This is a genomic window from Synechococcus sp. 63AY4M2 (assembly GCF_002760475.1).
Lineage (GTDB): Bacteria > Cyanobacteriota > Cyanobacteriia > Thermostichales > Thermostichaceae > Thermostichus.
The window spans coordinates 2,880,681-2,936,635 of the sequence record NZ_AXUX01000001.1 but is presented as its reverse complement, the minus strand read 5'-3'; the positions used below and the strand labels follow the sequence as shown (position 1 = coordinate 2,936,635).

53 protein-coding genes (1 of these 53 only partly in view) are annotated in these 55,955 nt (G+C 61.2%); 27 read left to right on the top strand and 26 right to left on the bottom strand.

All coding sequences use genetic code 11. The annotated features are described in order from the left end of the window. Window positions 1-133, top strand: the final stretch of a protein-coding gene (gene rsmG / locus SYN63AY4M2_RS13025; protein ID WP_011430507.1) for a 16S rRNA (guanine(527)-N(7))-methyltransferase RsmG. The gene continues 650 nt to the left of window position 1, outside the view; only the last 133 of its 783 coding nucleotides appear in the window; its start codon lies off the left edge, out of view; it ends in the stop codon at window positions 131-133. 194 nt (window positions 134-327) lie between these two features. Further along, window positions 328-618 (top strand): RNA-binding protein, encoded by a 291-nt coding sequence (locus SYN63AY4M2_RS13020; RefSeq protein WP_011430509.1) that lies wholly within the window; start codon window positions 328-330, stop codon window positions 616-618. A 39-nt stretch (window positions 619-657) separates the two neighbouring features. On the opposite strand, the gene SYN63AY4M2_RS13015 is transcribed toward SYN63AY4M2_RS13020, so the two are convergent. Beyond that, window positions 658-1,491, bottom strand: a complete 834-nt coding sequence (locus SYN63AY4M2_RS13015) for a metal ABC transporter permease (protein ID WP_011430510.1) — start codon at window positions 1,489-1,491, stop codon at window positions 658-660. A gap of 15 nt (window positions 1,492-1,506) precedes the next feature. After that, window positions 1,507-2,262, bottom strand: coding sequence for a metal ABC transporter ATP-binding protein (locus tag SYN63AY4M2_RS13010; protein ID WP_011430511.1), 756 nt, complete (start codon window positions 2,260-2,262; stop codon window positions 1,507-1,509). Window positions 2,263-2,330: 68 nt separating this feature from the next. Here SYN63AY4M2_RS13010 and SYN63AY4M2_RS13005 point away from each other — a divergent pair, with 68 nt between their 5' ends. The 4 genes from SYN63AY4M2_RS13005 (at window position 2,331) to SYN63AY4M2_RS12990 (ending at window position 7,132) form a co-directional block, all read left to right on the top strand. Beyond that, a complete protein-coding gene (locus SYN63AY4M2_RS13005; RefSeq protein WP_168175126.1) occupies window positions 2,331-3,260 on the top strand; it encodes a zinc ABC transporter substrate-binding protein in 930 nt (309 codons plus the stop codon). A 72-nt stretch (window positions 3,261-3,332) separates the two neighbouring features. Then, window positions 3,333-5,138, top strand: a complete 1,806-nt coding sequence (gene aspS / locus SYN63AY4M2_RS13000) for an aspartate--tRNA ligase (protein ID WP_011430513.1) — start codon at window positions 3,333-3,335, stop codon at window positions 5,136-5,138. Window positions 5,139-5,197: 59 nt separating this feature from the next. Beyond that, window positions 5,198-5,974, top strand: a complete 777-nt coding sequence (fabI, locus tag SYN63AY4M2_RS12995; protein WP_011430514.1) for an enoyl-ACP reductase FabI — start codon at window positions 5,198-5,200, stop codon at window positions 5,972-5,974. Between the two features lie 21 nt (window positions 5,975-5,995). Beyond that, window positions 5,996-7,132, top strand: a complete 1,137-nt coding sequence (locus SYN63AY4M2_RS12990) for an AI-2E family transporter (RefSeq protein ID WP_011430515.1) — start codon at window positions 5,996-5,998, stop codon at window positions 7,130-7,132. Window positions 7,133-7,212: 80 nt separating this feature from the next. Here the strand turns inward: SYN63AY4M2_RS12990 and SYN63AY4M2_RS12985 are convergent, their stop codons facing one another. From SYN63AY4M2_RS12985 to psbV, 4 genes are all read right to left on the bottom strand, one after another. Then, on the bottom strand, window positions 7,213-8,109 hold the full coding sequence (locus tag SYN63AY4M2_RS12985; protein ID WP_083759164.1) for a sulfatase-like hydrolase/transferase: 897 nt from the start codon (window positions 8,107-8,109) through the stop codon (window positions 7,213-7,215). Then, window positions 8,097-8,597 carry a hypothetical protein gene (locus SYN63AY4M2_RS12980; RefSeq protein ID WP_011430517.1) on the bottom strand — a complete coding sequence of 167 codons (501 nt, stop codon included), beginning with the start codon at window positions 8,595-8,597 and terminating at the stop codon, window positions 8,097-8,099. The genes SYN63AY4M2_RS12985 and SYN63AY4M2_RS12980 overlap by 13 nt, the downstream gene beginning before the upstream one ends. A 70-nt stretch (window positions 8,598-8,667) precedes the next feature. After that, window positions 8,668-9,192: a photosystem II cytochrome PsbV2 gene (psbV2, locus tag SYN63AY4M2_RS12975; protein ID WP_011430518.1), complete on the bottom strand. Its 525-nt coding sequence runs from the start codon at window positions 9,190-9,192 to the stop codon at window positions 8,668-8,670. Beyond that, window positions 9,192-9,728 (bottom strand): photosystem II cytochrome c-550, encoded by a 537-nt coding sequence (gene psbV / locus SYN63AY4M2_RS12970; RefSeq protein ID WP_011430519.1) that lies wholly within the window; start codon window positions 9,726-9,728, stop codon window positions 9,192-9,194. Before psbV ends, psbV2 begins: the two co-directional genes overlap by 1 nt. Before the next feature lie 391 nt (window positions 9,729-10,119). Between psbV and SYN63AY4M2_RS12965 the strand changes: the two genes are divergently transcribed. Genes SYN63AY4M2_RS12965 through radC form a run of 3 tightly spaced genes read left to right on the top strand, consistent with a single transcriptional unit; the run spans window position 10,120 to window position 13,604 of the window. Then, window positions 10,120-11,181 carry a CIA30 family protein gene (locus SYN63AY4M2_RS12965; RefSeq protein WP_011430520.1) on the top strand — a complete coding sequence of 354 codons (1,062 nt, stop codon included), beginning with the start codon at window positions 10,120-10,122 and terminating at the stop codon, window positions 11,179-11,181. Then, window positions 11,174-12,865 (top strand): phospholipid carrier-dependent glycosyltransferase, encoded by a 1,692-nt coding sequence (locus SYN63AY4M2_RS12960; RefSeq protein WP_011430521.1) that lies wholly within the window; start codon window positions 11,174-11,176, stop codon window positions 12,863-12,865. The genes SYN63AY4M2_RS12965 and SYN63AY4M2_RS12960 overlap by 8 nt, the downstream gene beginning before the upstream one ends. 7 nt (window positions 12,866-12,872) lie before the next feature. Then, window positions 12,873-13,604, top strand: coding sequence for a DNA repair protein RadC (radC, locus tag SYN63AY4M2_RS12955; RefSeq protein ID WP_011430522.1), 732 nt, complete (start codon window positions 12,873-12,875; stop codon window positions 13,602-13,604). A gap of 84 nt (window positions 13,605-13,688) precedes the next feature. Here radC and fmt read toward each other — a convergent pair whose 3' ends face one another. From fmt to SYN63AY4M2_RS12935, 4 genes are all read right to left on the bottom strand, one after another. Then, complete coding sequence (fmt, locus tag SYN63AY4M2_RS12950) at window positions 13,689-14,657, bottom strand: methionyl-tRNA formyltransferase (RefSeq protein WP_011430523.1); 969 nt, start codon at window positions 14,655-14,657, stop codon at window positions 13,689-13,691. A gap of 24 nt (window positions 14,658-14,681) precedes the next feature. Further along, window positions 14,682-15,389 (bottom strand): hypothetical protein, encoded by a 708-nt coding sequence (locus SYN63AY4M2_RS12945; RefSeq protein ID WP_071813519.1) that lies wholly within the window; start codon window positions 15,387-15,389, stop codon window positions 14,682-14,684. Between the two features lie 76 nt (window positions 15,390-15,465). Continuing rightward, entirely contained in the window at window positions 15,466-16,851 is a 1,386-nt protein-coding gene (gene mgtE / locus SYN63AY4M2_RS12940) for a magnesium transporter (RefSeq protein ID WP_041439075.1), read from the bottom strand. Between the two features lie 303 nt (window positions 16,852-17,154). Next, window positions 17,155-18,879 carry a 4Fe-4S dicluster domain-containing protein gene (locus SYN63AY4M2_RS12935; protein ID WP_099883897.1) on the bottom strand — a complete coding sequence of 575 codons (1,725 nt, stop codon included), beginning with the start codon at window positions 18,877-18,879 and terminating at the stop codon, window positions 17,155-17,157. 369 nt (window positions 18,880-19,248) lie between these two features. Here SYN63AY4M2_RS12935 and SYN63AY4M2_RS12930 point away from each other — a divergent pair, with 369 nt between their 5' ends. Together SYN63AY4M2_RS12930 and SYN63AY4M2_RS12925 are read left to right on the top strand one after the other, a co-directional pair. After that, window positions 19,249-20,619: a DUF2079 domain-containing protein gene (locus SYN63AY4M2_RS12930; RefSeq protein ID WP_228375222.1), complete on the top strand. Its 1,371-nt coding sequence runs from the start codon at window positions 19,249-19,251 to the stop codon at window positions 20,617-20,619. Window positions 20,620-20,862: 243 nt separating this feature from the next. After that, window positions 20,863-22,908, top strand: a complete 2,046-nt coding sequence (locus tag SYN63AY4M2_RS12925) for a PhoX family phosphatase (protein ID WP_099887447.1) — start codon at window positions 20,863-20,865, stop codon at window positions 22,906-22,908. A gap of 175 nt (window positions 22,909-23,083) precedes the next feature. Here the strand turns inward: SYN63AY4M2_RS12925 and ilvD are convergent, their stop codons facing one another. After that, complete coding sequence (ilvD, locus tag SYN63AY4M2_RS12920; RefSeq protein WP_099813398.1) at window positions 23,084-24,781, bottom strand: dihydroxy-acid dehydratase; 1,698 nt, start codon at window positions 24,779-24,781, stop codon at window positions 23,084-23,086. A gap of 256 nt (window positions 24,782-25,037) precedes the next feature. Between ilvD and fbp the strand changes: the two genes are divergently transcribed. The 3 genes from fbp (at window position 25,038) to SYN63AY4M2_RS12905 (ending at window position 28,719) form a co-directional block, all read left to right on the top strand. Then, window positions 25,038-26,036, top strand: a complete 999-nt coding sequence (gene fbp, locus SYN63AY4M2_RS12915) for a class 1 fructose-bisphosphatase (protein WP_011430530.1) — start codon at window positions 25,038-25,040, stop codon at window positions 26,034-26,036. A gap of 41 nt (window positions 26,037-26,077) precedes the next feature. Continuing rightward, window positions 26,078-27,628: a glucose-6-phosphate dehydrogenase gene (zwf, locus tag SYN63AY4M2_RS12910; RefSeq protein WP_099813156.1), complete on the top strand. Its 1,551-nt coding sequence runs from the start codon at window positions 26,078-26,080 to the stop codon at window positions 27,626-27,628. Window positions 27,629-27,804: 176 nt separating this feature from the next. Further along, entirely contained in the window at window positions 27,805-28,719 is a 915-nt protein-coding gene (locus SYN63AY4M2_RS12905; RefSeq protein WP_240527867.1) for a tetratricopeptide repeat protein, read from the top strand. 2 nt (window positions 28,720-28,721) lie between these two features. Here the strand turns inward: SYN63AY4M2_RS12905 and dxs are convergent, their stop codons facing one another. Continuing rightward, window positions 28,722-30,671: a 1-deoxy-D-xylulose-5-phosphate synthase gene (gene dxs / locus SYN63AY4M2_RS12900; RefSeq protein WP_011430533.1), complete on the bottom strand. Its 1,950-nt coding sequence runs from the start codon at window positions 30,669-30,671 to the stop codon at window positions 28,722-28,724. Between the two features lie 507 nt (window positions 30,672-31,178). Here dxs and cysK point away from each other — a divergent pair. After that, the gene (gene cysK, locus SYN63AY4M2_RS12890) at window positions 31,179-32,159 is read left to right on the top strand and encodes a cysteine synthase A (RefSeq protein WP_011430534.1); all 981 of its coding nucleotides are present in this window, start codon (window positions 31,179-31,181) and stop codon (window positions 32,157-32,159) included. Window positions 32,160-32,188: 29 nt separating this feature from the next. Here the strand turns inward: cysK and ileS are convergent, their stop codons facing one another. Then, on the bottom strand, window positions 32,189-34,954 hold the full coding sequence (gene ileS / locus SYN63AY4M2_RS12885) for an isoleucine--tRNA ligase (protein WP_240527900.1): 2,766 nt from the start codon (window positions 34,952-34,954) through the stop codon (window positions 32,189-32,191). Window positions 34,955-35,518: 564 nt separating this feature from the next. Further along, a complete protein-coding gene (locus SYN63AY4M2_RS12880) occupies window positions 35,519-36,292 on the bottom strand; it encodes a nuclear transport factor 2 family protein (protein WP_240527866.1) in 774 nt (257 codons plus the stop codon). 202 nt (window positions 36,293-36,494) lie between these two features. Here SYN63AY4M2_RS12880 and SYN63AY4M2_RS12875 point away from each other — a divergent pair, with 202 nt between their 5' ends. From SYN63AY4M2_RS12875 to SYN63AY4M2_RS12860, 4 genes are all read left to right on the top strand, one after another. Then, window positions 36,495-36,908 (top strand): rhodanese-like domain-containing protein, encoded by a 414-nt coding sequence (locus tag SYN63AY4M2_RS12875; protein ID WP_099813392.1) that lies wholly within the window; start codon window positions 36,495-36,497, stop codon window positions 36,906-36,908. A 176-nt stretch (window positions 36,909-37,084) separates the two neighbouring features. Further along, on the top strand, window positions 37,085-38,887 hold the full coding sequence (locus SYN63AY4M2_RS12870) for a M24 family metallopeptidase (RefSeq protein ID WP_011430538.1): 1,803 nt from the start codon (window positions 37,085-37,087) through the stop codon (window positions 38,885-38,887). Window positions 38,888-38,975: 88 nt separating this feature from the next. Then, entirely contained in the window at window positions 38,976-39,401 is a 426-nt protein-coding gene (locus SYN63AY4M2_RS12865) for a TerB family tellurite resistance protein (RefSeq protein ID WP_011430539.1), read from the top strand. Window positions 39,402-39,684: 283 nt separating this feature from the next. After that, the gene (locus SYN63AY4M2_RS12860; protein ID WP_143597352.1) at window positions 39,685-40,719 is read left to right on the top strand and encodes a TMEM43 family protein; all 1,035 of its coding nucleotides are present in this window, start codon (window positions 39,685-39,687) and stop codon (window positions 40,717-40,719) included. A 248-nt stretch (window positions 40,720-40,967) separates the two neighbouring features. Here SYN63AY4M2_RS12860 and SYN63AY4M2_RS13975 read toward each other — a convergent pair whose 3' ends face one another. The 9 genes from SYN63AY4M2_RS13975 to SYN63AY4M2_RS12820 form a co-directional block, all read right to left on the bottom strand. Beyond that, on the bottom strand, window positions 40,968-41,114 hold the full coding sequence (locus SYN63AY4M2_RS13975) for a hypothetical protein (protein ID WP_206336951.1): 147 nt from the start codon (window positions 41,112-41,114) through the stop codon (window positions 40,968-40,970). 27 nt (window positions 41,115-41,141) lie between these two features. Then, window positions 41,142-42,173, bottom strand: a complete 1,032-nt coding sequence (locus SYN63AY4M2_RS12855; RefSeq protein ID WP_206336846.1) for a PLP-dependent aminotransferase family protein — start codon at window positions 42,171-42,173, stop codon at window positions 41,142-41,144. 26 nt (window positions 42,174-42,199) lie between these two features. Next, a complete protein-coding gene (locus SYN63AY4M2_RS12850) occupies window positions 42,200-43,297 on the bottom strand; it encodes a hypothetical protein (protein WP_228375226.1) in 1,098 nt (365 codons plus the stop codon). Further along, window positions 43,294-43,836 (bottom strand): hypothetical protein, encoded by a 543-nt coding sequence (locus tag SYN63AY4M2_RS12845; RefSeq protein ID WP_187147154.1) that lies wholly within the window; start codon window positions 43,834-43,836, stop codon window positions 43,294-43,296. The genes SYN63AY4M2_RS12850 and SYN63AY4M2_RS12845 overlap by 4 nt, the downstream gene beginning before the upstream one ends. Before the next feature lie 101 nt (window positions 43,837-43,937). Next, on the bottom strand, window positions 43,938-44,636 hold the full coding sequence (pyrF, locus tag SYN63AY4M2_RS12840; RefSeq protein WP_011430543.1) for an orotidine-5'-phosphate decarboxylase: 699 nt from the start codon (window positions 44,634-44,636) through the stop codon (window positions 43,938-43,940). A 20-nt stretch (window positions 44,637-44,656) separates the two neighbouring features. Continuing rightward, window positions 44,657-45,088, bottom strand: a complete 432-nt coding sequence (locus SYN63AY4M2_RS12835) for a DUF6464 family protein (protein WP_041438398.1) — start codon at window positions 45,086-45,088, stop codon at window positions 44,657-44,659. 55 nt (window positions 45,089-45,143) lie between these two features. Then, window positions 45,144-45,485, bottom strand: a complete 342-nt coding sequence (locus SYN63AY4M2_RS12830; protein WP_011430545.1) for a hypothetical protein — start codon at window positions 45,483-45,485, stop codon at window positions 45,144-45,146. 64 nt (window positions 45,486-45,549) lie between these two features. Beyond that, window positions 45,550-46,362, bottom strand: coding sequence for a peptidoglycan editing factor PgeF (gene pgeF, locus SYN63AY4M2_RS12825; protein WP_011430546.1), 813 nt, complete (start codon window positions 46,360-46,362; stop codon window positions 45,550-45,552). Further along, on the bottom strand, window positions 46,359-46,772 hold the full coding sequence (locus tag SYN63AY4M2_RS12820) for a DUF3119 family protein (protein ID WP_011430547.1): 414 nt from the start codon (window positions 46,770-46,772) through the stop codon (window positions 46,359-46,361). The genes pgeF and SYN63AY4M2_RS12820 overlap by 4 nt, the downstream gene beginning before the upstream one ends. 150 nt (window positions 46,773-46,922) lie before the next feature. Between SYN63AY4M2_RS12820 and arsB the strand changes: the two genes are divergently transcribed. Further along, window positions 46,923-48,071, top strand: coding sequence for an ACR3 family arsenite efflux transporter (gene arsB, locus SYN63AY4M2_RS12815; RefSeq protein ID WP_041439078.1), 1,149 nt, complete (start codon window positions 46,923-46,925; stop codon window positions 48,069-48,071). A gap of 16 nt (window positions 48,072-48,087) precedes the next feature. After that, window positions 48,088-48,504, top strand: coding sequence for a DUF202 domain-containing protein (locus SYN63AY4M2_RS12810; RefSeq protein WP_011430549.1), 417 nt, complete (start codon window positions 48,088-48,090; stop codon window positions 48,502-48,504). Here SYN63AY4M2_RS12810 and SYN63AY4M2_RS12805 read toward each other — a convergent pair. Then, a complete protein-coding gene (locus SYN63AY4M2_RS12805; protein WP_049749757.1) occupies window positions 48,471-48,878 on the bottom strand; it encodes a metalloregulator ArsR/SmtB family transcription factor in 408 nt (135 codons plus the stop codon). The genes SYN63AY4M2_RS12810 and SYN63AY4M2_RS12805 overlap by 34 nt on opposite strands. 108 nt (window positions 48,879-48,986) lie before the next feature. Here SYN63AY4M2_RS12805 and SYN63AY4M2_RS12800 point away from each other — a divergent pair, with 108 nt between their 5' ends. From SYN63AY4M2_RS12800 to sulP, 4 genes are all read left to right on the top strand, one after another. Continuing rightward, window positions 48,987-49,703, top strand: coding sequence for an MBL fold metallo-hydrolase (locus SYN63AY4M2_RS12800; RefSeq protein WP_099887446.1), 717 nt, complete (start codon window positions 48,987-48,989; stop codon window positions 49,701-49,703). Between the two features lie 97 nt (window positions 49,704-49,800). After that, a complete protein-coding gene (locus SYN63AY4M2_RS12795) occupies window positions 49,801-50,268 on the top strand; it encodes a DUF29 domain-containing protein (protein WP_011430552.1) in 468 nt (155 codons plus the stop codon). Window positions 50,269-50,287: 19 nt separating this feature from the next. Then, window positions 50,288-50,869: a rhodanese-like domain-containing protein gene (locus SYN63AY4M2_RS12790; protein ID WP_099887445.1), complete on the top strand. Its 582-nt coding sequence runs from the start codon at window positions 50,288-50,290 to the stop codon at window positions 50,867-50,869. Continuing rightward, window positions 50,866-52,662, top strand: a complete 1,797-nt coding sequence (sulP, locus tag SYN63AY4M2_RS12785) for a sulfate permease (protein WP_099887444.1) — start codon at window positions 50,866-50,868, stop codon at window positions 52,660-52,662. Before SYN63AY4M2_RS12790 ends, sulP begins: the two co-directional genes overlap by 4 nt. Here the strand turns inward: sulP and SYN63AY4M2_RS12780 are convergent. Then, a complete protein-coding gene (locus tag SYN63AY4M2_RS12780) occupies window positions 52,637-53,893 on the bottom strand; it encodes a coenzyme F420-0:L-glutamate ligase (RefSeq protein ID WP_240527862.1) in 1,257 nt (418 codons plus the stop codon). The two genes, sulP and SYN63AY4M2_RS12780, sit on opposite strands and share 26 nt — an antisense overlap. Window positions 53,894-54,102: 209 nt before the next feature. Between SYN63AY4M2_RS12780 and trxA the strand changes: the two genes are divergently transcribed. After that, the gene (gene trxA / locus SYN63AY4M2_RS12775; protein ID WP_011430556.1) at window positions 54,103-54,435 is read left to right on the top strand and encodes a thioredoxin; all 333 of its coding nucleotides are present in this window, start codon (window positions 54,103-54,105) and stop codon (window positions 54,433-54,435) included. A 13-nt stretch (window positions 54,436-54,448) separates the two neighbouring features. Then, window positions 54,449-55,231: a lipoyl(octanoyl) transferase LipB gene (gene lipB / locus SYN63AY4M2_RS12770; protein ID WP_099813144.1), complete on the top strand. Its 783-nt coding sequence runs from the start codon at window positions 54,449-54,451 to the stop codon at window positions 55,229-55,231. Here the strand turns inward: lipB and SYN63AY4M2_RS12765 are convergent. Further along, window positions 55,228-55,677: a tetratricopeptide repeat protein gene (locus tag SYN63AY4M2_RS12765; protein ID WP_168175114.1), complete on the bottom strand. Its 450-nt coding sequence runs from the start codon at window positions 55,675-55,677 to the stop codon at window positions 55,228-55,230. The two genes, lipB and SYN63AY4M2_RS12765, sit on opposite strands and share 4 nt — an antisense overlap. Window positions 55,678-55,955 lie beyond the last annotated feature (278 nt).

Sequence of the window (55,955 nt, the reverse complement as noted above, 5' to 3'; positions counted from 1 at the left end):
CTTCACTACCCCCCACAGCCACGGGATGCGGCATTGCCTGCTGTTGGAGAAAGTCGCCCCTACACCAGCTTGCTATCCCCGTCCTCCCGGCATTCCCAAACGCCAACCCCTGGGACAGGACAAGCGCCGCTAAAAGTTGGGATCCTTAATTTCCTAGTTCAAAAAAGCTTCTGCACATTCCTGGAGAAAGATCTTGGACAGGTAGTTTGCAAATGCCGTCGGGGAGACTAAGATGTGGATGGCATCAGGTTCGGATTGAGCCAATGGTCTAACCAGGTGAGCTTCCGAACTGAGCGCTAAAGGTTAAGGTTCGGAGTTCGCTACGTTATGACCATTTTTGTGGGCAATCTGTCCTTCAAGGCCAGTGAAGAAGACCTACGGCTTGTGTTTTCCGAGTACGGCACCGTCAAGCAAATCAAGCTGCCGGTGGATCGGGAGACGGGCCGCAAGCGCGGCTTTGCTTTTGTGGAACTGGAAAACGAGGCCGACGAGCAAAAAGCCATCGATGAGTTGGATGGCGCCACCTGGATGGGCCGGGATCTGAGGGTTAACAAGGCCATGCCGCGTCAGGCCGGCGCAGGCGGCGGCAGGCGGGATAGCCGTTCTTCCCGCTTCTAATCCGATAGGCTCTGGGCCGGGGATCCCTCTCCCCGGCCTTTAGCTTTGGCCGAAGATGACTTTGGCCAGAAAGGCCAAGCCAAACCAGGTGGAGGCCACCAGGACAATAGCCGGGCCAGAAGCGACGTTGAGGTAGTAGCTGGCGTACATCCCCAGCAAGCTAGCGCTGACGCCAAACAGGGATCCCAGCAGCATCACCTGCTGCAGGCGAGGCACCAACAGGTAGGCTGTTGCTGCCGGCGTGATGAGCATGGCCAGCACCAGCAGCACCCCCACCGCCTTCATGCTGGCCACCAAAGTTAGGGAGGTGAGCGCCATCAGCCCCCAGCCCAGTCCCTCGGTGGGCAGGCCGGCTGCCTTGGCTCCCAGGGGATCGAAACTGTAAAAAGTCAGCTCTTTAAAAAAGAGGGCCACCAATCCCAGCACCAGAGCGGTGATGCCCACCACCGTCAACACGTCGGCAGCACTTACCCCCAGCAGGTTGCCGAAGAGGAAGTGGTTGAGATCGATGCGGGCCCGCCGTTGGATCAGGGTGATCAACAGGATCCCCAAAGCAAAGAAAGCAGAAAAGACGATCCCCATGGCCGCATCGGGCTTGAGGGGAGTGGCGGAGCGGATCCACTGGATGAGCAGAGCGCTCAGCAACCCCGCCACGAAGGCGCCGACAAAAAGGTTTAGGCCCAGCATGTAGGCAATGGCCAGGCCCGGCAGCAGCGAATGGCTGAGGGCATCTCCCAGCAGGGCCAAGCTTTGCACCAGCAGATAGCTGCCCACCACGGCGCAGAGCATGCCGATGGCCACGGCCACCAACAGGGCCCGCTGCATGAAGGCAAAGCGCAAGGGATCCGCCAGGGTGTGCCAGAGCCCTTCCATACCACCTCTCACCCCCTAGGCAGCCGAGTCCAAGGGCAGGATACGGCCATAGGCCCGCTGCAACACCTGCGGCTGCAACACCTGCTGCGGGGATCCCTGGGCAATCAGCACGCGGTTGAGGAGCAGCACCTCGTCAAAGTAGGCCAGCGCCTGCCCCAGGTCGTGGTGCACCACCATCACGATATGGCCGGCGTCGGCCAGCTCCCGCAACACCTGAAACACAATGGCCTCGCTGGGCTGGTCGATCCCGGCCAGCGGCTCGTCCAGGGCGTAGATCTCCGCTTCCTGCGCTAGAGCCCGCGCCAAAAACACCCGCTGCTGCTGTCCCCCTGATAGCCGACCAATGGGCCGATCCCGATAGGCTCCCATCCCCACCCGCTCCAGGGCTTGCGCGGCCCGCTCCCGACCTTCTGGCCCGATGCGGCGCAACCAGCCGGCAGCTCTTACCTGTCCCATCAGCACCACATCCCACACCGTGGCCGGAAAGCTCCAGTCGATGGCCGACCGCTGCGGCACATAGGCCACTTGCTCCCCCCGCAGCACCTGGCCGCCGTAGCGCACCTCGCCCCCCTCTTTGGGCACCAACCCCAACAGCGCCTTGAGCAATGTACTCTTGCCGGCCCCGTTGGGCCCCAGGATGCCCGTGATGCGCCCCGGCCGGATCTCGGCGCCGATCCTCTCCAACGCCAGCAACTTGCCGTAGCGCACCGTCAGATCCCGCACCACCAGGGAGGCCGGACGAAGCGGGAGAGAAACCGCTGGTTTTTTCATTTTCCTTTCATTTTCATCAAGACCAGTGTAACCTAGGGGGGTACATGAATCATGAAACGATTATGAAAATGAAAGCTTTGTTTTTTGCTGGGCGCCGCTTGGCGGTGGGATTTGGCCTGGTGATCGGGGGTTGGCTGTCCCTGGCTGGCTTGGCTGTGGCGCGTCCCCGCGTCGTGGTCACCACCACCTTGATTGCCGATTGGGTAGGGCAGGTGGGGCAGGATCGCATCCAGCTCAGCAGCCTGCTGCAGCCGGGCGTGGATCCCCACGTCTATGAGCCGACGCCGGCCGATGCCGCGGCCCTGGAGCAAGCGGATCTGGTGTTTTACAACGGCTACAACCTGGAGCCGGGGTTAATTCGTCTTATCGAGGCCACGGCCCAAGGAGCGCGGCGGGTTGCCCTGGCCGAGATCCTTGAGCCCATCGTCGCCGATGAAGACGGGATCCCGACGCCGGATCCCCACGTGTGGGGCAATGTGGAAAACGTCATCCTCATGGTGGAGCACATTGCCCAGGAGCTGACGGAGCAAGTCCCCAACGAAGCCGCTTTTTTCCAGGCCAATGCCGCCGCCTATCGGGCGGAGCTGGAGGAGCTCCACACCTGGATCGGGGAACAGATTCCGACCATTCCCCCCGCCAACCGGGTTCTGGTGACCACCCACGATGCCTTTGCCTACTACACCCAAGCCTACGGCCTGAAGATGGGGGGATCCCTCCTGGGGATCAGCACCGAGGAACAGCCCAGCGCCCAGACGGTGGCCCAGTTGGTGGAGGAGATCCGCGCCCTGGGGGTGCCGGCGGTCTTTGCCGAGACCACCCTTAACCCCGCTCTCATCCAGACGGTGGCCGCCGAAGCCGGGGTGCAGGTAGCCGAACAGGAACTGTACTCGGACTCTTTGGGGGAAGCAGGCAGCGGCGCCGAAACCTACGTCGCCATGATGCGCCTCAACACCTGCACCATCGTGGCGGCCTTGGGCGGATCCCCTGACTGTCCTTGAGGGGCAGCATCGAGACGGTGGGGCTGAGTTTTGTATGATAGGGGCTCAGACCCTCGTTATCTCACCGCGTCCATGCCTGCTGCCATCCGTCGCCCGCCTCGTTCCCTCTACTGTGGCCAAGTGCGCCCGGCCCACATCGGCCAGACCGTCACCCTCTACGGCTGGATCGACCGCCGCCGCGACCACGGCGGTGTGATCTTCTTGGATCTGCGGGATCGCTCCGGCATCGTGCAACTGGTGGCCGATCCCCAGAAAACCCCCCTCTCCTACGAGCTGGCGGGGCAGGTGCGCAGCGAATATGTGGTGCGGGTAACGGGAACGGTTCACCAAAGACCTAGTGACTCCTTTAATCCCCGCCTGGCCACCGGCGAGGTGGAGGTCTACGCGGAAGAGTTGGAAATTCTCAGCCGGGTGGGCAAGCAGCTTCCCTTCAGCGTCTCGGGGGAGGAAGGGGAAGAGGTGCGGGAGGAGATCCGCCTGCGCTACCGCTACTTGGACTTGAGGCGAGAGCGCCTGTCCCGCAACCTGCAGCTGCGTCACCAGGTCATCAAGGCCATCCGCCGCTTCCTGGAGGACGAAGAAGGCTTTATCGAGGTGGAAACCCCCATCCTCACCCGCTCTACCCCCGAAGGTGCCAGAGATTACCTGGTGCCGAGCCGCGTCAACCCCGGGGAGTGGTTTGCCCTGCCGCAGTCGCCCCAGCTTTTTAAGCAGTTGCTGATGGTGGCCGGCGTGGATCGCTACTACCAAATTGCCCGCTGCTTTCGGGATGAGGATCTGCGGGCGGATCGCCAGCCGGAGTTTACCCAGCTGGACATGGAGATGAGCTTTATGGATCAGGAGGCGATCCTGGAACTCAACGAGCGGCTCCTCTGCCATATCTTCAAAACCGTCAAAGGCATCGACCTGCCCCGCCCTTTCCCGCGGCTGACCTATGCCGAGGCCATGGCCCGCTACGGCTCCGACAAGCCCGACACCCGCTTTGGGCTGGAATTGGTGGATGTTTCGCCGCTGTTTCAGGGATCCGGCTTTAAGGTCTTCGCCAAGGCCTTGCAAGAGGGCGGTGTGATCAAAGTTCTGCCGGTGCCGGGCGGCGACGAAAAGATCTCCAACACCCGCATCAAGCCGGGCGGGGATCTGTTCAAGCTGGTCACCCAGTACGGGGCGGGTGGCCTGGCCTTCATCCGGGTGCGGCCCGGCAGCCTCGACACCATCGGCGCCCTCAAAGAAAGCCTCAGCCCCGAGCAGGAACAGCAGTTGCTGCAGCTTACCAACGCCAAGCCGGGGGATCTGCTGCTGTTTGGAGCAGGGCCGGCTGCCGTGGTCAACGAGTCGCTGGGCCGCCTGCGGCTGCACCTGGGCCAGGAGCTGGGCTTGATCCCGGAGAACGCCTTGAATCTCCTCTGGATCACCGATTTTCCCCTGTTTGAATTCAATGCCGAGGAAAACCGCCTGGAAGCCCTGCACCACCCCTTTACCGCCCCCCACCCCGACGACTTGGCCGACCTGAAAACGGCGCGGGCCCAGGCCTACGACCTGGTCTGGAACGGCGTGGAAGTGGGCGGGGGATCCCTGCGCATCTACCAGCGCGAGATCCAGGAGCAGGTTTTCCAGACCATTGGCCTTACCCCTGAGCAGGCGCGGGACAAGTTTGGCTTTTTGCTGGAAGCCTTCGAGTACGGCACCCCGCCCCACGGCGGCATCGCCTATGGCCTAGACCGGCTGGTGATGCTCTTGGCGGGGGAAGATTCCATCCGCGATGTCATCGCCTTTCCCAAAACCCAGCAGGCCAGGTGTTTGCTCACCGGTGCCCCTTCCGGCGTCGAGGCCAAGCAGCTCAAAGAACTGCACGTGGCCTCCACCTATCAGCCCGGCTGAACAGGATCCCCTGTTCCGGACTGTGGAAGGATAGAGAAGAACCTACCCCACCTTTCCGTATGCTAGACCTGACCGGAAAAAAAGCCTTGGTAACCGGCATTGCCAACGAGCGCTCCATCGCCTGGGGCATTGCCCAGCAACTGCACAAAGCGGGGGCGACGTTGGGGGTTACCTATCTGCCGGACGAGCGGGATCGCTTCAAGACCAAAGTCCAGCAGCTCACCGAGCCCCTGCAGCCGGATTTTCTCCTCCCTTGCGACGTGCAAAGCGACCAGCAGATTGACGAGCTGTTTCAGGCAATAGCCCAGAAATGGGGTCAGGTCGATATCTTGGTTCACTGCCTGGCTTTCGTCAAAAAAGAAGAGCTGAGCGGCAACTTTAGCGATATCTCGCGGGAAGGGTTTGCCCTGGCCATGGATGTGAGCACCTACTCCCTGATTGCCCTCTGCCGGGCCGCCAAGCCTCTCTTGAGATCCGGCAGCAGCATCCTCACCCTCACCTATTTGGGGGGGGTGCGGGTGGTGCCCAACTACAACATGGCCGCTGTCACCAAAGCGGGCCTGGAAACCTGCGTTCGCTACCTGGCGGCCGAGCTGGGCCCCGCCGGGATCCGGGTGAATGCCATCTCCGCTGGACCCATTCGCACCTTGGCTTCTTCGGCCATTGCTGATTTCCATGCCATGCTGCACGCGGTCGAGGAGAAAGCTCCGCTGCGGCGCAATATCACCCAGCTCGAGGTGGGCAATGTGGCAGCTTTTCTGGCCAGCGACCTGGCCAGCGGCATTACCGGCCAGGTGATCTATGTGGATAGTGGATATAGCATCCTGGGTTTTTAGGCTCTTGGGGATCCCCCTGGCATGAATCGCTTCTCGCCTTTGCAGCGGCTGCTGCTCACCTGGATTTTGATCGTCATCAGCGGCTGGCTGGCCCTACAGGTGGGCCGGCTGTTTGGCCATCTGCTCACCACCATCCTGACGGCGGCGGTGCTGGCTTTTTTGCTCAACTATCCGGTGCAGGTGCTGCGGCGCTATCGGGTAAGCCGCGGTTTGGCAGTCACCCTGGTTTTTGCCCTGTCGGTGGTGCTGCTGGCCTTGGTGGGGATCGCTGTGGTGCCCATCCTGGCCAAGCAGGTGGTGCAGTTGGGGGCGCGGATCCCGGAGTGGGTGGATACCTTACAAAGCTGGCTGGATCAAATCAGCCTGTGGGCGGCAGAGCGCAACATCAACCTCGGCCAGACAGAGCTGGTGAACACCCTCCTCAACCGCCTGCAGGCCAGCGCCGAAAAAATTGCCGGCCAATCCCTGGACATCCTCCTGGGCACCTTCAATCAGGTGATCGATCTGGTGTTGGTGTTGGTGCTGGCCCTCTACATGCTGCTCTACGGGGGGCAGTTCTGGCAGGGGTTGCTCAGCCTCTTCCCCAAGCCCTGGGGACCGCGCATCGGCGAAGCCCTGGCTCTGAGTTTCCAGAACTTTCTCATCAGCCAGTTGGTGTTGGGGTTCATCATGGCCCTGATGCTGGTGCCAATTTTTGGGTTTTTGCGCGTGCCCTTCGGGCTTTTGTTTGGCCTGTTGATCGGCCTGCTGGAGGTGATCCCACTGGTGGGGGGCTTTATTGGCATCGGCGCGGCAGCGGTGCTGCTGGCCTTTCAGGATATCTGGCTCAGCCTCAAGGTGGTGCTGGTCTCCCTAATTGTGCAGCAGGTTAAGGATCGGGTCATCGCCCCCCGCCTGATGGGGGAACTGATCGGCCTCAACCCGGTGTGGATCTTGATCGCCCTGTTGGTGGGGGCGCAACTGGGGGGCATCCTGGGCGTCATCGTCGCGATTCCCCTAACCAGTGTGGTGAAAAGCCTCTACGAGATCGCGCGTTCCGCCGACTTGGCCGCCGAAGAGGGCTTGGACTCGACCACGAGAGTGACCTCTCTGGGCGAAAGTCGCAGAGAAACTCGCCGGGATCCCACCTTGCCCAAACCGGAGACCCAACAGGTTTAGCGTGCTGACGTTCCAAGCGGAGCCGAACCCGAATCCGTATCTCCCCTCTCCCTTTGGGAGAGGGGCCGGGGGTGAGGGCCTCAGCGAATTTTTCCCTCGATAAAAGGCACCTCCAGCACCTTTTCGTGGTGGATGGGGCCATGGCCAAAATAGCCCCCTTCCCCGAACAATTCGCCGTGGTCGGCGGTAACGGTGATGTAGGTGTTTTTGGGAACCAGATCGAACAATTGTTCAAAAACCCCATCTAGGTAGCGCACCGCCTCGATCTGCCGCTGGCGCAGCTCCTCCAACTGGGCGGCGCTGAAAAAGGGGATCCCGGCCTCTTCCCCTTCATCCAGGCGCTTTAACACGCCATTCACCCCAGAGATGCGGGGCCACAGGCTGGGATCCTCATCGGGCAGGGCGTAGGGATAGTGAGTTTCGCCCACATTCAACAGGTAAAAGCTGGGGCGATCCGGATCAAAGCGCAACTGCTCCACCATGGCTGCCATGTCGTTGTGGCGCGGCATGAGGCGGTAGGAATCGAAGTCGCGGTTGAGCAGGGTGCTGGGGTTGAGCACCGGCAGGGAGACCATGGCGTGGGTGGTGTAGCCCAGTTGGTGCTTCAGTAGCGTCGGCAAATAGAGGTGGGGCAGCAGATGCTTGAACTCGATCGGCTGCCGGGTACCGAGGCGCTCGTTGTAGCGCAAATATTCCTGCTTGTAGTGTTCAGACGCGAAAACCTGGGTGGGGCTGGTGTGGGGCAGCAGGCCCATGAGCAGGTTGTAGTGGGCGGGAGCCGTCCAGGAAGCGTAGCTCCAGCGCTTTTCCAGGGATCCCAGCTTGAGCAGATGCTTGGGGTTGGCGGCCAGCAGGCTGTCGAAACGGCAACTGTCGAGAACGATCAGCAGATAGTTATTCTGTCCCTGGGGTTCCGGTCGAGGGTCGGACTCAGACGAGGGAGCCGCAGAAGATCGCCACCAGTTCAAGAGTCCCATTCCTCTTCCTCCTGGGCAGAATAGGGCCGTCGGACGATCCGCCAGTTGGGGGCTGTGGCCGCGTCGTCTTCCTCCTCAAGTTCTTCCTCAGGATTGGCAGATTTAGGAGCCGGGTCGCGAATGCGTTCCGGCGGGATATTGGAGTAGGAATAGCGGCCTGCCTGGGGATCCGGCAGATCCTGAGGCAAATAGTGGTCGGGGGGAATCATCTGCGCTTCCAAAAAGCGCACTCGCTCGATGAGCTGGTTTAACTTGCGGATTGCCTGTCGCTGGAATACCCGGTCGTGCAGCCGCCAAGCGCCCACATACAGAAACCCCAAGCCCACTCCTACCCCATAGGCCGTCAAGAGCGTCAGCGACAAAGGAATCGCAGCGCCAGCTTGCCCGGCTACGACTACGGCTGCCGCAGATCCCCAGTTTTGGACAAGGAAAACGAGCAGGGTCAGTATCCACAGGCCCAGGAGTATGGAGCGGATATTCTGGAGCATGGCCGCCACCTTCCCTCTTCACCAGGCTACCACCACCCCTGCAAGGAGCGGCGGAGGAAACCCCGACTCCTCAGCCACCTCCGATTGCGTTGGATCCCCAGCCCGGAGCCACTTGAGCCGCCCTGAGGATAAAGGCAGCCAGGTTGCGCAGCGCTTCATCATCCATCCAGGAGGGGGGCACGGGGCGGCAGCCATAGCTAACCTCGGTGCCATCGTAGCTGCGGGGATCCCGTTGGTACTCCACCAAGGCTTGAATGGTGTCGCGGGGTGGGGTGGCGCCGCGCAAGTCCTTGAGCGACAGGGAAATGTTGGGGGCCGGTAGGGTAGAGCCACCCACGTGGCAGTTCAGACAGGCGGACTGAAAGCGATTTTTCCCGTCGGTAAGTTGCTCTGGAGTAAAGGTGAGCATGTGCCCTTCCGCATCCCAGGGCAGCTCTATCGGCTCAGTGGTTCGCAGATAGTGGCTCACGTAAGGATCAATGCGGCCTGCTGCTGGGCTAGCTAGCCCTAGCCATACCAGAAGCAGGATCCCGGCCCACCTCCAGCCACGGCCCGGGACCCGCCACCGCTTTGCCCCTTGAGTTTGCCCAGGCATCAGAGATAGGCCGAAAGGTCACTGTGGGATTCGCTCTTGGTGCCGCCCCAGCCGGGCACGGTCTTAGCCTGCACTAGGATGTAGCCGGCAATTAACTTCAGATCCTCATCGGTGAGGTTGCGCAGGCGAGGATACTCACTTAGAAGCTGGGTGTTGGGATGATATTCCACCAGGGACTCTACCCCGTCATAGGTGACCGGGTTCTTGATGTAGTCCACGATCGCCAACACATTATCGCGGGGAGGTGTTGCCCCCTCCAGATCCGAGAGCTTCAAGGTAACATCCGGATTGGGATAGGTCTGTCCACCCACATGACACTGGGCACAGGCCCTGTTGAATAACTGCTTTCCTCTGGCCAGTTGCGCTTCCGTGAAAGTGATGGACTCGGTTGGCGACAAGGCTACAGGAGGAATCTGCCTGGCCGCCAAGGCCGGCCCCCAGGCATACCCGGCCATCCCCAAAACCAAGATCAGGATCAGTAACCGACGACGCGCCGCCGCGAACGCTTTCTGAAGAGAAAAAAATTTGCTAAACATGGTTCTCCGTAGTTCGATCTTAGAAAAGGGGTCAGCTCTGCTCCAGCGACAAACCCGACAACAGGATCAAGAATAGACCATTGCGAGATCATTTGCAGATGGGATCCGGGATCCGTTTTGCAAGGCGTTCTCTTCGACCTTGGTGTTAAGTTTGATTGCGAATTCAGGGCCCCTTCAACGGTCGGGTTATTGCCCCCACCCTGCCGAGATCGGCAATGCGATACACAAAAGCAAACTCGGAGAAGGGATCTCTTTCCTCCTGGAGAGGACAGCAGAGGTTGGGACAGATAGGGTTGAGGAGTCCTCAAAGGCGGTTCAATTGCCAGGGATCCCCTGGCTGGGGCTATCCTGTAAGCATCTCTCCTGCGTGCGTTCTCTAAGTGGGTAGGCAATGCCTTGGGACCTGGGGCGGTTTTGGAACACGCTGACCTACTACGAAGCGCTGCCCTTTGCCGACCTATGGCGCTGGGTTCAGAATGGGTTCCAAGCAGCAGCGGTTGACTTCATGCCTCCTTCCCTGGCGACTTCAGCTCCTCTTCCCGTGATCTTCTTGGGCGATGGCCTACCAGTGGGGCTGGCGGAGGCGCTGCAACAGCAGGGGGCGGAAGTCCAGGAGAGAGGGGATGAGGTGACAGCCAGGGTCATCCTGGGTCTGGAGAACCGGGAGGAAGCTAAGGCCCACCTGGAGCGGCTGCGCCGCAGCGGCCAGACGGAACAGATGCTCTTTGACTTTCGCCGGCCTGACCCCCAGGTGAACCAGTTCTGGGGCATCCTAGACGATGTGGTGATGGGCGGGGTGAGCCAAAGCCAACTGCTCTGGGGCGAGGGCGAGCTGCTGTTTACGGGGCAGGTTTCCACGGCCAACTTCGGCGGCTTTGTTTCCACGCGCACCCGCAACTGGCAGCCTCCCTTGGATGTGTCGGGGTTTGCCGGCCTGGAGCTGCGGCTGCGGGGGGATGGGCAGCGCTACAAGGTTCTGCTGCGGGATCAAGGGGGTTGGGACAGCCCGGCCTACGGCTATGCCTTCGACACCACCCCAGGGGAAGAGCAGACCGTCCAGGTGCCTTTTGCCGAGATGGTGCCTACCTTTCGCGCCCGCCGGGTTGCTGCTCCCCCTTTGAATACCCGCCAGATCTATTCCCTGCAACTGATGCTGAGCAAGTTTGAGGCGGACGGCAGCCCCAACCCCCGCTTTCGGCCTGGGCCCTTCCAACTGGGCCTGCGCTGGATCGGGCTCTACCGCCGCGATCCGCTGCCGCAACTGATGGGGGTGGCGCGGGGATCCCTAACTCCCGATTGGGTGGCGGCCTTGCGGGAGAGCTCCAGCCGCTGGTGTGGGGTGGAGATTCCTGCAGAGATCGAGGGATCCGCTCTGGCAGCCCAGTTGCTGCGGCTATTGCACTCGCCCGAGAGTGTGGGCCGGGTGGTGCCTCTAGAAGCTGTCCATGGCTAAGCTTCTGGGCCGCCTCAAGGGATCCCTGGGGCTTTTGGCCGGCCTATGGCTGTGGGCGGGCCAGGGGATCCCTTACCTGTTTGACTGGGACGAGCTCATTTACGCCAGCTTGGCGCGGCAGATGCTGGCCAGCGGCGATCCCCTGGCTTTGCAAATTAACGGCGAGCCTTTTTTCGAAAAGCCCCCCCTCTTTTTTTGGCTGCAGGCCCTGGCGATGGCGGCCCTGGGGGTCAACGAAGGGGCGGCGCGGCTGCCCAATGCCTGGGTTGGCGGGATCACCGTAGCCCTTTTGGTGGCGTGGGGAGGGCGGCTGCGCGGGGCGGGGTTTGGCTGCCTCTGGGGGATCCTGCTCCTGACGGGCTACCTGCCCCTGTTTTTCTACAAAACCGGCCTCATCGACCCGCTGCTGAATTTGGGTATGGGCGTGGGGCTGGGATCCCTTTGGGCTGCTGAGGAGGCGCGTCGGGCCGGGCGCTCCGGTCAGGGGTGGAGAGCTCTGGGCGCGCTGGCTTTGGGCCTGGCGGTGTTGGCCAAGGGGCCGGTGGGGCTGGTGTTGCCGCTAGCCATCTGGATCCTCTACAAGCTCTGGCAGCGGGATCCGCCAATGGGGTGGGGGGAGATGGTGATCTTTTTGGGCCTGGCGGCGGCTGTTCCCCTGGCCTGGCTGGTGCTGGAAGTGACAGCGCGGGGGCTGCAGTGGCTGGCGGCGTTTTGGCACTACCAGTGGGGTCTGGTGAGTACCCCCAGCGGCCATCCGGGCCCGGTCTACCTGCATCTTTTGGCCTTTGCCTGGGGGTGCTTTCCCTGGGGGGCTTTGGCCCTGGCCGGGATCCTGGAGAGGATCCCCAGGAGTATTGACTCGGCGGCTGCGGATTTAACTCAGCGGGCAGAACGCCTGCTCTTGGTGGCCTTTGGGGTGGTGCTGGCCCTGTTTTCGCTCCTGGTGCAAACCAAGTTGATCCACTACACCTCGCTGCTTTACCCCATCGGCGCCTACTTTGCCGCCCTGCGCCTGCAAGGCCTGGTTGCCGAGAAAAGGGGGCCCAGCTTTGGGGAAACTGCCTGGATCCTGCTCAGCGGCCTGGGTTGGCTGGCCCTGTGGCTGCTATTGCCGTGGCTGGGATCCCAGGATCCGGCTTTGCGGGCCCAAGTGGGGGCCGCCTTGGGGATCCCCGACAGCCTAACCGGCCGTTTGGCCCTGGGATACCTACAGGCCGAGGTGGAATGGCCCTTCTTCACCTATGGCCCTGCTTTGCTCCTGGTGCTGGGGGGACTGGCCTGGATCAGGGCGCGGCAGAGCGTTCGGGGATGGGCCATCTTGCTCTTGGCCACTGGACTCAGCGCCCAGTTGGCCTGGAGCTGCATCTTCCCAAGGGTGTTGCAGCATACCCAGGGGGGATCCGTCTACTTTTTCCGCCAGTTTGCCGGCCCAGAACCGGCTCTTTCGGGAAGGGTTGGCCTCTACGGGCTCCGCTCGTTTGTACCCTATTTTTATGGTCCGCTGCGGGTGCCCTATGCCGCCAAGCTGGAGGAGCTGGCTGCCTGGCAAGCCCAAGGCCAGGTGCCCGACTATCTGGTGACCTGGGATCCCTTTGTAGCTGAGCTAACGGAGCCAGGGATCCCAGCGGCAGCTTGGCAGGCCGTGGAGCGCCGCAGCCCCTTTTGGCTGTTGAAGAAAACCTAGGGAAGATATGGGCCAGTACGTGTTGCGGATCAGCGACCTTCCCCTTCAGGATCGCCCGCGCGAGCGGCTGCTCAGCCAAGGGGCCAAAAGCCTCTCCCACGCCGAGCTGCTGGCCATTTTGCTCAATACCGGCCAGGGGCCGGGCAAGCTCTCGGCTGTGGGCCTGGCCCAGTTGCTCTTGAAAACATTGGAAGCCCAAGGGGATCCCCTGGCCCAACTGCGCCAGGTGGAAGCCGGAGAGCTGCTGCAAATTGAGGGCATTGGCCCAGCCAAAGCAGCAACAGTGTTGGCCGCCATCGAGCTGGGGCGGCGGATCTTTTTGGCCCGACCCCCCGAGCGGACGGTGATTGAATCGCCGGAACAGGCGGCCATGGCCCTAAGCGGCGACCTGATGTGGGAGCCCCAGGAGCATTTTGCCGTCCTGCACCTGGACATCAAACACCGCCTCATCGGCCAGCAGATCGTAACCCGGGGAACCGCCACGGAAACCCTCACCCACCCGCGGGAAACCTTCCGCAGCGCCATTAGGCAAGGGGCCAGCCGCATCCTGGTGGCCCACAACCACCCCTCCGGCAGCTTGGATCCCAGCCCGGAAGATCTTGCTCTCACCCGGCAACTCTTGCAGGCGGGGCAACTGCTGCAGATCCCGGTTTTGGATCACCTCATCCTCGGCGGCGGGCAGTTCCTCAGCCTGCGCCAACACACCCGCCTGTGGGAGGAATTTCCCCAGCCCGAGTAGTTCCAAGCGCTCCGCGCCGCTAACGCGACCACCCCCGCCCCCCTACATCCCCCCGCAGGCGGGGGGACAAGAGGGGGGCCGGGGCTAGGGATCCGGCAGCACCTCAAAGCGCATGCCCACCCTGAGTTGGCCGCCGTTGACCAGATCACAGGCCGACTGTTCCTTCCTGCCGGGCAGTTGGGCCCGCCGGATGAGGAGGGATCCCTCCCCTGTGGCCACATACACCCCTTCTCCCCTGGCCAGTCCCACCACTTCTCCGGGGCTGCCCGGGGGAAGCTCGGCAGGTGGCGGGTGCAACTGGGGAGCGGCGGAGCGGACAATCTTAATCCGCTGCCCCTGCAAGCCGGTAAAACAGTCCGGGGAAAAGGCGCGGATTTGGTTGTGCAAGGCCTGGGCCGGGCGCTGCCAGTCGAGCTGGAAGTCCTGTTTTTTAAGCAGGGGGGCATAGGTTGCCCGCGAGTCATCCTGGGGAATGGGGGTCAGCTCTCCTTTTTCCAGTTTCACCAGGGTTTCCACCAGCAGCTCTGCCCCCCGTTGGGCCAGTTGGGAGGCCAGCTCCAAGCCGGTCTGCTCCGGCTCGATGGGCAGCTTGGCCTGCAGCAAGATGGCCCCCGTATCCATGCCTTCGTCCATGAGCATGGTGGTGACGCCGGTCTCGGTCTCGCCGTTGGCAATGGCCCACTGGATGGGGGCGGCGCCGCGATAGGCCGGCAGGAGGGAAGCGTGGACATTGATGCAGCCCAGCTTGGGCATCTGCAGCACCGCCGGCGGCAAGATCTGGCCGTAGGCCACCACCACAAACACATCGGCAGCCAGCGCCTCTAGCGCCGCCAGCACCTCTGGATCCCGCCGCAGCCGGCCAGGCTGCCACACCGGGATCCCGTGGGCTTGGGCGAGGATCTTGGTGGGCGGGGGGAGCACCTTCTGTCCTCGCCCCTGCGGCCGATCCGGCTGGCAGACCAATCCCACCACTTCAAAGGGAGACTGCGGCTGCAACAAGATCTGCAGTGAGGGCAGAGCAAACTCCGGCGTGCCAAAGAAAACAACCCGCATGGCCGACCCCCTGAGCCCTGCCCTTTAGTCTAGAGCGGCCGGGGAAGGTGGAGAGGGCTCGCCCTCGGCGGCGTCGGCTGCTGGAGAAGGAAAGGGAGAAAGCCTGGTCGGGGAAGCCTGCCAAAAGGCGGGCTGTTTGAGATCGAACTCTTGGCTCCAGGCCGGCAAGAAGGAGCCCAGCTTTTGCCCGGAAAGCCGCAGCCGCTGCACAAAGGTCCATTCCAGACGGGTCAAGGCCCGCCGCACAAAGTCCTTGGCCCAAGCCGGATCCGGAACTTCCGCTGCCTGCAAGTTCACCTGTAAGAGGCCCAGCTTGGGGTGCAGATGGACGCGGGCCTGGATCCCCTGCGGGCGCAGCAGGTAGTCGAGCACATACTGGATGGCTTCTCCATCCCCGCGTTGGGCGCGATACAAGGGGCTGTTGGGGTTGGGCGGCGGCTGGTAGCGCCACTCGCGGTGCCACTCCGGGATCCCTTCGTTGGGGGGAAAGCCAAACAGCTCCACCTGGCGCTGCCGGTAGCTCAACGCTATTTCCTCTAGGGTTGGCAAGAGGCCCTGCAGCAGCCGATCCGCATCCGGGAGGGGATCCCCTTCCAGGCGCAGCAACAGGCGGTGTCCGGAAAGACGCGCCTGCACCTGCAGATGTCCCAGCCCCTGGGATCCCAGGGCTGCTTGCAAGCGAGCCACGATCTCCGGGAGAGCCGCCTGGACCTCCACAGAATGGTCAGACATCGGCAGGGATCCGCAACAAGACCAGATCCAACCTAGCCCAAGTTCGGCAAGGGCTTGGAGGGGTTGCCAGCCGGGGCTAGATTCCCAGGATTAAGCGGGCAACGGAGAAGTAGATCAACACCCCTAGCACATCCACAATCGTGGTGATGAAGGAGGTAGCCATCAAAGCGGGATCGAAGCCGAAGGAGCGGAACAAAAAGGGCAGCCCCGCCCCCGACACCGAAGAGAGAACAGAAATCCCAAATAGGCTCAGCCCGACGCTGATCGCCACCAAGAGATCCCGCTGCAGGGCATAGGCCCAGCCGATGGTGATCAAGCTGAGCATGATCCCCAGCATGGCTCCCACCGCCGCTTCCCGGGCCAGCACCCCAAACCCGTCCTTGAGGCGCACCGTCGCCGTGCTCAGGCCGCGAATCACCACCGTCGAAGACTGGGAGCCGACGTTGCCGCCGCTATCCACCAACAGGGGGATAAAAGCCGCCAGGGCAATCACCTGGCTTAAGACTTCTTCCTGACCGGCAATAATCGTGCTGGTAAAGGTGTTGGTAAACAGCAAAATCAGCAGCCACACCACCCGCTTGCGGGCCGCCTGCCAAAAGCTGAGGTCGAAATAGTCCTCTTCTCCAGACTGCAACCCCCCCAAGGAGTAGATGTCTTCGGTGGCCTCTTGCTCCAGGATGTCCAGTACATCATCTACCGTAACGATCCCCACCAGTCGCCGCTCGGCATCCACCACCGGCACCGCCAACAGGTCGTACCGCTGGATGACCCGCGCCACTTCTTCTTGGTCGGTGTGGGTGCTGACAAACACCACCTCCCGGTTCATCACCTCCTCCAGCCGCTGGGCCGGGTCGGCCATCACCAACTCCCGCAAGGACAGGGTTCCCGTCAGGTGTCGCTCTTGGTCGGTGACGTAGAGGTAGTAGATGGTCTCGGTTTCGCGGGCCAAGAGGCGCACCCGCTCCAGCGCCTCGGCTGCGGTCAGGTTCTCTCGCAGGGAAATGTATTCCGGAGTCATGATCCGCCCCGCGGTGTTGGGGGCATAGCCCAGCAGCAAGGCTGTGGCTTCCCGCTCTTCGGGGCTGAGCTGCGGCAGCAGTTCGGCAACCACCTTGGCCGGCAGTTCGTCGAAGAGGCGGGCCCGGTCGTCCGGCGACATCTTGTCCAGGATGTCCTGGATCTCTTGGCTTCTGAACTCGCGCAGCAGCGTCTGTTGCAGCTCTATGTCCAGGTGTTCGTAAACGCGGATAGCCAGATCCTTGGGCAGCAAGCGAAAGGCCAGAGCCTGCTGCGCCTCCGGCAACTCCCCAATGACCTCGGCAATGTCCACCGGCTGCACCGGCAGCAGGAGAGATTTGGCCTGTTCCAAGTTGTTTTCCTTTAAGGCCAAGCTGAGCTGGCCGCGCAAGAGCTCACAAGATTGCTCGCGGCTCAACTCAGGACTGGGGGCGGGTGGGATCAGCGGGGCGGAATTCAACGGCCTTGCTCCCTGCAACTCTAGCTGTAACCAAAGGTCGGGCGGCGCAAGCCCCGGACTTTAGCCCTGGGGATAAGCCGCCTTATCTCGACTTTATGATGATGTCACGAGCGCCTGCGGATTTCGATCCACGGTATTGGTTCGAGCAATATCCGACGCAAGTATCTCGGCTTGGCCCAGTAGTTGGGGTTATGGCGTCCTCCCCAACCCCCCGTCTACGGGGGGCCCTGGAGAGAACGTCAATAATGCCAGCAAGGCTGAGCCCCTATTTCGCTGGCCACAGCTCGGCTAGAGCCCATAAAAGTCGGGGCCGGATCCCTCGTAGCTGGGGTTAACCCGCAGGTTTAAGTGGGGGCAGACGATCTCGCAGGTGCGGCACTGGATGCAGTTTTCCAGCGACATGGCGTGGGAGCGGATGCCGTTTTGCTCGCGGATGTGGTGGACTTCCGCGGTGCAATCGGCCACGCAGGGGGTGGGGCGGTTGAGCTTGTCGTAGGTGGCAATGCACTGGCGGCAGATCTCGGCGCTGAACTCGAGGATGTGCCGGTTGCCTTCGGGGTAGCGGGGATCCGCAAAAAAGACGGCATCGGATCGCGAGAAATAGCCCGCTCGCGTGGTCAATGTTTCGGGATCCAGACCTGGGGGAGCCACAAAGTCCGCTTGGATGGCGGCATGGGGGGCGACATAGCCTTGGGGGGGCGGCTCGCCGGCGCTGACCCGTCCGCTGAGCAAGGTGTAGGCGCGCAGGAGTTCTCCGCCACGACGCACGGGATCCTGCAGGCCCCAGCGCAGAGATCCCAGCCAGGGATGGCCGGCATCGACGCTGCGGCAGATCTGGGGCAGGTATGCTTCCAGCAGGCGGGAGTTTTCCAGAAAGGCTTCCCGAAAATAGCGGCTGCGGTAGAGATCTTGGCCGACGGAGCTCTCCAGCACTGCTTTTTGGTAGGCCGCTTGGATGCGCAGATCCCCTTTCAAAAAGCCGTCGTGAATGAGGCCCGCTGCTAGGTAGCCGGTCTCCATGGCGTTGTTGATCCCGGCCAGGCTGCCCACATCCAGCACCCCCAGGGCATCGCCCAAAAGCAAAGCCCCTTCGACGCCAAAGCGGCTGGGCAAGCTGTAGTAGCCCCCCTCAGGAATGACGGCAGCCCCATATTTGAGCAACTTGCCGCCGGCAATGAGGGACTGGATCCAGGGGTGGGCCTTGAACTCCTGCAGGCGCTGCTGCGGGTTGAGGTTGGGGTTTTTGCTGTCGAGGCCGATGATCAAGCCCAGGGCCAGGCGGTTATCTTTGAGGCCGTAGACAAAGCCGCCGCTGAAGCTGCCATCCAAAACCGGGTAGCCCAGGGTATGCCACACCTGCCCCTGCAGTGAGCAAGGGATCTGCCACAGCTCTTTGACCCCCACCGACCACAGTTGCGGGCGGGGGCGCAGGTGAAACTTCTCGACCAGATCTTTGGAGATAAATCCCTTGTCCCCGAAGCAGGTGAGCTCGGCAAAGACGCAATCTTCATAAACCTGGCCGGAGTCGCTTACCCGCACCCCAATGACCCGCTCGCCGTCATAGAGGATCTCGTGGGCGGCAAAGCCGGGGAACACATCCAGGGTGACGTTGGGGATCCCTTTGGCTTTTTCCTGCAGGGTTTCGGCCAGCCAGCGGATGACATGGCTGAGGGTAAGGATGAACTGCCCCTGTTTGCGCAGCCCCTTTGGGATCGCCGCCTCTGGCAAGTCCCAGCGCTCCTGGGATCCCAGTACGCTCAGGTGGCTCACCTCCACCCGCCCCTCGTGGGGAAATCCTTGGCTCTCAAAATCCGGGAAAAGCCTGGCGATTACCTGGGGATTGCAGATGGCACCACTGATGATGTGCCCGCCGAATTGCCGGGCTTTTTCCAAAAGGGCGATGGAGAGCTTGAGCCCCGAGAGCTTGGCCAGATCCAAAAGGCGATGGGCCAGGATCAGGTTGGAGGAGCTCCCCCCCACCAAAAGCAGGTCGTAGCGGATGGCGTCACTCATGCAAAATTCCCCACCCAGTGGCTCTGGAGAGTCTGCCCGTATCCTAGAAAGGAAAAGTGGAAAGATCCCAAAACTTTAGACCTTCTCAAGGCTTTGGGCGTTCTCCCCGCGGGGGCCCACCCCCAGCCTCTTGCCTTGCTTGGGTAGGGATCCCTCCTTCCTGCAATTTTTCCAGCTAGCCGGATTCGAGCCTCTCTTGCCAGAGAAAAAGGGGCTGTCTTTGAGCTGGCTTGCGGTCTTACTGCTAGCTGGCAGAGCTTGGATTCTACGCTAAACAAGTTGTAGGCGGCAATGAAGGAACATCCTCTGTCCAAGTCTTTCTTGGCAACGCTGGTTGGAGCCTTCTTTGTTCTTTTAGGCTGCAGCGTTGTGCGGCACCACTTGTTTCAGTCGGGAGGGTATGATCTCGGTATTTTCGACCAAGCTGTTTATTTAATCAGCCGTGGCGAGGTTCCTTTTTCTACTATTCGCGGGATCCACATTCTTGGGGATCACGCAGCTTTTATCTTGTATCCTCTCAGTCTCTTGTATCGCATTGTTCCCTCTGTATATTGGCTGTTTGGCATCCAAGCTCTGGCACTAACGCTGGGAGCGCTGGCCGTTTACCATCTGGCGCTCCAGGCCGAGATTGATTCTGGCAGGGCGAGAACAATTGCCGCCGCCTATCTTCTCTACCCAGCCATCTTCAACGCCAACCTTTTTGATTTTCATCCAGAAGTGTTGGCCGTTCCCCTTTTTTTGGCCGCTATACTCTGTGTTCGCTCTGGCAAGCTGTGGGGGTTTTTGCTGTGCCTAGGCGGCATCCTCGGCTGTAAGGCGGCATTGTCTCTCAATGTCGCTGCCCTGGGAGTTTGGCTTTTGATCTGGGAAAGCCGGCGGATTGACAAGCGCTGGCAACGGCGCTGCCAAGTGGCCGGCTGGCTTGCCATAGCGGCAGGGTCGGCTTGGTTTGGCGTGGCTACTTTTTGGATTATTCCTCACTTCAGTGGCAGCGAGCCGGCAGCCGTTTCTCACTATAGCTATTTGGGCAGTTGTGTTCCTGAAATTATCCAAAACTTGGTTCTCAAGCCAACATTAGTCCTGGGCAAGGTCTTCTCTCTCGACACCCTATTCTATGGATTTTTGTTAGTCATCCCTGTGGCTTGGGGCCTCTCTTGGCGCCACTGGGATCCCTGGATCCCTGCCCTGCCAACTTTGGGGCTGAATATCCTTTCTAGCAATCCTGCTTATCGGGACCTGGTGCACCAGTACGCGCTGCCTGTTGTTCCTTTTCTATTTCTAGCTGTTATCGAAAACGGGAAGACGACCAACCCTCCCGCCTCTTCTGCGAAAGTAAACAAAACAGCCCTGATCTGGTCTTTGCTGGCTTTTTTGGCTTTGGCCAAGTATACCTTTTTCGGCTCCCTCTATCTCCAGTCTCTCGACACTTGGCAGGCCACTCGTGAGGCCCTTGCCCAGATCGCCACCTCAGGGGGCGTTCTCACCACCCATGAGATCAGCCCCCACCTCACCCATCGGCGGGTTATTTACTTTACCGACGAGAGCCGCTTTAAGGGATCCCCTCCCGACCAATGGGATCCCTTTGATTATGTCTTGCTCAACAGCCGCCATCCGGGGTGGCGCAGCAGCCCAGAGTTCTCCCAGACCCTGATTGCCGCTTTACAAAACGAAACCTCATTTCGACTTCTCTACCATCGCGATGGGGTGTATCTGTTCTCCAGGCTACGAGAAAGATCCTGACAGGCAGCCGCAGCAATGCCCTGCCTCATCGCAACAAATCGTTAAAAAAAATTGTTACGTCGATCTAAAGAAATTCTCCAAATCGGCAAGGCTTAACCTGGGCTTGGTCTCTCCTTAACTTCGAGCCACTAGTTTTGTAGTGCCTATCCTTATGCGTGAAAACAGTCACGCGGGGAATAGATGTTTTTTGTAAAACATCTAGCTTCTAGAAGACCGACAAGACAAGAGAAGAGGAGAACCAAAGTGAATAGCAATCCGCATGGCCCCCGGCTCCGTCATGGGGACGAGCCTCTGTGCAATCATTCGCCCAACCCTACCTTCAGCAGCATTCTGGAAACCCGCCTGCAGCGGCGCCAAGTGCTGCAGGGCGGCATTGCGGCGGCAGTGGCCACCTTTTTCGGCCTGCCGGCGCTAAACGGCGCTTCCAAATCTGCCAAAGCGGCCAGCGGCAGCTCCTTGCTGGGCTTCAAGGCGATCCCCGTGAGTGCAGAAGACAAAGTGGTGGTGCCCGAAGGCTACACGGCTCGACCGCTGCTGGCCTGGGGTACCCCCATCACCGGCACCTACCCACAGTTCAAGCTGGAAAACACCGGCGCCGAGCAAGGGATGCAGGTGGGCAGCCACCACGACGGCATGCACTTCTTCCCCATTGATGGGAAGGATCCCTGGCAGGGCCGCTCTGATGAGGGCTTGTTGGTGTTCAACCACGAGTATGTGGAGCCGCGCTTCATGCACGCTGCCGCCAAGGGGCAAAAGTTTGACGACGAGGACTATCCGGTCAATCCCGACGGCAGCCGCGATCCCGATCAAGTACTCAAAGAGCTGAACGCCCACGGGGTGAGCATTGTCCACATCAAGCAGCAGGGGGACGGCAACTGGACTGTGGTGCGGGATCGCCTCAACCGCCGCATTACCGGCCTCACCCTCATGGAGATCCACGGCCCGGTGCGGGGATCCGACTTCGTGAAAACCAAGTTCAGCCCTGAAGGCACAATGACCCGGGGTACTTTGAACAACTGCGCCCACGGCGTTACCCCCTGGAACACCTACCTCACCTGCGAAGAAAACTGGGCCGGCTACTTCACCAACACCAGCAAAGGGCCGGATCAAAAGCCCAACCTGCCCCGCGAGCACAAGCGCTACGGCGTGAGCACCGAGACCTCCCGCTACGGCTGGGAGCTGGCCAGCAACAAAGCCGACGAGTTCATCCGCTTCAACGCCACCCCCACGGGCGCCGATCCCACCCAGGACTACCGCAACGAGCCCAACACCTTCGGCTGGGTGGTGGAGATCGATCCCTTTGATCCCAGCAGCACGCCCAAGAAGCGCACCGCTCTGGGCCGCTTCGCCCACGAAGGCGTGGTGTTTCAGCCGCCGGTGGAAGGCCAGCCGATTGTGGCCTATATGGGGGATGATGCCCGCTTTGAGTACATCTACAAGTACGTCTCTGCCGAGCCCTACCGCAAGGAAACGGCGGGTGGACATCTGTTGGACAATGGCACCTTGTATGTGGCCAAGTTCAACGAAGATGGCACAGGGGAGTGGCTGCCGCTGGTGTTTGGGAAAAACGGTCTAACCCCGGAAAACGGCTTCACCAGCCAAGCAGATGTGTTGGTGAATACCCGCACGGCGGCGGATTTTGTCGGTGCTACTAAAATGGACCGGCCTGAGTGGGGAGCGGTGGATCCGCAAACCCGCATGGTCTACTTCACCCTGACCAACAACAGCCGTCGGGAACAAGACCAGGTGAACGCTGCCAACCCCCGTCCCAAAAACAAGTGGGGCCACATCATCCGCTGGAAAGAGATGGGCAGTCCCCAGTCCACCCGCTTCGAGTGGGACATCTTTGTCTTGGCCGGCCCCTCCGCCGACAGCCGTACCCTGTCAGGGCAGCCTCTCAACGCAGACAACATCTTCAATTCTCCCGATGGGCTGTGGTTCGACGCCAGCCGTCGCCTCTGGATCCAGACCGACACCAGCGAAAGCAATCTCAACCAAGGGGATTTTGCTCCTTTTGGCAATAACCAAATGTTGGCTGCCGATCCGGATACAGGGGAAATTCGCCGCTTCTTGACCGGGCCGATTGGGCAGGAGATCACCGGTGTGGTCACCACTCCCGATCAGCGCACCATGTTCATCAACGTGCAGCACCCAGGCGCCACCACCAGCGAGGACGACTTTGCTGCCGGCAAGGTCGATTCCCGCTGGCCAGACTACGACCCCAATCTCTACCCCCGCTCGGCGGTGGTGGTGATCACCAAAAATGACGGCGGGATCATCGGCACTTAATCGGCGCTGAATCCTCATTATCAACCGCATCACGCAATCAGGCGGCAGGGATCCTTCATCTCTGCCGCTTTCTTGCACTTAACCCAGCAAGGCTGATCCCTGCAGGGTCAGGAATCTGGAGCTATCTCTCAAGTACCAATTCTCCCTCTGGGAGACGAGCCGGGGGTGAGGGAAATTAATCCCACAGGTTTAAATCCGTCACTGCCCCCAGGCTGCTGCTGGAGACCAGCTTGGCGTACTTGGCTAGGGTGCCCCGTTTGTAGCGAGGCTCAGGAGGAGACCAGCGGGCGCGGCGGCGGGCCAGCTCTTCCTCACTAACATGCAGGTGCAACAGGCGAGCGGGGGCATCGATGGTAATGAGATCCCCTTCCTCCACCAGGGCAATGGGGCCGCCTACGTAGGCCTCAGGGGCCACATGGCCCACCACCATGCCGTAGGTGCCGCCGGAGAAGCGGCCATCGGTAATCAGGCCCACGCTGTCCCCCAGGCCGGCGCCGATGATGGCCGAAGTGGGGGAGAGCATCTCCCGCATGCCGGGGCCGCCCTTGGGGCCCTCGTAGCGGATCACCACTACGTCCCCCGGTCGAATTTGGCCGGCGAGGATGGCCTGCAGGCAGGATTCTTCTGAGTTGAAGACTCGCGCCGGCCCCGCGATCTTGGGAGTCTTGACGCCGCTGATCTTGGCCACCGCCCCTTCGGGCGCGAGGTTGCCTTTGAGGATAGCGATGTGCCCTTGGGGGTAAAGGGGGCTGTGCCAGGGGCGGATGACCTCTTGGTCGGGGCTGGGCTCGTCGGGCACGTCCCGCAAAACCTCGGCAATCGTCTGGCCGGAGATGGTGAGGCAGTCGCCGTGCAGCAGGCCGTGGTTGAGCAAGATCTTCATTACTTGGGGGATCCCGCCGGCCCGGTGCAGATCGGTGGCAACAAACCGGCCTGAAGGCTTGAGGTCGCAGAGGACGGGCACGCGGGCGCGGATGGTCTCGAAGTCATCCAGCGTCAGGGGCACTTCTGCTGCGTGGGCAATGGCCAAAAAGTGGAGCACGGCGTTGGTGGATCCCCCTACCGCCATGATGACCGAGATGGCGTTCTCAATGCTCTGGCGGGTGATGATGTCCCGGGGTCGGATATTGGCTTGGATGGCCTCAGCCAAGACCTTGGCCGATTGGGCAGCGCTTTCGGCTTTCTCTTCGTCCTCTGCCGCCATCGTGGAAGAGTAGGGCAGGCTCATGCCCATGGCCTCAAAGGCGCTGGACATGGTGTTGGCCGTGTACATGCCGCCGCAGGATCCAGCACCGGGACAAGCATGGCGCTCGACTGCCAGCAGCTCGTCCTCGGAGATGCGGCCAGCGCTGTACTCCCCTACGGCTTCAAAGGCGCTGACGATGGTGAGGTCGCGGCCGTTGTAATGCCCCGGCTTGATGGTGCCGCCGTAGACGAAGATGGCGGGCACGTTGAGACGGGCCATGGCGATCATCGCCCCCGGCATGTTTTTGTCGCAGCCGCCGATGGCCAAGAGACCATCCATGCTCTGGCCGTTGACCACCGTCTCGATAGAATCGGCGATCACCTCCCGCGACACCAAGGAGTATTTCATCCCCTCCGTACCCATGGAAATGCCGTCGCTGATGGTGATGGTGCCGAAGACCTGAGGCATGCAGCCGGCGGCCCTGAGGGCAGCTTCGGCGCGCTCGGCCAGGGTTTGGATGCCGATGTTGCAGGGAGTGATGGTGCTGTGGGCGTTGGCGATGCCGACAATGGGCTTGCCGAAATCCTCATCGCGGAAGCCCACGGCCCTGAGCATGGCGCGGTTGGGAGAGCGCTGCACCCCCTGGGTGACCACTTGGCTGCGCAGCGGAAAAGGAGGGTTGGCCATCATAGGTAAAGAGCGGGACAATAAGCCCGCGCTGGGATCCAATTCAAAAAAAACAAGTAGAACCTATCCTACTCGGTTTTTCGCCAGGCAAGCCGAACGAGAACCCTGCCGGCAGGCCAAATCTAAAGCAACCCTGTAAGTTCTCGGCTCTCGCTGTCGGGATTGGCCAGCCTAGCTAGTAAGAATCCTGAGGAAGCCTGCGATTATGGTGGTCAGTTCTTCTCCGCCCGTAGTGCCCAGCAGCGCCGAGCGCGAGATGGCGCGGGATGTGCTTACCCTCTCCCGGCATGTGCTGCAGCAGTTTAGCGGCTTTACCCCTGAGGCCCAAGACTTCAGCGCCCTGATGAACCGCATTGCTCTGGCCGGCAAGATGATCGCCCGCCGCCTCAGCCAGGCAGGGCTGATCGAGGGGACGCTGGGGGTAACCGGCAGCGTCAATGTGCAGGGGGAAGAGCAGCAGCGGATGGACGACTACGCCAACCGGGCCTTCATCCGCGCTTTGGAGCAGACCGGCCTGGTGTGCCGGCTGGTATCAGAAGAGCTGAAAACGCCGGCCCGCCTGCCGGAAAACTGCTCCCTCAGCCGCTTGGCCCTGCTGATCGATCCCTTGGATGGATCCTCCAACATTGACGCCAACCTCAGCGTCGGCTCTATCTTCTCCGTTCTTCACCCCCTTGAGGATCGTCCGGAAGCAGACAACCAAGATCTCCTCCAGCCAGGCCGTCGCCAACTGGCCGCCGGCTACATCCTCTACGGCCCCAGCACGCAACTGGTCTATTCCGTCGGCAAGGGAGTACACAGTTTTACCCTGGATCCCAGCTTGGGCGAGTTCATCCTCTCCAAGAGCGACCTTCGCATTCCCGAACGCGGCTCCGTCTACAGCCTTAACGAGGGCTACTTCTGTCAGTGGAGCGAAGGGATCCAGAACTATGTCCGCTATGTCCACCGCCGCGATGGCTACACCGCCCGCTACAGCGGCGCTCTGGTGGCGGATTTTCACCGCATCCTGTTGCAGGGAGGAGTGTATCTCTACCCTGGCACCCGGCAAAAACCAGAGGGCAAGCTGCGGCTGATGTACGAGGCCAACCCGCTGGCGTTTTTGGCTGAGCAGGCGGGAGGCGTAGCCACCACCGGCACCGAGGCCATCCTGGACATCGTGCCCCAATCCCTGCACCAACGAGTGCCTTTGATTATCGGCAGCCGCAAGAATGTGGAAGAAGTGTTGCGCTGCCTGGAAGGGTCGTTGACCCCCTAGCCACCCTTCCCAACCCCGCCCACCCAAGCTGAGCCGACCCTATGGCAACCCTGACTGAAAACCCCTTGCGCGTTGGCCTCAACCAAGAGCGCATTCCGGATCCTTGTATTTTGGTGCAGTTTGGTGCTTCCGGAGATCTGGCCGCCCGCAAGCTGATCCCGGCCTACTACCGGCTATTCGTGCAGCGACGGCTGCCGCCGGAGTTTACCCTGGTGGGGGTGGCCCGGCGCGACTGGAGCCACGAGGTCTATCGGGACAAGATGCGGGCGGCCCTGGAAGAATTTGCCCCCCAAGATCTGGGGCCAGAAGCCCTCTGGCAGGACTTCGCCAGCCGCCTGTTCTATTGTCGCCTCGATATCGGAGAGGCCGAGGGCTACCTGCGTCTCAAGCAACTCCTCGGCCAACTGGATGAGGAGCGGGGCACCCGCGGCAACCGCGTGTTTTACCTGGCGGTGGCGCCGGACTTCTATGCCCAGGCCCTCCAGCAGTTGGGGGCAGCGGGGATGCTGGCGGATCCAACCAGGACGCGGGTGGTGATTGAAAAGCCCTTCGGCCACGACCTCACCTCGGCCCAGGAGCTGAACCGCCTTGTGCAGCGCATCTGTCAGGAAGAGCAGGTCTACCGCATCGACCACTACCTGGGCAAAGAGACGGTGCAAAACCTGCTGGTCTTTCGCTTTGCCAACGCCATCTTTGAGCCTCTCTGGAACCGCAACTACATCGACCACGTGCAGATTACGGTAGCGGAAACGGTGGGGGTGGAGGACCGGGCCGGCTACTACGACGCTGCCGGCGCTCTGCGGGACATGGTGCAAAACCACCTGATGCAGATCTATTGCCTGACTGCCATGGAGCCGCCCGTCTCCTTGCGCAGCGACGGCGTGCGCAATGAAAAGACCAAAGTGCTGCAGGCCACCCGTCTGGCCGACACTCGCAACGTGGCAGCCGCAGCGGTGCGGGCCCAGTATGGTCCCGGCTGGATTGGCGGCAAGCCGGTGCCAGGCTATCGCCAAGAGCCCAATGTTAACCCCAACTCGCAAACCCCCACCTACGTTGCCCTGAAACTGGAATGCGACACCTGGCGGTGGCAGGGGGTGCCCTTTTACCTGCGCACCGGCAAGCGCCTAGCCAAGAAGGTCTCCGAGGTGGCCATCTACTTTAAGCAGGTGCCGCTATCTCTTTTTCCTTCGGCAGCGCGGGAGGTGAGCCCCAACATCCTGGTGCTGCGCATCCAGCCCAACGAGGGCATCTCCTTGCGCTTTGAGGCCAAGATGCCGGGGCCGGAGATCCGCACCCGCTCGGTGGAAATGGATTTTCGCTACGGGACAGCCTTTGGGTCAACCACGCCAGATGCCTACGAGCGCCTACTGTTGGACTGCCTGCTGGGGGATCCCACCCTGTTCACCCGCGCTGACGAGGTGGAAGCCGCCTGGCGGGTGGTGACGCCGGTTTTATCGGCCTGGGAAGCCCAGCCCGGCGGCAATGGCAGCAGCGTTGCGCCGCCGCTGTACACCTACGAAGCCGGCACCTGGGGGCCGAAGGCCGCCGAAGACCTGCTGGCCCAGTCGGGGCGGCGGTGGCGACGCCTCTAGTTTGTTTCAATCGCTGCCTTTACCCCCAGCCCCTCTTCCTCAGGGAGGGGGGAGTTGGAGGCCGCCGACACGTTCGCGACAGCGTTGGATAGCAATATGGTTGAAACCAGTCCTGGCAGGAAGGATCCCCGCTTGCTGCAGCTAACATGGGCATGGCCTGTTTTTGCGTGGGTGTCATGCCGCCACTGTTATTCCGGTTGTCTGTCCGGTTTTTGCTAACCTTGCCGCTGGGCCTCGCCATGGTGTTGGGGAGAGGGAAATGGGATCCCGCTCGAGCCCAGGTGTTGCTGCGTGTTCCCCTGCCCAATGGGGAGTTGATGCGGGCGCAGGGGCTGCAACTGGCCACGGACGCGCTGCGGCTGGCCCAGTTTGGCCAGACGGAAGAGGCGCTGCGCCGCCTGCAACTGGCGGTGGCCATGGTGCCCACCTCTTCCGAGCTGCTCTACGTTTTGGGCAACGTCCACCTGGAGCTAGGAGACTATGGCCAAGCCATCCAAGCGCTGCAAAAGGCCCGCGCCCTGGCTCCCGACGACGCCGACATTCTCTACTCGCTGGGATCTGCTTACTTGCGGCAGGGCAGCTATTTTGCCGCCGCTGAAACCCTGGAACGGGCTGTTGCCTTGCAGCCAGATAGCCCCAACGCCCGCTTTCAACTGGGCAATGCCTACCTCATGCTCGACCAATGGGATCGCGCCCGGCAGGAGTATGAGAAAACCTTGGAGTTGGATCCCGCCTATTGGCCGGCCATGAACAACATCGGCCTGGTGGACTATGAACAAGGGGATCTGGAGGCGGCCATCGAGCGCTGGGAACGCACCATCGAGATGAACGACGCGGTGGCAGAGCCCTACCTAGCCCTGGCTACGGCCCTCTACGTTCGCGGCGAAACCGAACGGGCGGAAGAACTGGGGGCCAAGGCCATGCGCCTGGATCCCAGCTATGCCCGGCTAGAGGTGCTGCGGGAGAACCTGTGGCGGGAGAACCTGCTGCGGGATGTGCAAATCCTCCTGCGCACCCGTCCTGTTGCAGAGGCTCTGCAGCAAGCCGCCATCGAGCAGTTCAACCAGCAGATGGGCCTTGGGAAAGAGTAGGCTCAGGAGCTGCCCAGAATAGCTTGAGCCTGCGAGGCCCTCTGTCCCTGAAGGGCCTCGACCTTGGCCCGGATGCGCTCGGCAATGCCGACGCTGTTCAGGCCCAGTTCCGCCAGCGATTCTTCAGGAGTGGCGTGCTCCACCCACACATCCGGCACCCCCAGGCGCAACAGCGGCACTCGGATATCGGCATCCAGGAGAGCTTCCCCCACTGCCGAGCCAAACCCGCCCATGAGGCAGCCTTCTTCCACCGTCACCACCAGGCGGCTCTGTTGGGCCAGGGGCAGGATCAGCTCGGTATCCAGAGGCTTGGCAAAGCGGGCATTGACTACCGTCGTGGAGATGCCGTGTTCCTTGAGGATCTCCGCTGCCTGCAAACTGGGATGCACCATCGACCCATAGGCTAGGATCAGGACCTCGCCGCCGCTGCGCAGCACCTCTGCTTTGCCGATGGGAATGGGCTCCCACCCCTCTTCGGCCAGAGGCACCCCCACGCCAGCTCCGCGCGGGTAACGCATGGCGATGGGGCCCTTTGTGTACTGGATCCCGGTCACCACCATGCGCTGCAGCTCCGCCTCGTCTTTGGGGGCCATCAGCACCATCTCGGGAATGCAGCGCAGATAGGCAATGTCGTACATGCCCTGGTGGGTGGGGCCGTCCGCTCCCACCACCCCTGCCCGATCCAAGCAGAAAAAGACCGGCAGCTTTTGAATGCAGACATCGTGGATGATCTGGTCGTAGGCCCGCTGCAGGAAGGTGGAATAGATGGCCACCACCGGTCGCATCCCCTCGCAGGCCATGCCAGCAGCCAAAGTAACAGCGTGCTGCTCGGCAATCCCCACATCCACGAACTGATCCGGCAGTTTTTCTTTGAGCTTGTCTAGGCCGGTGCCGGTGTCCATAGCCGCCGTGATGCCAATGATGCGGGGATCCCGCTCCGCCAGTTTACAAAGAGTGTGGCCGAAGACCTTGCTATAGCTAGGGGGAGTGGGTTTGGTAGGAGGATAGGGTTTGCCGGTGGCTAGGTCGAAGCGGGATTGGGCGTGATAGCTTACCTGCTCAGCCTCTGCCGGTGGGTAGCCCTTGCCCTTGACCGTAGCCACGTGCACCAGCACCGGCCCAGAGATGCCGTGGGCCAGCTCAAAAGCATCCAACAATTCCGCCAGGTTGTGCCCGTCCACCGGCCCTACGTAGGTAAAGCCCAGCTCCTCAAAGATGATGCCGGCCTTGTTGTTCTGCACGGCAGTAACCAGCTTCACCGTCTCCTTGAGACGGTCGATTTCCGGGCTGAGGCTGGAGCCAACTAGAGGTAGGTTCTTTAGCTGCTCCTCCAGGCTGTCGGCCAAAAACTGCACCGGTGGGCTGAGGCGCAGGCGGTTTAAATAGCGCGGGATGGCCCCCACATTGGGGGAAATCGACATGCCGTTGTCGTTGAGAATCACCATCAAGTTGGTCTTGGGCAGGTGCCCGGCGTGGTTGATGGCTTCATAGGCCATGCCCCCAGTCAGGGCGCCATCCCCGATGATGGCCACCACCTTGAAGTTTTCTCCCCGCCGATCCCGAGCGATGGCCATGCCCAGGGCTGCCGAGATGCTGGTGGAGGCGTGCCCGGCCCCAAAGTGGTCGAAGCGGCTCTCACTCCGCTTGAGGTAGCCGGAAATCCCTCCTTTCTGGCGAATGGTATGGAAGTTGTGGTAGCGGCCAGTAAGCATTTTGTGGGCATAGGCTTGGTGGCCCACATCCCAAATCACCTTGTCGCGATCCAGGTCGAGGGTTTTGTAGAGCGCCAAGGTCAGCTCCACCACGCCCAGCCCCGGCCCCAGGTGACAGCCGACTGGAGAGTTGGCAGCCGTTTGCAAGTGCTTTTCGCGAATCTGGCGGGCTAGGCTGCGCAACTGGCTGAGGCTGAGGTTGCGGAGCTGGTTGGGGTGAGTGATCTCACTCAGGTGCATAGGGGACTTGTCCTTCCGGTGTAATCTCACTGTGACATACTCCCGCACTCATGCTGACGTATAGAGTGCGGGCTTCTCGCTTCGTCGGGGAGCTTCTGCAAGAACCCTCTGCGTTCGGCTTTGCCGTGCCGTTAGGGATGCAGACATGGAATGCCCTACCGCGTAGTTGCACCAGGTTCCGGCAACGCCGTTTTCTACAACTAGATCCATTTTATTGTTGCGAGTCTGCGACGGGGGTATCTGGCACTGACTGCCTCTCGACAGTACAGTGCGGGGCTGATCTACCCCCGAACCCCCTTCAGCTAAATCATTTTCTGGGCGGGTTTTGTTGCCATCCCCTGCGGAACTTCGGAAAACATCGGGATCCCCTGGTCCAAGGGCAGTGAGATCCTGAGAGGGAGCACCAAGGAGCTCATGCAGGGGTTAGCATCGCACAAGGCCCTCGGCTGCTCTGGACTTGAGGCCGACGGCCTGCTGTCGCGATCGGTTTCTGCCTTTTTGTGAACCATGAAAATTGCCGCCAACATCACTCAGCTCATCGGTCGTACCCCTCTTGTGCGGCTAAACCGGATCCCTCAATCCGAAGGGTGTCTGGCTGAGATCGTCGTGAAATTGGAGAGCTTTAACCCTGCCGCCTCGGTGAAAGATCGCATTGCCGTGAGCATGATCGAGGCTGCCGAACGAGCTGGCTTGATCACCCCCGGCAAGACCATCTTGGTGGAGCCCACCTCTGGCAATACCGGCATTGGCCTGGCCATGGCTGCTGCTGCCAAGGGTTACCGGCTGATCATCGTTATGCCTGAGAGCATGAGCCTGGAGCGGCGGCGGCTGCTGAAGGCTTACGGAGCAGAGGTGCACCTGGCCAGCAGCGCCGGCGGCATGGGGGAGGCCATCTGGAAGGCCGAAGAGATCGTGCGCCGCACCCCCAATGCCTATATGCTGGGCCAATTCACCAATCCGGCCAACCCTCAAATCCACGCCCGCACCACTGGCCCGGAGATCTGGGAGGATACCGATGGCCAGGTGGACATCTTGGTGGCGGGGGTGGGTACCGGCGGCACCATCACAGGGGCAGGCGGCTTCCTCAAAAGCCAAAAACCCTCCATTCGACTGGTGGCCGTCGAGCCCAAGGCCAGTGCTGTTTTAAGTGGAGGGCGGCCCGGTTTTCACCGCATCGAGGGCATCGGGGCGGGGTTTGTGCCGGAGGTGTTGCGGCGCGACCTGCTGGACGAGGTAATTGCGGTAGATGACGAGGAGAGCATGGTCTACAGCCGCCGCCTGGCCAAAGAAGAAGGGATCCTCTCCGGCATCTCCACCGGGGCAGCCCTGGCTGCCGCTATCCAGGTGGGGCGGCGACCGGAAAACGCCGGCAAGCTGATCGTGATGATCCAGCCCAGCTTTGGCGAGCGCTACCTGAGCACGCCCCTCTTCCGCAACCTGGAGCGGGAGGAGGCCGACGCCGGGATCCTGCAGGCCAACCCAACCTAGGCCAACAATTCCGACAATCCATCCGACGTTCAAAATTCGCCGGCCAGGGCTGCCACACAGCGCTCGCACAGCTCTGGGTGTTCGGCAAACTCGCCCACCCGGGTGGAATAGTTCCAGCAGCGCACGCATTTTTTCCCCTCCGCTGGCTGAACGGCAACCTGTAGATCCTCCTCTCCAGGGCCGGCCTTGACCAACTCGACTTGGGAAGTGATAAACAGGTAGCGCAGCTCGGCTGCCCGCTCCTCCAGCAGGGCATGTAGGTGGGGATCCGCCACCTTGAGGATGAGTTTGGCCTCGGTGGAAGCGCCGATGACCTTGTCGGTGCGGGCCTGCTCCAGGGCCTTGTTCACCTCCTGCCGCACCGCCCGCAGCTTTTCCCAGGTGGCGGCCAACTGGGGATCCCGCCACTGCTCCGGCAGCCGCATCCAGCCCCCTTCGAACACCGAGCGGGTGGGCTTGGGGTAGGGCAGGTAGCTCCAGATCTCTTCGGCTAGGTGGGAGAGCACGGGGGCAATGGCCTTGGCCAAGTTCTCCAGCACCAGCGACAGCACCGTCTGGCACTGCCGCCGCCGCAGGCTGCGGGCGTGGCTGATGTAGAGGCGATCCTTGCCGATATCCAAGTAGAAATTGGAGAGATCCACGACACAGAAGTTTTGAACCGCTTGGAAAAAGCGGTAGAACTGGTAGTTTTCAAACGATTCGGTGATCTCCGCTCCCACCTCCTGCAGGCGGTGCAGGATGTAGCGATCCAACTCCGTCAACGCTTCAAAAGGAACAGCATCCTGCGCCGGGTTGAAGTCGTAGAGGTTGCTCAGCAAAAAGCGGGCCGTGTTGCGGATCTTGCGGTAGACATCCGCCATCTGCCCCAGAATGGTCTTGCCTATCGGCACATCGCCGGAGTAGTCGACGCTGGAGACCCACAGCCGCAGCACATCGGCCCCGTAGGCGGGATCCGTCTGCGGATTGCTGCCGCCGTTGATGAGCAGCAGGGGATCGATGACGTTGCCCAGGGACTTGCTCATCTTCTGGCCCTTTTCGTCCAGCACAAAGCCGTGGGTGAGCACCGCCTTGTAAGGGGCCTGGCCGTTGACGGCCACGGAAGTCAGCAAGCTGGACTGGAACCAACCCCGGTGCTGGTCGGAACCCTCCAGGTAGAGATCCACGGGGTAGCCCAACCCGCGCGCCTGGGCCACCGCCGCCCAGGAGGAGCCGGAGTCAAACCAGACATCCATGGTGTCTGTGCCCTTGCGGTAGGTGCGGCCATGGCGGCGGTACTGCTCCGGCAGCAGCTCTTCCACCGGGCGCTTCCACCAGGCGTCGGATCCCTCTTGGGCGAAGATGGCCTTGATGTGGTCGATAGTTTCGGCTGTGAGCAGCACCTCGCCGGTCTCCTCGTCGTAAAAGACGGGGATGGGCACGCCCCAGGCCCGCTGGCGGGAGATACACCAGTCGGAGCGCTCCTTGACCATGGCGGTGATGCGGTTTTCCCCTTCCGGCGGGATCCACTTCACGGTTTTGATGGCCTGCAGAGCCAGCTCCCGGAAGCCGGCTACAGAGGCAAACCACTGCTCGGTGGCCCGGAAGATGGTTGGTTCTTTGGTGCGCCAGTCGTAGGGGTATTTGTGGTTGTAGGGTTCTTCCTTGAGCAGGGCGCCGACAGCCCGCAAAGCCTTAATGACAGCTAGGTTGCCACTGGTTTCTGGTTCTTTGGAGAGCACATCTAGCCCGACAAACTGGGATCCGGCCTCGGCGGTGAATCTCCCCTGCTCATCCACAGGGCTGAGGATGGGCAGGCCGTATTTTTGGCCGGTCTTGAAGTCCTCTTCCCCATGCCCCGGCGCCGTGTGGACAATGCCGGTGCCGGACTCGGTGGTAACATAGTCCCCCAGCACACAGAGGCTGCTGCGGTCGAAGAGGGGGTGGCGTCCCTGGCAGTACTCCAGGGCGGATCCCGGCAGGGTGGCCTTGACCTCTAACGGGGTCTCCAGGACTTTCTCCAGCCGCTGCCGCAAATCGGCGGCAATCAGTAGTAGGCCGAAGCGGGGAGACTCCACCACCGCATAGGTAAGCTTGGGATTGAAACAGAGAGCCAAGTTGGCCGGGATCGTCCACGGGGTAGTCGTCCAGATGGCCGCCCGCAGGCCTGGCAAGAAGGGCTCCAAAATCGGCTGCGCCGCCGGGCTGAGGCTCTGCAGAGGAAAAGCTACGTAGATGCTGGGGGAGATGTGGTTGTCGGGATATTCCAGCTCCGCTTCCGCCAGGGCTGTCTGGGAGCTGGGGCTCCAGTGGACGGGCTTGAGGCCGCGGTAGATGTAGCCTTTAAGGGCCATCTGGCCAAACACCTCGATCTGGGCCGCCTCGTACTCCGGCGATAGGGTCAGGTAGGGCCGATCCCAATCTCCCCATACCCCCAGCCGCTGAAAACTGGCCCGCTGCACGTTGACGTAGTGCAAGGCGTACTCTCTGGCCTTTTGCCGCAGTTGTAGGGGGGTGAGGCTCTGCCGCTCCTGGGGGGAGAGGCTTTGCAACACCTTCAGCTCGATGGGCAGACCGTGGCAATCCCAGCCGGGCACATAGCGCACCTTGCGCCCCTGCAGGAGGTGGTACTTGTTGATGATGTCCTTGAGGATCTTGTTGAGGGTGGTGCCCATGTGGATGTCGCCATTGGCATAGGGCGGCCCATCGTGCAGCACAAAGGGATCCCCAGGATTGTTCTCCGACAGACGCTGATAGATTTGCTCTTCCTGCCAAAAGGCTTGGATGGCGGGCTCCCTCTTGGCAGCCTCCGCCCGCATGGGAAACTGGGTTTGCGGCAGGTTGAGGGTACTTTTGTAGTCCACGGCAACTTGAGCAGGCTAAAGGGCGTCCTTCTATCCTACGCCGTTGCCTCGTTCTCAGTCTCCTTGGCCTGAGGGGAAGGGATCCGGCCCGCCACCTTGGTAAAGATTTGTGCTAGCCTCAGGATGTCGTTGAGTAAGGGAGGTTCCAGCGGATGCCAGATAGTAGTTGTTGTAAGGGTCGTCAAGTTGGGTTCAGCCGGCTGTGCGCCGGGGCTGTTCTCTAACGGCCTGAACTCAGATCCTTAGCTTGCTGAGGAGTCTTCGCGTTCTGGCTCGCTTGGAGTTCCTCCCGGCAGTCAGGTTCCAGTTGAAGGCCCGCTAGACCGCTCTCTCCTGGACCGCCTGTTTTGCCTGGGTGGTGGGGGAGAGCGGATAGTTTTTCTGCAAGTTTTCGACGACCGCCGGGGCTTGGAGTCGAGCAGAAATCTTCCGAGGGCTTCCAGACCTCTCAAATCTCAGCTTCGCCCAAAAGATCTCAACAACTACCCAGGTCAAGAGTCCTTAAGGGCTGTCGATCCCTCAGGGTTGAATGACGAGGCGCCGGCTTTCGACAACAAGGCCACTCTGGTTGACTAGCATCACCGAGAGCCAGCGGGCGCCAGCTTCTGGCGGCGCATCTGCCTGCAGGAAGAGCCCGCCCGCCTGCAGAGGTTCAAGGGCAAACGAAGTTAGATCTAAGTAGCCGGCCGCAGCCACGGGCTGCTCCTCGACGGCGCCCAACAGCAAAGATTGGGCGAGGGGCTCGGCCACAATGGCCTGCAGCGAGTAGGGGGATCCCGGCTTGACCACCTCCGGCAACCTGAAGGTGACGGTGGGGGGCGCCGAGCCGGAGGTGAGGGTGCTGGCCTCCCGCAGCACTTCCTGCTCCACCAACAGCAGTTGCTCCGGCTTGGCCGCATTCGGGCGGTAGCGGTTGCGCACCAGGGCAGAGGCCTGCACCTGAAACTCCCCCCGCGCTGAAGATTGGGATCCCTGCACTTGGCTGGCGATCTCGGCCACGATCTCAGGGCCTAGCCGCCGCCAAGAGAGAATTTCCGCTGCGTAGGTCAGCTGGGGATGGGCCTCCCACAGCTTGCGAATGGCCCTTTCCACCCCCTGCCGATCCAGGCCGTCGCGGTGGCGGAAGTCGGGGCTATAGCCGGCCATCACCTCCTCCAGATCCCGCCGGTTGGCGGCCTCTATTTGCTCTTGCAGCCACTTCACCAAGGGAGCCGGTGCCGGGGCGGAGACCTGTTTTTGGATCCCGCTTTCCAGAGGCAAGGGGGCAGCCTGGGCCGCTGCCTTGCTGGGCAAAGGGATCCCCCAGCTCAAAGTCAGAGCAAGGAACCCAAGCAGTTGGGAAAGGGTGGATTGGAAGCTCAAACTGGGGGCCTCCGGCGGCAAATCTGCCTTTCTTTAGTTTAGCTTGCTGAGGATCGAGGTTTTGAGGTTTGGCGTTGCCTCACTGGAGTGGGCCTGGGTTTATCCTGGGAGCTGGGTTCTCGGCGAGGTGTGCATGGCGTCCCACCACTCCCCTGCTTTCTTAGCTTTGGTCAACGAGGCCAAAAGCCGCATCCAAGAGCTGACAGTCGAGCAAGTCAGGCAGAAACAACTGCAAGGGGATCCCTTTTATTTGGTCGACGTGCGGGAAGAGTCGGAGTGGCAGGCCGGCCACATCGTCGGCGCCATTCACCTCAGCAAAGGCATTATCGAGCGGGACATCGAGAAGGTGATCCCAGACAAAGAAGCCGAGATTGTCCTCTATTGTGGCGGCGGCTTTCGTTCGGCGCTGGCAGCCGATAACCTGCAAAAGATGGGCTACCGCCGCGTGATCTCCATGGACGGCGGGATCCGCGCTTGGCGAGAGGCCGGCTTTCCCGAATCTCAGCCCTCACCCCCAGCCCCTCTCCCAGAGGGAGAGGGGAGTTAGAGCGGTGCGTTCGCAACCGCGTCGCCTAGCAATAACGCAGAAGCCCTTGGCTACTGCTTCGCAGTTGACCAGCGGCCTAGGTAGCCGGTTCCTCTCTTCCCATCTGCTTTCCCAAGGTAAAGAGAACTATATTGGTCTCTAAGGTCATCAGCCCAGATCTCCCTCTCATCCCCACCATGCTCCAAACCCTGCCCCGCCTGGATATTGCCACTCGTTTGCAGCAGTTGCGCCAGCTTTTGCAGGAACAAAATCTCGATGGCTTTTGGGTGCCCTCGGCTGATGAGCACCTCAATGAGTATTTGCTGGAATATCGCAAGCGGCGGCAGTGGATCACGGGCTTTACCGGCTCGGTGGGCGATGCCCTAATCAGCCAAGACCGCGCCTGGCTGTGGGTGGATCCCCGCTACCACGAGCAGGCGGAGCGGGAGGTGGATCCCAACCTGTTTACGGTGATCAAAGGCGGCCTGCCGGATCAGCCCAGCCTGATGGAGATCGTGGAAGAGCTGGGATCCGGCTTTCGCCTGGGGGTGGATCCTTTTACGGTGTCGGTGGCCACCTACCGCCAGTTGCAAGCCCACGCCCAAGCCGGAGGAGTGCTGCTGGTGCCGGTTAGCGAAAACCCACTGGACAAGCTGGCCAAGGAATCTAGCCAAGCCCTCTTGGAGCAACCCATCTACCCTGTCCCTGCCCAGCTCTGCGGAGCCCCCCCCAGCGACAAGCTGGCCCAGGTGCGCCAGGAGATGCGCCGCAAGCGGGTGGGACTGTTGTCCCTAACCAAACTGGATCAGGTAGCTTGGCTGTTTAACCTGCGCGGCTCCGACATTCCCTACAACCCGGTCTTCCGCGCCTATGCGCTAGTTGCCCTGGAGAGGGTTGCCCTGTTTACTGATCTGGAGCGCCTCACTCCCTCCGCAAAGCAAGTGCTGGCTGAGGCAGGGGTAGAGCTCTGGCCCTACGAGGCCTACCGGGAACAACTGCCCCAGTGGGCCGAGCGCTACGGGCCAGTGGGAGTAGATCCCAAGCAGACTACCCAGGGCACGCAAGAGCTGCTGCGGGGGGCAACCTGTCGCGAGTTGGATCACCCCGTGGATCTCCTCAAGGCGGTCAAAAACCCCACCGAGCTGGAGCAGATGCGCCTGGCCAACCGCAAAGCCAGCCGGGCCAAGATCCGCACCCTGGCCTGGATTGACCGGCAAATCCAAGCAGGGATCCCCATCAGCGAAGCCGATGTGGCCGCTGTTATGGAGGCCCACTACCGCGAGGAAGGGGATTGGGTGGGCCTGAGCTTCAACACCATTGCTGGGGCCGGCGCCAACAGCTCCATCGTCCACTACGGCACCCCCGATCCCCAGAAGTTCTTGCAGACAGGCGAGTTGTTTCTGTTGGATTCCGGATCCCACTACCTGGGGGGCACGACCGACGCTACCCGCACCCTCTGGATTGGCCCGCAACCGGCGGATCCCCTGTGCCGGCGGCGCTACACCGAGGTGCTCAAAGCCCACATTCACTGCGCCCGTCAGATCTTCCCCCCCGATACCTACGGCGTCTCCTTGGATGGCATTGCCCGTTCCAGCCTTTGGCAAGCGGGGCTGGACTACGGCCACGGTACCGGCCACGGTGTCGGCGCCTTTTTGAACGTCCACGAGGGGCCCAACGGGATCCACCGCCGCGCCAGCACCCCCCTCAAGGTAGGCATGATCACCAGTATCGAGCCGGGCTACTACCAGCCGGGCTGGGGTGGAATTCGCCTAGAGAACCTCTACGAAGTGATTGCAATTCCGGAGCCAGAGGGCTGGATGGGCTTTCGCTCCCTGACTTGGATCCCTTTCGATAGGCGGCTGATCGATTGGGATCTCTTGGACGAGGCACAGCGGGCTTGGCTTGAGGAGTATCACCGCCAGGTCTACGCCATTCACCACGCCACCTTGTCAGAACAAGATGCCGCCTGGTTAAAACGCGCCTGCGGCCTCGCCGAGTGAGACTGCCCCTGGCCAGCCCCTTCCCAGCTCGCTCAGGGCCCCAGAACCCCGACCGCCAGCGGCACCTCTAGCGACAAGGGATCCCGCCATGAACCCGACAACCCAACATCGGCTCATCCTCAAAATTGTGGCCGGCTCCGCCTGGGCCGATGGGCACCTAGAGCCGCAGGAGTTGGCCTATCTGAGATCCCTGCTGCGCCGCTATGGTTTGGAGCACGATGCCGAGCTGCGAGAGCTGATCCAAGAGCCCATTCCGATGGCGCAAACGGAGCGCTGGATGGCCGATTATCTCGCCCAGGCCACCGAAACCGAGCGCCTACAACTTCTGGGGGCAATCGGCAACCTGATGATGGCCGACAACGCCGTTTCTCCGGAAGAGCACGACCTTTTGGATGACTACTACACCCTAATGGCAGGGATCCCGCCTCGCCCAGAATCGGCACCCCATCTGGTGAAGGGCGTGGGGCAGTTTTTCCGGCGCCTGGTCAAGGCTGTAAGGGGGGACATTGCTTAATCAATTCTTAGCTGAAAAATAGGGTTCTCATAACCTGTACGAGGTGCAATCTACTTCTGGAATAGACATAAGTTTGGAAAAGTTAAAAACTTGCTCTGAATTCTATAATTCTATAAAACGGCTAGATTTCATGGATAAATTTCATGGATAAATAGAAGGGGCTGTGCTAGACTGAAGCCATCGCTGGGGACAGGGCTATGGCTGAGCGTTATAGACAGGTAGAGCGGGTTGGGTTTGGCTCGCGGCTGGCCAGTTCTTTTGTATCAGTGTTTGTTGGATTGTTTTGGGATCGTTCTGGCTTTTGTTTTGGAATGAGGGGCGGGTCAACCTTGCCCAAGTGGCAACTGGGGCCATTGAAATCAGTCCATTGGGCTCGCCCTCTGCGCCTCTTGGAAGCTTAGTATCGCTCACAGGCCCAATTACCAGCAATGAGCTTTTGGGCGATAATCTCTTCCTGCGGCCAGGGCCGTATATTGCCGTCAGGCGCAAGGCGGAAATGTATGCTTGGGAAGAGGAAAAAGAAACTCGCACTCAAGAGGAGTTTGGCGGATCGGAAGTCAGAGAGACAATCTATACTTACACCAAAGTCTGGACGGAAAACCCCGAAGATTCAAGCCGGTTTTATCGCAGCAGTGAGCACGTCAACCCACCGATGGCTTTTTCCAGCCAACTCTTTCGAGTCAGCCAGGCTCAAATTGGGAATTACCGAATTGGAATGCAAGATTTGCAGATCGAAACTCCCTACGCTGTTCCTCTGGAGCCCCAAACGTTGATCCCGGGGATCCCAGCTAGGGTGGAAGGCTCTTATGTTTTCAAGGGGCGGGGAACCCTGGCCAATCCACAAATTGGCGATATGCGAACTTCGTACACTGCCTTGTACAGCGGAACTCAAGTAACTGTCTTTGGTCGTTTGGCCACCCCTAACAGCCTAGAGAGCTACCTGGGGCCGCGCAGCATTCGATTTTATCGGCTATTTGCCAGCGATCGATTTGCAGCCATTGAGCGTCTTGCTGCCGAACACAATGCCCTGACTTGGATCCTGCGCTTTGTGGGATTCTTGATGATGTGGATCGGGGCCGACTCTTTCTTCGTCCCCCTTCATACGATGCTCAGCATCTTTCCTTTTCTAAGCGGCCTGGGGCGATCTATGACGAGAGTGGTCACCTTTTTCATAGCCTTGGTTTTAATAGGGACGACTATTTTAGTCTCATCGATAGTGCATAATCCGGTGGCGCTGCTCCTCTGTTTGGGTGTGGCGGGAGTTTTCATCCTCAACGTGCTGGGGCGACGTCCCAGACGGCAAGTGGCAGGTTTTTAAGAGTTCCTCTGCCGGCACAGCAAAGAGCTTGCAGCGCTGCTGCATCCATTCAAATATGGCTGCTCCGAAGAGCAGCGAAATAGCTTGTCTCGATTCCTCTTACTTTCCCCTCACCCCCAACTTCTCTCCCGAAGGACAAAAGGAGCTGGGGATCAAGGCAAACGGTTTCAACGCAATTTGGAGCGACCAACCTACTAATCCCCGAAGGTTAAGAGCCGCTTTGTGGCTGCCCTAGCAGATTCTTTTTCCTATATTGATCGTTGGCCCATGAGTTTGTACAGTTGCTCTCCGAGGATCTGGATGCCGCTGAGGATGCGCTCTTCCGGTTGGTAGCTGAAGGCGAGGCGCAGGGCGTGATCCCCTTGGCCATCAGCAAAGCAGTGGGTACCCGGCAAGAAAGTTACCCCCAGCGCTCGGGTGGCCTACAGCAAGGTGTTGGCACTCAGGGGAGGGGGCAGCTCGCACCAGATAAAGAATCCACCCCCAGGGGCCTCCACCTTGACTTCAGGGGGAAAACATTGAGCGATGGCCTCCAACATCAGGTGGCACTTTTCTCGGTAACGGCGGATCAAAAGCTGAATGTGGCTCTCTAGGCGGCCTTCCCCGCAGTATCGGGCCACCACCCGGCCCAAAAAAGGCCCCAGGGATCCCTCGCTGCGAAACATCTCCAAGCGGCGGATGATCTCGGGATGGCCACAGGCCCAGCCCACCCGCACCCCCGGCGCCACAATCTTGGAAAAGGTGCCCACGTGCAGAACCCAGCCCTCTTTATCCAGCGCGGCCAAACTGGGCAAGGGATCCCCGACAAAGCGCAGGTCGTAGTAGGCCTCGTCCTCCACCACCACCACGCCGTATTCAGCCGCCAACTGCAGCAGCTTCTGCCGCCGCGGCCAAGAGAGGGTGCAGCCCCTAGGGTTGTGAAAGGTGGGAATGGTGTAGATAAAGCGGGGTGGGATCCCTTGGCGGGCTAGCTCGCGCAACACCTCTTCCAGGCGATCCACCACCATGCCCTCCCCATCCACCGGGATCGAGATCAGACGCGCCCCTGCCGCCGCAAAACGGCTGACCGCCCCCATGAAGGTGGGCCCCTCCACGATCACCACATCCCCCGGCTCCACAAAGACCTGGGGCAAGAGGCCAAGGATCTGCCCAGAGCCATAGCCGATCAAGAGGTTTTCCGGCTGCGCCTCCACCCCTCTGGCCCGCATCAACTGCTGCACCACCTCGATCAACCCGGCAAAGGTGCCGCCGTAATTGAGGGCAGCATCCCCATCTTCCGCCAACACCTCCGCTGTCGCCCGCGCCAGGTCGGCCTTGGGAAACAACCGCGGATCCGCCAGGCCAAAGGTAAAACTGGTTACTACCGGCACCGCCCCAGCGATCTCCGCGCCAACAGGAGGCGGGATCACCGCCTGGGCCCGCCGGGCGAACAGGGTCTCTAAGAGGGGCCGCATCCGAATCTTCAAGGCAGGAGAAGAACTCAGGCCAACGCTTGCCACGATAACAAGAACGAGCTGGCTAAGAGCAGGGATCCCAAAAACTGTCGCCAGCCCCGGCAGGGGATCTCCGCCAAGACGCCACCGGCACTCAGGCACAAAAAGGGCAGGGCCACCAGGCCCCAACGGGCGCTTTGCTGCAACAGGTTCATCTGGGGATCCCAAAGCCAAGCTGCTAGCACCCCCATCCACAGGACATGGCCCAAACCAGCCAAGCTGAGCAGGGTTTGTTGGCGTTCCGCCCAGGGCCAACCCAGCCGCACCAAGGCCAGCCCCAAGGGCAACATCAAGGTGGCCAGAACAGCCAGGCCGCTTTGGCTGGTGAGCGAATAGGACACCGTCGCCGTAGGAAAGCGCTCTGTCCCGGTGAAGGGATCGGCGGGCAGCTCGACCCGCAGCAACCAGGAGAGGCCAATCACCAGCAGCAGCCAGAGTAGCCCTTGCAACCGCTGCCGCGGCCAGTGTTGGCTAGTCCATAGCGCCCCCCAGAGCAGGGCCAAGAGCCAAACTTTGTAGCTCAAGGCACAGGCCAGCGCCAAACCCCCCCAGCGCAGGCGGGATCCCGGTCCAACACCGCTGCTGACCAACAAGACCAGGCTGGCCAAGATCTCGTTGCCCGGCTCCAAACCCTGGGTCAGCACCCAGGGGCTGAGTCCCCACAGGCCAGCGCTCCAGAAATTGCCCCAGCTCCAGCACAACAGCAGGATTACCAGGCAGGCCAGGGCCGAGACAGCTCGCAGGATCCCTTCGGGGGGGATCCCGGTTCCCTCAGCCAGCCAGGGCAGTAGCCCGTTTGCAATTGAATGGTAGAGAGGCAGTTCCGCTTGGACAGGGGGCAGGGATCCCTCAGGGCCACTGATGGGCACAGCGCGCCACCACAGCATCTGAGCCGGTTGCCCCACAAAGCGGAGCCGCTGACCCAGCAGCAACCCCATCCCTCCCCACAGCAGCCAGTGGCTCACCCAACTGAGCCCGTCTGGGCGGTGGTGCCGACGTTTGTCCGCCCTGGACAGGCTCAGTTGAGGAAAAGAGGGACGAGACAGCCGTTTGCCCTGAGGAGGCATGGCGGGGGGAAACTTCATAGGGTAGGCCTAGTCAACTCTAGATCGCCCGTCAAGGGACACCCAGCCTCCTGCCAGCGACGAATGGCTTGGGCGGTCAGTCCTTCGGTGACGTCGCGGACAGGAACACCGGCGCCGGTAACCTGCAGGCGCACCAGTTGCCAGGGATCCCCAGGTGTAGCCCGCAGCACATAAGCTTCATAAGCCAGTTGCAGGGTTTCGCTGCGCCGACCGGCTAGGGGGTTATCCTCCCGCTCGGGCTGCTGGGGCAGAACCAAGCGGCGCTCCAGCGTGGTGAAATACAAGCGAAAGCCTTGGGAAGCCGAGGCGGCTGGGCTATCCGGCAGAAGCTGGGCCAGCTCCTCGGCAGAGAGGAGTTCGGCCTCTGGCCGGCCCACCAACACCACCTGAAAGTCTGAGCGGGCGCGGCTCAAGGCCAAATTGAGAAACAAGGGCAACTGCTCTGTCAGGGCTTCAGCCCAGGTTTGCGGATCGGCAGCACAAACTTCTCCTCTGGCTGCTGTGGCAGTAAGGCAGCACAACCCCAAAGCCGCCGACAAACCTATCCGCCACCCCCCTCGGGCGGGGTGGGGGAAAAGATACCCGCCCGCTTGTCTTCTTCGCCGGCTACACCAGCCTAGGAACGGCATTGCCCCAATCCTCAGCCGATCGCTTCCTCTACAGCTTGAAAGCGTTGCCAGGCCGAAACGGGATCCGCAGCCGCCGTGATGGGGCGGCCCACCACCAAATAATCGGCCCCCGCCCGCAGCGCTGCCGCGGGGGTGCAGACCCGCCGCTGGTCGTCCTCCGCTTCTGGATCCCCAAGGCGGATCCCTGGGGTTACCAGCAGCACCTCCGGCCCCAAAGCCTGCCGTAGCCGTCCCACTTCCTGGGGGGAGCAGACCAGCCCGCTCACGCCTTGATCCAGAGCTAGCCGCGCCAACTGCAACACATAGTCGCCGGGATCTCGTTCAACGCCCAACTCCTGCCGCACCTGGTCGGGGCCAAGGCTGGTGAGAAGAGTAACTGCCAACAGCCGGCAAGAACTGCCCTGGGTGGCGGCCACTGCTGCCCGCAACATGGCACTGCCGCCAGCGGCATGAACGGTGAGCAGATCCACCCCATAACCAACGGCCACCTGAGCGGCCCGCCCCACTGTGTGGGGAATGTCGTGCAGCTTTAAATCGAGAAAAATGCGCTTGCCCCGTTCCTTAAGGGCCTGCAAAATCTGAGGGCCAACAGCCGTAAACAGCTCCAGGCCCACCTTCCACCACAGCACCTGGGGCAGGCGATCCACCCACTTCAGGGCCTGCTCCCAAGAAGCGGTATCTAGAGCAACAATGAGGCGGCTACCCTGCATGGCGAAAGCCCTCAGGCCGGCTAACGCGAAGGGCTCCGCTCTCGCGGCTCATAGTGGGAGCAGCCTTCACAGGGGCCATAGGGGTTGACGGCACAGCGCAACTCCGGGGAAAGCGCATTGTAGCGACAGGTGGGATCCCCAATCCAGCCAGGCGGCGAAGCGACATAAGTATAAACAACTACACCCCCGAACCCCAGTGGGCTGACGAAGAAACGGCTGGTGCTGAAGGACTCCCCCCCAGCAGGGTTGAACGTTTCCTCATCGAGCTCTGAACCGGGCTGCGGCTCCTCCTCCAGGCTCCAGAAGGCTTCCCACTGCCGAAGGGTTTCTTGGAGAGGCGCGGCCAGGTGTTCCGCCAACTCCGTCAGGGCGGCTTCCAAAGCGGTGAGGCTTTCTTCCGCCGCCTGGGTGAAGGCTGCCACCCATTCCTCCAAGAGCTTCTCAAAATCCATGCAGCAGCAACCTGAGAGCTTTCTTTTCACCTTACCGCTTGCCTGGGCAAGCCGGCTAACTTCCCCCTTGACAAACGGCATCTACTAACTCTTGGTTGACCAAGGGAAACAGCTCCGCCAATTCTTCGGCAGATAGGTTGCCGGTACAAACATTGGCGCGGATATGCCACTCTGCCCACATCAGCGCCGAGGGAACGGTGGGATCCTGGCCTTGCTCGGAGCCGGAACCCTTTGCGGGCCCTGGAGCCAGGCGGCGTCCGGGCCCGATGTTCAGTTGCAGTACGTTGTCGCGGTTGATGCCCGTCAGAGAGGTCTGGGCAGGGGCTTCTCCGACAAAGGCAAAAGGGAAAGACAAAGCCACCCAAACCAACCCCCGAAGGGCAAGCCGGCAAAGCATGGGATCCCTCCCCCGCGAGATAGGGTTGAGTTTTGAGGGCAATTATAGCTGCTATTTTTGGCAGCTAGGATTTGTCAAAAGCCGCCTTTGGCAGGCCAATCGCCGACCACTGCACGCAACGACGGCCCTGGTCATCCTCTAAGGCCCCCTCGCGGCGATAGGAAAAGAAATCCTGAGGCTGGCCAAAGGTGCAATGAGGACTGATGGCGATGTGCTCCGGCGGGATCCCCTGAGCTTCGGCCTGGGCGCGGTTGATCCAGCGCAGATCCAGGCGCACCTTACCCGGCAGAGGATCTGGCCAGAGGGCAGGTTGTGGGTCTACCCCTGAAGGCAGCGACTGCAGCACCTGCTCGGCCACTTCCTGAGAAACCTGGTAGGCTGGCCCGGAGATGGCCGGCCCCAGGGCAATGCGGATTTGGCTGGCAGGGATCCCCCCCTGGAGAAAGGCCTGCAGCACCTTAGTCAGGATACCGGCAGCCGTCCCCCTCCAGCCGGCGTGAACTGCGGCCACCCAGTGGGGGCTGGCCACCAAAATGGGCACACAGTCGGCAGTGCAAACCCAGGCCGAGTCCCCTGGGCGACGGGCGATCACGGCATCTGCTTCGGGACGGGCGAAACTCCCTTCCCCGACGTGAGAACCTGAAGCCCTCCCCTGGGAGAAGACAACTGCATCCGCCCACGTCCAGCGACAGCCATGCACCTGGTGGCCCCACGCAGCTCGTTCTGGGAGGAGTTGCAACTGGTCGGCCATATCGGCTGGTTGATAGGGGGAAGCTTGACGACAGCCAAAAGCATGGGGCCACCCCGCCAGCAGTTGACACTGCAGCCAACGCCATCTCCCTGCCTCTTGCCAAACCCAGCCCCCGGAACCGCTCATCGGCCTGATGGGTGGAAAGGGGATCCCTGCCGTCGGGCGTGCAGGTGGCCTAGCCGCTCCTCCAGGCAGATGCGCAGCTCGACCGGGTTGAAGAGCATCGGCAAAAAGTGAATGCTCCGGCTTTCTCGGAAGAAAAACAAAATCGGCACCGGCCGCCAGAAGATCTGCCAGTCCTGCCACTCGCTGTAGGGGAACTCGCGGATGCGCCGGGAGCCGCTGTAGACCTGCAGCGCCGTGCGGGTAAAGGCCAGCCCGATCAGACAGGTCTGTACCAGCAAAAACAGGCCAAACAACCCCACTCCCAACCCTAGCCAAAACGAGAGCCACAACAGCGGCACCGCCAAAGCCAGCACTGCCAAGCTGAGGCGGAAGTCGGGGGTCAACAGATGGGCAGAGTGGGGTTTGATCACTTTTTGCTTCTCCTCCGCTTGCCAGCTCCATTTTACGCCGCTGCCACTACCTTTCTCCGGAGGGATCCCGCCTCTGGGTAAGTTGGGGGCATACCAAACAAGTTGTTTTGATGTATCCTGACAGAGCACACAGGAACGCGGCTTTTGATCATGGCCCTAACCGCATCTGACCCCAAAGCTCTCCCCAGCGGCGGCTCCCTGAGCTTTTTTGAGCGCTATCTCACCCTTTGGGTGGCCCTGTGTGTTGTTGCCGGGATCCTCCTGGGGCGATGGTTTCCGGGCGTGGCCGAGGCTTTGGATGCCTTGAGCCTCTATCAGGTCTCCCTTCCCATTGCCGTCTGCCTGTTTTTCATGATGTATCCCATCATGGTGAAAATTGACTTCGGCCAGGCAGCCTATGCTTTGAAATCTCCCAAGCCAGTGCTGTTGACCCTGGCCGTGAACTGGCTGGTGAAGCCCTTTACCATGGTGGTGATCGCCCAGTTTTTTTTGGGGTGGCTGTTTGCCCCTTGGATAACCGGCACGGAAATCATCCGCGGCACAGAGATTAGCCTCAGCAGCTCCTACATTGCCGGGGCCATTTTGTTGGGCATTGCTCCTTGTACAGCCATGGTGCTGATGTGGGGCTATCTCAGCTATGGCAACCAGGGCCACACCCTGGTGATGGTGGCGGTGAACTCTTTAACCATGCTCTTCCTCTACGCACCGCTGGGCCGCTGGCTGCTGGCCATGAGCGATTTAACGGTGCCCTGGCAAACCATTTTGCTGTCGGTGGCCGTCTATGTGGGCCTACCGTTAGTTGCAGGAGCAGCCTCCCGCTATTGGATTCTCAAAACCAAGGGCCGGGAATGGTTTGAAAAAGCTTTTTTGCGCTACCTCAACCCCATTGCCATCGCCGCCTTGCTGGTGACGTTGGTGCTTCTTTTTGCTTTTAAAGGGGATCTCATTGTGGAAAATCCCTTCCACATTTTGTTGATCGCAGTGCCTCTTTTCGTTCAAACCAACCTCATTTTCGGCATCACCTATGTGGCAGCCCAGAAACTGGGCTTGTGCTATGAGGATGCGGCTCCGGCAGCTTTAATCGGCGCCAGCAACCACTTTGAGGTGGCGATTGCAACGGCGGTGGTGCTGTTTGGCTTGAACTCAGGGGCCGCCCTGGCCACCGTCGTAGGGGTGTTGATCGAGGTGCCGGTGATGTTGATGTTGGTGGAGATCTGCCGGCGTACCGCCTTTTATTTCCCCCGCCAGCCGGAAAAGGCCAGCTTGCCCGATCCCCGCTGCCTTAAAATTAGCCCCTGAGGGATCCCTTCAGCCCATGAACCTGCCCCCGGATCGCCAACGGGAACACCAGGCCAACGAGCGCACCTTTCTGGCTTGGCTGCGCACCTCTGTGGCTCTCATTGCCTTTGGTTTTGCCCTCACCCGCTTCAGCCTCTTTCTGCAGCAGATCGAAGCTTCCAGCTCCCCCGAGCAGCCCTCCCCGAGCCACGGCCTCTTGAGTACCCAGAACCTGGGCCTCCTGTTGGTGATCTTTGGGATCCTGACAATTGGCCTTTCAACCTGGCGCTACAACCAGGTGATGCGGCAAATCGAGGCGGGCAACTTTCGCCCCAGCCGTTTTCTCGTCTGGATCATGGCTGCGGTGGTGGCCCTGTTTGGGCTGCTGAGCCTTCCCCTGATGCTGCGCCGCCCCCGCCCTCAGGAGCCTTCCCGGCTCAGCCTGCCGGAGTGAAGGGCTGCCAGCGGCTGCAATTGCCGGGCTTGCTGCTTGAGCCGCTCGATCAACTGCTTGCACACCACCTCGCACAGCTCAAAGCAGATGGGATCGGCAATTTGGTAGTAGACGCTCACGCCCCTGGGCTCGCGGCTGACGATCCCTGCCTGCGCCAAGATCTTGAGATGTTTGGAAACGTTGGCCTGGCCCATGCCGGTGGCCTCTAAGATCTGGGTGACGTTCTTGGGTCCCGAGCGCAACTGACACAGGATCTGCAGCCGGCTGGGCTCCGCCAAAACCTTGAAGTAATCCGCTACGCTGGTCAGCACTTCCGGCGTCAGAGTCAACTGGCACTCGTCTTTGCCACCTTTCACGAGCTCGTCCCAATCCATAGACCGTCTTGAGGGCTGTGCTGGCTTGATTTTAACACTAAATGGTTATATAGTGTTTCCAGAGGCCCAAATGGCGTTCAGGTCTTTGCCAACAGACAGAAGGGTAACATGCTATTTCGCCAACTGTTCGACACCGAGACGAGCACTTACACCTACTTAGTTGCAGACCCAAACGCCCGCGAGGCGGCGCTGGTGGATCCCGTTTTGGAGCAGGTGGAGCGGGACTTGAAGTTAATTCGAGAGCTGGGTCTGACCTTGAAGTACTGCTTGGAAACCCACGTCCACGCCGATCACATCACCGGCACTGGCAAGCTGCGCGAGCTGACCGGCTGCCAAGGGGTGGTGCCGGTTCAGGCCAAGGCGCAATGTGCGGATCGCTTTATCGGCCATGGGGAAACGCTGCAGGTGGGATCCATTGTCATCGAGGCCATCGCCACCCTGGGCCACACCGACAGCCACATGACCTATCGCGTCAATGGGGATCGCGTTCTTACCGGCGATGCCCTGCTCATTCGCGGCTGTGGGCGCACGGATTTCCAAAGTGGGGATCCCGGCCTGATGTATGACCATGTTACCCAGCACCTGTTTACCCTGCCGGACGAGACGTTGGTCTATCCCGGCCATGACTACCGGGGGCACACCGTCTCCACTATTGGCGAAGAGAAGCGCTGGAACCCCCGCTTTGTGGATCCGGAGACCGGAAATTTGCGTTCGCGGGAGAGCTTCATCGCCCTGATGAACAGCCTCAACCTACCTCAGCCCAAGAAGATTCAGGAGGCGGTGCCGGCCAACGAGCAGTGCGGCCAAGTGGCAGCCGCGGTTTAGTGGGGCAAACCCTCTTGGGTGGGAGAGCCTGGCTGTAAAGCCTGCGGGGCTAGCTAGACTTCTCTGAGCCGGCGGGTCAGAAATGGGAGGGTTGAGAGTGGATCCAGAAAGTCTCTATGAGAAGGATTTCTATGCTTGGACTCAGCAACAAGCTCAATTTCTGCGGGAGCGGGCCTGGGAGAAGCTAGACCTGCCCCATTTGATTGAGGAGATGGAATCGTTGGGCAGGCAACAGCGGCAAGAGCTGCGCAACCGGCTAGGGGTTTTGGTGGGGCACCTTCTGAAATGGGAGTATCAGCCGCAGGCTAGATCTGTAAGCTGGCTTCTTACCCTACAGGTGCAGCGACAGGAAGTTCTGGATCTATTGGAAGAAAACCCCAGCTTGAGGCCCTATTTGCCGGAGGCCATCTCCAAGTCTTACTTGAGGGCGCTGCAGCTAGCCCTGGAAGAGACCAAGCTGCCCAGAAAGACTTTTCCCAAGACCTGTCCTTATTCTCCCGAGCAAATCCTGGATAGCCAGTTTTACCCCGGCGAGCCCAGCAGGTTGCTTGAGGAAGAAGGTTAGTTACCCGAGGAGGAAACCAATGACTGTAGCCCGACAAAATCCTACGCCTTCCGCTCAGCAGGAACGGGATCCCCGTCTTAAGGAGATCGACACCCTGACCTTAAAGCAGTGGCTGGATCAAGGGCGGGTACAGCTCATCGACGTGCGGGAGCCGGGAGAATATGCCGATGAGCGGATCCCAGGGGCGATCAACATGCCTCTGTCTAGCTTTGATCCGGCCAAGGTGCCCGCCTCGACGCCGGAAAAACCGGTGGTGTTGCAGTGCCGCATGGGCAGCCGCTCCATCCGCGCCGGCTGTCAGTTGCTGGAGTACGGCTGGCCGGAAGCGATGAGCCTAAAGGGCGGGATCGAAGCCTGGAAGGCCGCCAAGCTGCCCACCACCCGCACCCGCAACGCCCCCATCTCGCTGATGCGGCAGGTTCAAATTGCGGCGGGATCCCTGGTGGTGGCCGGCACCCTGCTGGGAGCTTTTGTCCATCCGGCCTGGCTGCTGCTGAGCGGCTTTGTGGGAGCCGGGCTGGTGTTTGCCGGGATCACCAACACCTGCGGCCTGGCGCTGCTGTTGGCCCGCATGCCCTGGAACCGAGGTCAGACGCTATGAGCAGCGAGATCCCGTCCGCCTCTTCTACAAAGCAGGGGATCTGGGCGCGCTACCTGCCCTTTGCCAAGGATTCCTTGTGGTGGCTTCGCTATCGGCGAGAGGATCTGCCGGGGGATCTCATTGCCGGACTGGTTACAGCCACTCTTCTAGTGCCCCAGAGCATGGCCTACGCGCTGCTGGCCGGGCTGCCTCCCCAGGCGGGCCTCTACGCCAGCATCCTGCCGGTGATCGCCTACGGCTTTCTGGGATCCAGCCGGGCTTTGTCGGTGGGGCCGGTGGCCATCATCTCCCTGCTGGTGGCCGCGGGCTTGGAGCCGCTGGCTGAGCCGAGCAGCCCGGAGTATGGCCGGCTGGCGCTGGGCTTGGCCCTGGAAGCGGGCTTGATCCAAGTAGGGGTAGGTCTGCTGCGCTTGGGGTTTCTGGCCAATTTCTTGAGCCACTCAGTGGTAACGGCCTTCGGCAGCGCGGCAGCCTTGATCATCGCCTTCAGCCAGCTCCGCCATCTGTTGGGGGTGAAGATCGCCAACACCGAGTCCTTCTGGCTGCTGCTGCAACGGCTCTGGCAGAGCTTGGAGGGAGTCAACTGGGCCACCCTGGGGCTGGGGCTGTTATCCATCGCCCTCTTGGTGTACGCCCAGCGGAAGCTCCCAGCGCAACTGCGCCGCTGGGGGATCCCACCCCTCTGGGGCCTACTTCTCACCAAGGGCGCGCCGCTGGGAGCCGTCTTCCTGACCACGCTGCTGGTGTGGGGGTTGAACCTCTCAGAGAGAGCGGGGGTGGCGGTGGTGGGATCCATTCCGGCTGGCCTGCCCTCCCTGGCCTTCCCTTGGCTGAGCTGGGCAGAGTGGAGAGCTTTGCTGCCCACAGCTTTGGCCATCAGCTTGGTGGGCTTTACGGAAAGCTATGCGGTGGGGCAGTCGCTGGCCAGCCAGCGGCGGCAGAAAGTGGATCCCAACCAGGATCTGGTGGCCCTGGGGGTGGCCAACCTGGCGGCAGCCGTGAGTGGTGGCTACCCGGTAACCGGTGGGATCAGCCGCTCGGTGGTTAACGCTCAGGCCGGGGCCAACAGCGGCCTGGCCTCGGTGGTCACGGGATCCCTGATAGCCCTGGCCGTGATCTGGCTGATGCCCCTGTTTACCTTCCTGCCCCAGACGACCTTGGCAGCTATTGTTTTGGTAGCCGTGTTGGGGTTGGTGGATTTTCACCCCTTGCTGCAGAGCTGGCGCTACGACCGCGGCGATGCCTTGGTTTGGCTGGTCACCTTTGCCAGCGTGCTGGGGATCGGGGTGGAGCCGGGGATTGGGCTGGGGGTGCTGGTTTCCATCCTGCTCTTTCTTTGGCGGGCCAGCCGTCCCCACATCGCCATTGTTGGCCAGGTGCCGGGCACCGAGCACTACCGCAACGTGCTGCGCCATGAGGTGATTACCGATCCGCGCATCTTGGCGGTGCGGGTGGATGAAAGCCTGTTTTTTGCCAACGCGGCCTACCTGCAGGAGTCCATCCTGCAGGAGGTAGCAGCGCGGCCAGCAGTGGAACAGGTGCTGCTGGTGGCCAGCGCCATTAACTTCGTCGACGGCAGCGCTTTGGAGGCCCTGGCCCAGTTGGTAGAACGTCTGCAGCAAATGGGGGTGGGCTTTGCCCTGGCCGAGGTGAAGGGGCCGGTGATGGATCGCCTCAAAAGGGCTGGGTTTGTGGAGAAAGTGGGCGCCGAGCGCTTCTTCTTGTCGACCCACCAGGCGATGCAGGTTCTCAAGTCTCAGACGAACTCTATGCCGGCAGCCGCTTCCGGATGAGCACAATCGGCGTTTGCTCTGCCGCATTGCCGGCTGGGTTCTTGCGCAGCGCCTGCTCCACCAGCTCCTCCTCCACGCCAGGGCTGGTTGCCAGAACGCTTACTTCGCCTAGATCGTTGGCATCGACAATGGCCACCTCGTAGCCGGTCTGGGCATGGAGCTCGGCCACCAGCTTGGCTGGATCCCGCGGCCCCAAGACGATGAACTGGTCGTAGGGGGGCAAAGTGCCGGTGACATCGTCGATCAAGGCCGCCTGCTCCCCCGCCAGGGCGTAGAAGGCTCCGCGGATCCCCAGCAATTTGGCCAGGGATCCGACGACAAAAGCCCCCAACACCCGCCAGGCCCCCGAACAGTCGATCAACGTCTGCATCCCATAGCAGCTTGAGAGACTGGTTTTGGAAGGGAAGAAGTAGCAGAGGGTGCGGGCCAGCCAGCCGGGCTGCACCTGCAGGGGATGGCGAAAGTTGCCCTGGACGATGGCCGCCGCGCTTTCCGAGATGGCCACAATATCGCCGGGCTGGATATGGGGGCCTACGTAGTGCCGCAGCACCTCGGCTAGGTCGTCGCTGGGGGTAAGCAGATGGGTGGGAACAGGAGCCCAACTCACCAGCCCCTGCTGCTGCCAGGCCAGCTCCGGCAAGGGCTCCACTTCCTGCAAGGGCAGGATCAGGTGGCTGGTCTTCAGGGTGCGCCGTTGCCGCCCGTACTGGATGTAGTCCAACTCCAGCCAGGCCGAGCGCAAATCTGCCAGCCCTTCCCCCTCTAGCTCGATCTCGACTTCTAAGCCGGTCTGGCTTTGGGGGGAGATGATGTAGGCCTGCCAGTAGTTGTCTGGGCGGGGGGGCAGATCCGGATGGCGGGAGCGCAGGCGGATCCTACTTTGGATCCCTTCGAGGGAGCCGGCGCTGAGCAGATGCAGCCGCGGCTGCACCTGGGCCAAGGTGACCTCAAAAAGGGGGTTGAGGTTGCGGGCCACAAACTCGGCCTGGATAAGCCAGCGATGAGGGCTGAGGCGGCTGAGGCGCCAGCTCTGGGGCTCCACCAGCAGACAGTCGGCGGGGCGGGTCTTCAGCCAGTACAGCAACGTCGCCACACTTAGGAGCAGCCCGGCCACCACCTGGATCCAGGCCGAGGGATCCCAAAGCCAGCGCCCGATCCCCCAGAGGCTCAAGACCATGCCAGCCAATACGCCAGCCACCACACCTCGGCTCACCATCCGAATGGTTGCCATTGGGATCCCACTCCTTAAACCCTGCTCAAGTCTGCCCCTTCCTTCAGGCCTGCACCCTAGACTACAGGTACGCTCCCCAGCCCTAGCCATCCTACCGGGAAACCGCCAGCACCCTGTAGCGGGATCCCTATCTACACCTTCATCTCAAACAGTTAGACTAAAAATAGATTGCACCCTAAGTTTTCTGCCGCATCCTTTGGAGGTTGCCCATGGCCCAAAAACAGCAGTTCAAGAGCTTTGACGACATGATCCAGGGATCCAAAACTCCCATTCTGGTGGACTTTTACGCTACCTGGTGTGGTCCCTGTCAGGTGATGGCTCAGGTGTTGGAGCAGGTGAAGCCGCAGGTGGGGGATGCTATTTCCTTCGTGAAGGTGGATATAGATAAATACCCCAACATTGCTGCCCGCTGGGGGATCTACGCTGTGCCGACTCTCATCCTGTTCAAAGACGGGAAGCCGGTTGACCGCATCGAGGGGCTGTTGCAGCCTCGCGCCCTGGTGGAGCGGTTGCGGGCGCAGATCGGCCTGCCGGTCAGCTAAGGGCAGATAGACCTTGAGGGCGTTTTGGCAGGAGCTTGAGGCGGGGCCGGTTCTCCAAGTTCACCAGGCGGGAGAGGTGCCCTACCGCAGGGCGTGGGCTTGGCAGCAAGTCAGGTTGGCCCAGATGATCCGCGATCCCCAGGTGCCAGATGGGCTTTTGTTGCTCACCCACCCGCCGGTCTACACCCTGGGGGCGGGGGCCGATCCCAAGTTTCTCAAAAGCCTGGCTGGACAGATAGGATCTCCAGACACTCAGCCAGAGTCCCCTGTTACTGAGGGGCCGGAGATCCTGCGGGTGGAGCGGGGCGGCGAAGTGACCTACCACGGGCCGGGCCAGTGGGTGGGTTATGCCCTGCTCAACCTAAAGCGCCATAGGACTGTCTACGGCTCCCACGGCCAGCCGGATCTGCATCGCTACCTGCGCCACCTAGAAGAGGTGCTCATCCAGACTGTGGCCCACTTCGGCCTGCAGGGGGAGCGGATCCCTGGCCTAACAGGGGTTTGGGTGCAAGGCCACAAGGTGGCGGCCATCGGCATCAAGGTCTCCCGCTGGGTGACCTACCACGGCTTTGCCCTCAACGTCTGCCCGGATCTAGCTGCCTTCGAGGCCATCGTGCCCTGTGGGATCCCTGATCGCCCGGTGGGATCCCTGGTTCAGTTTTGTCCCCGAGTAACGATGGCGGCAGTGGCCCCGGTGGTGGTGAAGTCCTTTTGTCAGGTCTTTGGGCTGCAAGCTCAGGAAGTTTCCTTATCAGAGTGGTTGGGAGAACGCAAGTCTCTAAAGACTCAAGGCTAATCCACCCCCAACTGGCGCAGCAGTTGTTGCATGATGGTTCGGTCGGCAAAGTTGCCACTCTTGGAAAAGAGAGCCAAGGCCTGGCGAAAGTCGGCCATGGCGGCTTCTCGATCCCCCAGTTGCAGGTGGGCCACGCCGCGGCTGAAGTAGGCTTCTGGAATTCGCGGATCCAACTGAATGGCCCGCTCCGCATCGGCCAGAGCTTCTTCCGGCTGGCGCAACTGGTTGTAGACGTAGCTGCGGTTCACATAGGCCGGCGCATAGCTGGGATCCAACTGCACCGCCCGATCCAGATCCGCCAGGGCAGCTACGGGATCCCCGCGCAGCAACTTGAGGGATCCCTGCCAGTTGAACTCGGAAGCGGTGTTTGGGGCCGAGGTCTTCTCAGGAGGAGGTGGGAAGGCAGGCAAAGAGATGGCAGGGGCAGGAGCGAGGAATGCTGCCAAGAAACCTATCAGAGCTATCCTTCCCCATCGACACTTGATTGTGCTCCGCACCGCTAATGACGTCCTCTTCGGATCCCGAACTAGTTCAATATAGACCGTCGGCGAGAGGGGCAACCCCCTGCACTTAACTTGCAAGGGGTGCGGGGAGCTACAAGTTCCGCGCTCTGGCGGGAAAGTCAGCTAGAAATCGCAGGAGCCCCGCACTGTACCCGTAGGGTCAGTGCCGGGAGGAATGCGCTTTGATGAAGTACAATGAACTTATGAGCCAAGTCCTGACC

Coding starts and splice junctions, on each gene's coding strand:
- arsB (WP_041439078.1), top strand. CDS start 46,923: ATGGCCCTAACCGCATCTGACCCCAAAGCTCTCCCCAGCGGCGGCTCC.
- ilvD (WP_099813398.1), bottom strand. CDS start 24,781: ATGGCCAACCCTCCTTTTCCGCTGCGCAGCCAAGTGGTCACCCAGGGG.
- SYN63AY4M2_RS12835 (WP_041438398.1), bottom strand. CDS start 45,088: ATGGATTTTGAGAAGCTCTTGGAGGAATGGGTGGCAGCCTTCACCCAG.
- SYN63AY4M2_RS12960 (WP_011430521.1), top strand. CDS start 11,174: ATGGCTAAGCTTCTGGGCCGCCTCAAGGGATCCCTGGGGCTTTTGGCC.
- SYN63AY4M2_RS12865 (WP_011430539.1), top strand. CDS start 38,976: ATGAACCCGACAACCCAACATCGGCTCATCCTCAAAATTGTGGCCGGC.
- SYN63AY4M2_RS12980 (WP_011430517.1), bottom strand. CDS start 8,597: ATGCTCCAGAATATCCGCTCCATACTCCTGGGCCTGTGGATACTGACC.
- SYN63AY4M2_RS12850 (WP_228375226.1), bottom strand. CDS start 43,297: ATGAAGTTTCCCCCCGCCATGCCTCCTCAGGGCAAACGGCTGTCTCGT.
- SYN63AY4M2_RS12780 (WP_240527862.1), bottom strand. CDS start 53,893: ATGGCAACCATTCGGATGGTGAGCCGAGGTGTGGTGGCTGGCGTATTG.
- fbp (WP_011430530.1), top strand. CDS start 25,038: ATGGCGCGGGATGTGCTTACCCTCTCCCGGCATGTGCTGCAGCAGTTT.
- fabI (WP_011430514.1), top strand. CDS start 5,198: ATGCTAGACCTGACCGGAAAAAAAGCCTTGGTAACCGGCATTGCCAAC.
- SYN63AY4M2_RS12965 (WP_011430520.1), top strand. CDS start 10,120: ATGCCTTGGGACCTGGGGCGGTTTTGGAACACGCTGACCTACTACGAA.
- SYN63AY4M2_RS13020 (WP_011430509.1), top strand. CDS start 328: ATGACCATTTTTGTGGGCAATCTGTCCTTCAAGGCCAGTGAAGAAGAC.
- zwf (WP_099813156.1), top strand. CDS start 26,078: ATGGCAACCCTGACTGAAAACCCCTTGCGCGTTGGCCTCAACCAAGAG.
- SYN63AY4M2_RS13015 (WP_011430510.1), bottom strand. CDS start 1,491: ATGGAAGGGCTCTGGCACACCCTGGCGGATCCCTTGCGCTTTGCCTTC.
- SYN63AY4M2_RS12855 (WP_206336846.1), bottom strand. CDS start 42,173: ATGCGGCCCCTCTTAGAGACCCTGTTCGCCCGGCGGGCCCAGGCGGTG.
- trxA (WP_011430556.1), top strand. CDS start 54,103: ATGGCCCAAAAACAGCAGTTCAAGAGCTTTGACGACATGATCCAGGGA.
- SYN63AY4M2_RS12805 (WP_049749757.1), bottom strand. CDS start 48,878: ATGGATTGGGACGAGCTCGTGAAAGGTGGCAAAGACGAGTGCCAGTTG.
- SYN63AY4M2_RS12985 (WP_083759164.1), bottom strand. CDS start 8,109: ATGGGACTCTTGAACTGGTGGCGATCTTCTGCGGCTCCCTCGTCTGAG.
- SYN63AY4M2_RS13010 (WP_011430511.1), bottom strand. CDS start 2,262: ATGAAAAAACCAGCGGTTTCTCTCCCGCTTCGTCCGGCCTCCCTGGTG.
- SYN63AY4M2_RS12790 (WP_099887445.1), top strand. CDS start 50,288: ATGACTGTAGCCCGACAAAATCCTACGCCTTCCGCTCAGCAGGAACGG.
- fmt (WP_011430523.1), bottom strand. CDS start 14,657: ATGCGGGTTGTTTTCTTTGGCACGCCGGAGTTTGCTCTGCCCTCACTG.
- SYN63AY4M2_RS12875 (WP_099813392.1), top strand. CDS start 36,495: ATGGCGTCCCACCACTCCCCTGCTTTCTTAGCTTTGGTCAACGAGGCC.
- radC (WP_011430522.1), top strand. CDS start 12,873: ATGGGCCAGTACGTGTTGCGGATCAGCGACCTTCCCCTTCAGGATCGC.
- ileS (WP_240527900.1), bottom strand. CDS start 34,954: ATGCGGGCGGAGGCTGCCAAGAGGGAGCCCGCCATCCAAGCCTTTTGG.
- SYN63AY4M2_RS13005 (WP_168175126.1), top strand. CDS start 2,331: ATGAAAGCTTTGTTTTTTGCTGGGCGCCGCTTGGCGGTGGGATTTGGC.
- pyrF (WP_011430543.1), bottom strand. CDS start 44,636: ATGCAGGGTAGCCGCCTCATTGTTGCTCTAGATACCGCTTCTTGGGAG.
- sulP (WP_099887444.1), top strand. CDS start 50,866: ATGAGCAGCGAGATCCCGTCCGCCTCTTCTACAAAGCAGGGGATCTGG.
- SYN63AY4M2_RS12810 (WP_011430549.1), top strand. CDS start 48,088: ATGAACCTGCCCCCGGATCGCCAACGGGAACACCAGGCCAACGAGCGC.
- cysK (WP_011430534.1), top strand. CDS start 31,179: ATGAAAATTGCCGCCAACATCACTCAGCTCATCGGTCGTACCCCTCTT.
- aspS (WP_011430513.1), top strand. CDS start 3,333: ATGCCTGCTGCCATCCGTCGCCCGCCTCGTTCCCTCTACTGTGGCCAA.
- SYN63AY4M2_RS12945 (WP_071813519.1), bottom strand. CDS start 15,389: ATGTCTGACCATTCTGTGGAGGTCCAGGCGGCTCTCCCGGAGATCGTG.
- SYN63AY4M2_RS12830 (WP_011430545.1), bottom strand. CDS start 45,485: ATGCTTTGCCGGCTTGCCCTTCGGGGGTTGGTTTGGGTGGCTTTGTCT.
- SYN63AY4M2_RS12905 (WP_240527867.1), top strand. CDS start 27,805: ATGCCGCCACTGTTATTCCGGTTGTCTGTCCGGTTTTTGCTAACCTTG.
- SYN63AY4M2_RS12935 (WP_099883897.1), bottom strand. CDS start 18,879: ATGAGTGACGCCATCCGCTACGACCTGCTTTTGGTGGGGGGGAGCTCC.
- dxs (WP_011430533.1), bottom strand. CDS start 30,671: ATGCACCTGAGTGAGATCACTCACCCCAACCAGCTCCGCAACCTCAGC.
- SYN63AY4M2_RS12990 (WP_011430515.1), top strand. CDS start 5,996: ATGAATCGCTTCTCGCCTTTGCAGCGGCTGCTGCTCACCTGGATTTTG.
- psbV2 (WP_011430518.1), bottom strand. CDS start 9,192: ATGCCTGGGCAAACTCAAGGGGCAAAGCGGTGGCGGGTCCCGGGCCGT.
- SYN63AY4M2_RS12870 (WP_011430538.1), top strand. CDS start 37,085: ATGCTCCAAACCCTGCCCCGCCTGGATATTGCCACTCGTTTGCAGCAG.
- psbV (WP_011430519.1), bottom strand. CDS start 9,728: ATGTTTAGCAAATTTTTTTCTCTTCAGAAAGCGTTCGCGGCGGCGCGT.
- pgeF (WP_011430546.1), bottom strand. CDS start 46,362: ATGAGCGGTTCCGGGGGCTGGGTTTGGCAAGAGGCAGGGAGATGGCGT.
- SYN63AY4M2_RS12800 (WP_099887446.1), top strand. CDS start 48,987: ATGCTATTTCGCCAACTGTTCGACACCGAGACGAGCACTTACACCTAC.